This window comes from Salmonella sp. NW722 (assembly GCF_051702785.1).
Taxonomy (GTDB): domain Bacteria; phylum Pseudomonadota; class Gammaproteobacteria; order Enterobacterales; family Enterobacteriaceae; genus Salmonella; species Salmonella enterica.
Genome location: NZ_JAMMIN010000005.1, coordinates 7,929 through 65,599 on the forward strand (window position 1 = coordinate 7,929; position 57,671 = coordinate 65,599).

The window sequence follows — 57,671 nt, forward strand, 5'->3', positions numbered from 1 at the left end:
AGCGAGAAAGCGTTGCCGCAGGCAACGACCCGAAGGGCGAAGCGCGCAGCGCTGAGTCATCCTTCCCCCACCACCATTACTTCATAAGGCACCAATTTCAAATCAATCAGCACTGCCCCGTATCCTTACCCCACAGGCAGACTGCACTCCATGGCGCCATGGCTTATTGGCTATCTTATCAATACTTCTTCCTGGCAATCTTTTTCGCCTCCTTTGACTGGTCAATTTTTCGCCAGATGAGATTAAAGGCGGCATATGTCTCGCTAAGTTGATCTGGGGTGAGCGTTCCCTTGAGTCGGTTTCTTTCGGCAATGAGCGCTGAACAATCATCTTTAGATTTTTCCGTATACATACTTGCCATGTAATACCAAATATAGGCCTGCTTATTATCTTTAGGCACACCCTGGCGCCCATGAGCATAAATTTCCCCAAGCGCTGATTGTGCCGGAGTAAACCCCTGCTCTGCCGCTTTGAGGTACCACTTCAGCGCATTCCGGCTATTTTCAGGCACGCCTCTTCCCGTGCTATATGCTACGCCAAGCTGATATTGCGCTTTCGCAAAATCCTGTTTTGCTGCTTTTCGATACCATGCGATAGCCTGTCTGTCGCTTTGCGCGACGCCGCGACCAAATGCAGACATGATGCCCAGATGCGTTTGCGCAGCAGGCAGTCCCTGGCGTGCGGCTTTGCGATACCACGCCAGCGCCTGTTGGTAGTCCTGAGAAACGCCCTCACCCTGCATAAACATCACGCCGATCGCATCCTGCGCCTCGGCCAATCCTTGCGCTGCGGCTCTGCGATACCACTCCAGCGCCAGGTTGTGATCTTTCAATAAGTGATAACCGTTGTAATACCATACGCCAAAATTGTACTGTACCTTTGCCATCACGCGTTGCGCTGTTTTTCGATACCACGTCTGAGAGTGAACCCGGTCAGCGGGATGCGCTTTATCATAGAGCGCATTCAGCGGAATGTGGCCTGGCGTATAGCTGCTTGGTATACCTTCATTAAGCCAGTAAACTGCCTGACGATAATCCTGAGGCACGCCTTCACCATAAAAATAGGCAACGCCGAGATAAAGTTGCGCGGGGTAGTACATATTTTCCGCCGCTTTACGCATCAAGATCGCCGTTTGCTGATAATCCTGAGGAACGCCCTGACCGTGGGCGTACATTACTCCAAGCTTAAATTGTGCTGACGAAGCTGAACCCTGTCCGCGGACAACGCCCGCATCATTGGTTGGAGAGGCGGCTTTTCGATACCACTCCAGCGCTAGCTGGGTATTTTGGGGAAACCCATCGCCATACATATAGGCGTCACCGAGGATTTCTTGCGTACTACTATCCCCTAGCTCTGCCGCCTTGCGATACCACTCCAGCGCTTTTTGTCGACTAAGTGGAAAATTTTCACCATAGTTGTAATGATAGCCAAGGATGAAATAGGAAAAATCAGAACCTTGTTTACCCGCTTTCTCCAGCCATTTTATGGCTAGTTTATAATCAGGCTTAACATATCGCCCCTCCGCATACCAGCTTCCAAGCGAGAACTGCGCGCTTTCATCTCCTTGTTCCGCTTTTTGCTCTAATTCCTGAACGTACTGGCATTCTTCCGAGTCGGGGGGATAGCGCTCCTCGCAGACAGCAGCGTGAGCCATTTTTGAAATAAATATATTTAATATTATTATTTTGAAAATTGATGAAAAACGCATACAACTATCCTTATTGTCGTTTATGGCGTGATTATATGCTGCATCATCCTTTTTCTGCTTACAAAAAACTCGTACAGATGCTGAATAAACCCAAAAACAAAGAGTACGGATTCAGATGCCAGACATGGCAGATCCGCTGTAAACGAAACAAGGCGGCGGTCGATAAGGCATTTATGCCGCACTCCGGCAAACAGCCATAAAAAAACTCCGCCGAAGCGGAGTTTAGGGCATCGAGAGAAAATCAGTGACGTGCACGAACAATCTGGTATTTGCGGGTCAGGTACTCGACCGGCACGCTCCAGATATGCACCAGGCGCGAGAAGGGGAACAACAGGAACAGCGTCATCCCCAGTACCAGGTGCATACGGAAGATAAAGGCCACACCGTCCAGATGTGCGGATGCGCCACCGTGGAAGGTCACAACTGACTGCGCCCACCCGACCAGCTTCATCATTTCACTCCCGTCCATATGCTGGGCGGAGAACGGAATGGTCAGCAGACCCAGCGCGCACTGAATCACCAGCAATGAGAGAATCAAAATATCTGCGCCGGTAGTGGTGGCGCGGACACGTGGGCTGAACAGACGACGCTTAAGCAGTAAAATACCGCCAACCAGCGTCAGCACACCGCAGGCGCCGCCGGCAATCATCGCCATCTTCTGCTTCACGTCGACCGGCAGAAAAGCTTCATACATCCAGTGCGGCGTTAACATGCCCAGGAAGTGACCGGCGAAAATACCCAGAATCCCAATGTGGAACAGGTTTGACGCCAGGTTCATTCCTTTGCGATCCAGCATCTGGCTGGAAGCCGCCCGCCAGGTGTACTGGCCGTAGTCGTAACGTAACCAGCTACCGATCAGAAATACCGATCCGGCAATGTACGGGTAGATATCAAAGAAGAACATATTCAGGAAGTGCATTAGTGCTGTCCTCCGGTGGTGATATTCAGATATTGCGGCGCCACGGCACCGGCAAAACGACGCTGGTGAGCGGAGATCTCCGACTCGCCACACCCCTGATCGGCGAAGAATTTCACCTGCTCTTCTTCCCAGACCGCATCCAACGCTTGTGGGGTATCATCACGTGCTTCATTCGCAATTTTTTCAGCCACTTTGTCGCTGTCGATAACGGTATTCGCCAGTTTTAACAGCAGATCGAACAGCACCGCATAACGGCTGTCACGCTGTTGCAAACGTGCGCTGAGCAGCGCCAGAATCGGCGCGATATCCTGTAAACCCCCTAACGCTTCGCTTTTCGGCAACTGCGCAAGGTATTCCAGATACAGCGGCAGATGATCGGGAAGTTCGCGGCTGTCGAGCTGCAAACCGTGCTGTTCATACTGTGCCATCAGGTCAACCATCGCCTGACCGCGATCGCGGGATTCCCCGTGTACATGTTCAAACAGCAGCAGCGATGTGGCGCGACCACGGTCAAACAGTTCACTGTAGGCGGCCTGTACATCCAGCATGTCCTGCGCGGTTAAATCGCGCAGGAAAACGCCCAGAGTCTGGGCATCCTCTTTATCCAGGTTCTCAGATGACGCGAGCGCATCGAACAACTCCTGCTGATGCTGCCACAGGGCAGCATCCGGGTACTCGAGCAGACGCGAAACAATGACGAGTTCAATCATGCGTGCGGCTCCGTTTTGCTGGTCACATCAACAGCGTCGATGCGGCGGCTGTTGAACAGATTGAATTTGGTATCAGACCCGTGGCAACCATCGCCGAAGGTAAAGCCACAACCGCTTTTCTCCGGGAATGCGTCACGCGCCAGTTCACGATGGCTGCTCGGCACCACGAAACGATCTTCATAGTTGGCAATCGCCAGGTAACGATACATTTCCTGCGCCTGGGCTTCGCTTAAACCCACCTCTTCCAGCGCGCGGGTATCCACTTTACCGTCTACGGTTTCCGCACGTTTGTAGTGACGCATCGCCAGCATCCGTTTCAGTGCCAACAGTACCGGCTGAGTGTCGCCAGCGGTCAACAGGTTCGCCAGGTACTGCACCGGGATACGCAGACTGTCTACATCCGGCAGAATACCGTTGCTGCCCAGTTCACCCGCGTCGGCGGCAGACTGAATCGGTGACAAAGGCGGCACGTACCAGACCATCGGCAGCGTGCGGTATTCCGGATGCAGCGGCAGCGCCAGCTTCCAGTCCATCGCCATTTTGTACACTGGCGATTGCTGCGCCGCATCGATCACGCTCTGCGGCACGCCGTCCTTCAGCGCCTGCTCAATGACAGCCGGATCGTTTGGATCGAGGAACACGTCCAGTTGACGCTGGTACAGATCTTTTTCGTTTTCCGTACTGGCGGCGCTTTCAATGGCATCTGCGTCATACAGTAGTACGCCGAGATAACGGATACGGCCCACGCAGGTTTCGGAGCAAACGGTCGGCTGACCGGCTTCGATACGCGGGTAGCAGAAGATGCACTTCTCGGACTTGCCGCTCTTCCAGTTGAAGTAAATTTTCTTGTACGGACAACCGGTGATGCACATCCGCCAGCCGCGGCACTTGTCCTGGTCGATCAGCACGATGCCGTCTTCTTCACGCTTATAAATCGCGCCGCTCGGGCAGGTCGCCACGCACGCCGGGTTGAGACAGTGCTCGCACAGGCGCGGCAGGTACATCATGAAGGTGTTTTCGAACTGGCCGTACATCGCCTTCTGCATGTTTTCGAAATTCTGATCTTTGGCGCGTTTTTCGAACTCGCCGCCCAGAATCTCTTCCCAGTTTGGCCCGCTGGTAATTTTGTCCATCCGCTGGCCGGTAATCAGCGAGCGCGGACGCGCGATCGGCTGATGTTTGCTTTCCGGCGCGGTATGCAGGTTCTGGTAGTCGTAATCAAACGGCTCGTAGTAGTCGTCGATACCCGGCAGATGCGGGTTAGCGAAGATTTTACCCAGCAGCAGCGCCCGGTTGCCCATGCGCGGCTGTAGCTTGCCGTTGATTTTGCGGATCCAGCCGCCTTTCCATTTTTCCTGATTTTCCCAGTCATTCGGAAAACCAACGCCAGGCTTACTTTCAACGTTGTTGAACCAGGCGTATTCCATACCTTCACGACTGGTCCAGACGTTTTTACAGGTGACTGAACAGGTATGACAGCCGATGCACTTATCGAGATTCAGCACCATGCCGACTTGTGAACGAATTTTCATTTTACGCTCTCCTGTACCTGGTCATTGCCTTCGCCATCCAACCAGTTAATGTTCTTCATCTTACGTACCACCACAAACTCATCGCGGTTGGAGCCGACGGTACCGTAGTAGTTAAAGCCGTAGGCTAACTGCGCATAGCCGCCGATCATATGGGTCGGTTTCGGCGTAATGCGCGTCACCGAGTTATGAATACCGCCGCGCTGCTGGGTAATTTCCGACCCCGGCAGGTTTACGATACGTTCCTGCGCGTGGTACATCATGGTCATGCCCGCCGGTACACGCTGGCTGACCACTGCGCGTGCGGTCAATGCGCCGTTGCTGTTGAAGACTTCGATCCAGTCGTTATCTTCAATGCCCAGATCTTTGGCGTCGGTTTCGCTCATCCATACAATCGGGCCGCCACGCGACAAGGTCAGCATCAACAGGTTATCGCTGTAGGTCGAGTGGATACCCCATTTCTGGTGCGGAGTCAGGAAGTTGAGCGCCTTCTCCGGATTACCGTTGGATTTACGCCCCATCACCGCTTTCACCGAGCGGGTGTCGATCGGTGGGCGATACACCAGCAGACTTTCGCCGAAGTCGCGCATCCACTGGTGATCCTGATACAACTGTTGGCGACCAGACAGCGTACGCCACGGGATCAGCTCGTGAACGTTGGTATAACCGGCGTTATAAGAAACGTGCTCATCTTCCAGACCAGACCAGGTCGGGCTGGAGATAATTTTGCGCGGCTGGGCCTGAATATCGCGGAAGCGGATTTTCTCTTCTTCTTTATTGGTTGCCAGATGCGTATGGTCGCGACCGGTAAACTCGCTCAGCGCCGCCCAGGCTTTCACCGCCACCTGACCGTTGGTTTCCGGCGCTAACGTCAGGATCATCTCTGCCGCGTCAATCGCCGTGTTGAGCATCGGCTGACCTTTCGCCGGACCGTCCGCTTTGGTGTAATTGAGCTTACGCAGCAAGTCCATTTCGCTCTGCGTGTTCCAGGCAATCCCTTTCCCGCCGTTGCCGATTTTCTCCATCAGCGGGCCGATAGAGGTAAAGCGTTCGTAAGTCGCCGGGTAATCGCGCTCGACGGTCATGATGTGCGGCGCGGTTTTCCCTGGAATCAGATCGCATTCGCCTTTTTTCCAGTCTTTCACGTCCAGCGGCTGCGCCAGTTCAGCGGCAGAATCGTGCTGGATCGGCAACGTCACGACGTCAGTCTCTTTACCCAGGTGGCCTACACAGACTTCGGAGAATTTCTTCGCAATGCCTTTGTAGATTTCCCAGTCACTTTTCGATTCCCAGGCCGGATCTACGGCGGCAGACAGCGGATGAATAAACGGATGCATATCCGAGGTATTCATATCGTCTTTTTCATACCAGGTGGCGGTCGGCAGTACGATATCGGAGTACAGGCAGGTGCTCGACAGGCGGAAGTCCAGCGTCACCACCAGATCCAGTTTGCCGTCCAGGCCATTGTCACGCCACTCCACTTCTTCCGGCTTCACACCGCCCTGTTTACCCAGATCCAGCCCCTGAATACCATGCTCAGTACCCAGCAGATATTTCAGCATGTACTCATGGCCCTTACCGGAAGAGCCAAGCAGGTTAGAACGCCAGATGAACAGGTTACGCGGGTGGTTTTTACCGTTTTCCGGCTGCTCGGCGGCAAAGCGAATCGAACCCTCTTTCAGGGATTTGACGGTATAGTCTACCGGCGTCATACCGGCTTTTTCCGCTTCACGCGCAATGTACAGCGGGTTGGTGCCTAACTGCGGCGCTGACGGCAACCAGCCCATACGCTCGGCGCGCACATTGAAGTCAATCAGATGACCGCTATAGCGGGATTTGTCCGCCATCGGCGACAGTAATTCCTCGGCGGTCACCGTCTCGTAGCGCCACTGGCTGGAGTGGTTATAGAAGTAAGAGGTGCTGTTCATGTGACGCGCCGGACGCTGCCAGTCAAGGGCAAACGCCAGCGGCTGCCAGCCGGTTTGCGGGCGCAGTTTTTCCTGGCCGACGTAGTGCGCCCAACCGCCACCGCTCTGACCAACGCAACCACAGAACACCAACATATTGATCAGCCCGCGATAGTTCATATCGAGGTGATACCAGTGGTTCAGACCAGCGCCAACGATAATCATTGAACGTCCGTGCGTTTTATCCGCGTTATCGGCGAACTCCCGTGCGATACGGATGATCTGCGCCCGCGGCACGCCGGTGATCTGCTCGGCCCATGCTGGCGTATACGCTTTGGTATCATCATAACTGGCGGCACAATTTTCATCGTTGAGGCCGCGTTCCAGACCATAGTTCGCCATGGTCAGGTCATACACGGTAGTGACTAATGCTGAAGAACCATCGGCCAGTTGCAGACGTTTAACCGGCAATTTATGCAGCAGGACGTTATCCAGCGCCACATGATTAAAGTACTCTGAACCTTCGCCGCCGAAATACGGGAAGCCCACGTCAGCAATCTCATCCTGGCTGCCCAGCAAGCTGAGCTGCAATTCAGTTTCTGCACCGGTAGTCCCGTCGCGCTGTTCGAGGTTCCATTTGCCTTTTTCGCCCCAGCGGAAACCAATTGAACCGTTTGGCGCCACCATTTCACCGTTGCTGTTAATGGCGACGGTTTTCCATTCCGGGTTATTTTCCTGCCCCAGCGAATCAACGAGATCGGCAGCGCGCAGCATACGACCTGCGGCATAATAACCATCACGCTCTTCAAGCATCACCAGCATTGGCATGTCGGTATAGCGACGGACATAATCGGTGAAGTACTGGCGCGGGTTGTCGAGGTGGAATTCGCGCAGCATGACGTGGCCCATCGCCAGCGCCATCGCCGCATCGGTCCCCTGCTTCGGTGCCAGCCACAGATCGCACAGTTTGGCGATTTCAGCATAGTCCGGCGTCACCGCGACGGTTTTAGTGCCTTTGTAACGTACTTCGGTAAAGAAGTGCGCATCCGGCGTACGGGTTTGCGGCACGTTAGAGCCCCAGGCGATAATATAGCTGGAGTTGTACCAGTCAGCGGATTCCGGCACGTCGGTCTGCTCGCCCCAGGTTTGCGGGGAGGCTGGCGGCAGGTCGCAGTACCAGTCGTAGAAGCTCAGGCAGGTACCGCCAATCAGCGAAAGATAACGTGCGCCGGAAGCGTAGGAGACCATCGACATCGCCGGGATGGGTGAGAAGCCCGCGACGCGGTCAGGGCCATAGGTTTTCACGGTGTACACGTTGGAAGCGGCGATCAGCTCGTTCACTTCCTGCCATGAGGAGCGAACAAAGCCGCCACGACCACGCGCCTGTTTGAAGCTTTTGGCTTTATCGGCATCTTCAATAATTGAGGCCCATGCCTCTACCGGATCGCGATGCAGTTTTTTCGCCTCGCGCCACATCTTCATCAGACGTTTGCGCATTAGCGGATATTTCAGTCGGTTAGCGCTGTAGAGATACCAGGAGTAACTTGCCCCGCGCGGGCAGCCGCGAGGTTCATGGTTTGGCATATCAGGACGGGTGCGCGGGTAATCGGTTTGCTGTGTTTCCCAGGTCACCAGACCATTTTTGACATAAATTTTCCAGCTACAAGAACCGGTGCAGTTCACCCCATGGGTTGAGCGCACAATTTTGTCATGCTGCCAACGTTGGCGGTATCCGTCCTCCCAGTCCCGGTTTGTTTCGAGAAGCTGGCCGTGCCCATCGGCAAAGGTTTCGCCCTTCTGCTTGAAGTAGCGAAACCGGTCCAGGAATTTACTCATCGGGTTTCTCCTGTATGGAACCTTACGGCTCTCTGATAAATCGACATTGCTTAACTAAGGGCGAAGGTAACGCGCTGAATGGGCGTGAGAATTGATAACGATCAAGGTGGACAGGGATGCAAATGGCGCGCAAACCTCCTGCATACTCCTTTTGGAGGAGGAGTTTTATTTATATATATTACTGATTTAATTACATAAAATTAAATTTACGCACGACGTGAATGTTAAATTTTCAACAAGTGGGTATTAAGGGGTATCCCCCTGGATGACCGATAAAGATGTGCGTGGTCAGCCCTGTCGAGCCTCTCTTTTTGACTATAAGTATGTTGTAACTAAATGCAGGTAAAAAAAAGCGCGGTCTAACGCCGCGCAAAGGATAATCAAAAGTTACTTTTTATTTTTAGAATGACGTCCATATACCGCCCAGGTAATAACGACGCAGGCGATATAGAAAATAAGAAAGACTTTCATCGCGCCGACTGGAGAACCGGTTAATGCTAAAGATGAACCAAACGCTTTCGGAATAAAAAAGCCGCCAATCGCGCCAATCGCGGAAATAAAGCCCAGCGCCGCCGCCGTATCGGTCGCCGCTTCACGCATGGCTCTTTCGTCCGACCCGCCTTCCGCTTTTACCCGGTCCATCGTCAGTTTACGGAAGATAACGGAGATCATCTGGAAGGTAGAACCACTCCCCAACCCAGCCGTCAGGAACAGCGCCAGAAATACCCCGTAGAACGCGATAAAGCTACCGCCAACGCCGCCAGTAGGTAATGTCAGGAACAGCAGACCGCTGAAAATCGCCATCAGGACAAAGTTGATAAGCGTGACGCGGGTCCCCCCCAGACGGTCAGAAATTGCGCCGCCTGCCGAACGCGCCAGCGCGCCGATAAACGGACCGAAAAACGCATAATGCAGGATCTGCACATCCGGGAATTGCGTTTTAGACAGCATAGCGAACCCCGCGGAGAAACCGATAAACGATCCGAAGGTTGCCAGATACAGCAGACTCATGATCCACAGGTGACCACGTTTGAGCACCGGCAGTTGCTCTTTTAGCGAGGCCTTAGACGTCGCCAGTTCGTTCATGCCGAACCACGCTGCCAGCGTAAAAATGGCCAGGAAAGGCACCCAAATCCAGGCTGCGTTCGCCAGATAGAGCTGAGAACCGTCCGGCTGCTCTACACCGTGGCTGCCAAAGGCGGCAAAGATAGAGAGCGAAACCACCAGCGGCGCAACCAGCTGCATCACGCTCACGCCCATATTGCCCAGACCGCCGTTCAGACCCAGCGCGCCGCCCTGCTTTTGTTTAGGAAAGAAAAAGCTGATGTTCGCCATACTGGAGGCAAAGTTCGCGCCGGCAAAACCACACAGCAAGGAAATAATAATGAAAGTGCTAAAGGGCGTACTGGTATCCTGAACGGCAAAGCCTAACCATACGCAAGGCACGATGAGGATACCGGTACTGAACGCTGTCCAGCGACGTCCGCCAAATAGCGGCACCATAAAGGAGTAAGGCACCCGTAGCAGCGCGCCGGAAACAGATGGCAGCGCAGTCAACATAAAGAGCTGATCGGTCGTAAAATTAAATCCCACTTTCGGCAGGTTCACCGCCACTGCGCTGAATAGCATCCAGACGCAAAACGCCAGCAGTAAACACGGCACAGAAATCCACAAATTACGGCTGGCGACACGATGGCCGCGCTGCTGCCAGAACGCCGGATCTTCCGGACGCCATTCCGTGATAACAGCGCCAGTTGCCCTTTCCGGGGCGGATGAGTGACTCATAGACACCTCTGATTCTTGATTTGATGTCTGCCACATTAGGGTTTACTGCCGAAGGTAAGTTGATATAAATCAAAGGAAAAGTCGTCATCACCGGCGACTAAAAAGCGTTATTACCCTTAATGAGTAGGCTATTTTGGTAAAAAAGCTGTGGTTTTTCACCATGCTGTGTCTGTCTACTCCTTCCCGTCGCAGATACCTCTTTACGGCGGCAATTAAGGAGTAACTCGTTATAGGTATGGGTATACTCCGCTGTATCGTTGAGAATAGCGGCACAGCCGATTGACGCCCCTCTTTTTTGCTACGTTTTTTCGGCGACATTACCCCGAAGAAAGAAGGTAACATGTTTAAACGGTGTTTTTCTCCTCTTACGCTGGTTAACCAACTGGCGCTGATTGTCATGCTCTCTACCGCTATCGGCGTGGCGGGGATGGCGGTTTCCGGCTGGCTGGTTCAGGGCGTACAGGGTAGCGCTCATGCGATTAATAAAGCGGGCTCATTGCGTATGCAAAGCTATCGACTACTGGCCGCTGTCCCGCTGGATGCTAAAGATCAAAAGCTGCTGGATGAGATGGAGCAAACGGCATTCAGCCCTGAACTGACCCGCGCCGCTGAGCGAGACGGGCAGCAAAAGCAGCTTAAAGCGTTGCAGGATTACTGGCATAACGAACTCTCGCCAGGGCTACAGCACGCGCAAAACGCGCACGCGGTCGCAGAAGATGTCACGCGCTTTGTGGCGGGCCTGGATCGCCTGGTGACGTCGTTCGACCATACTACTGAATTGCGTATCGAACGCGTGGTATTAGTTCACCGGGTAATGGCGATCTTTATGGCGCTATTGCTGGTATTTACGATTATCTGGCTACGTGTTCGCCTTTTGCAGCCCTGGAAACAGTTGTTATCAATGGCGCGCGCCGTCAGTCAGCGCGACTTTACCCAACGTGCCAATATCAGTGGACGCAATGAGATGGCCGCGTTGGGTTCTGCGCTCAATAATATGTCTGAAGAACTGGCCGAAAGTTATGCGGTACTGGAACAGCGCGTACAGGAAAAAACAGCCGGTCTGGAACATAAAAACCAGATTCTCTCGTTTTTGTGGCAAGCCAACCGCCGACTGCATTCACAGGCTCCGCTATGTGAGCGTCTTTCACCGGTACTGAATGGCCTGCAAAATTTAACCCAGTTGCATGATATTGAGCTGCGAGTCTATGACCTGGAAGATGAAGATAATCACCAGGAATTTACCTGTCAGTCGGACATCAGTTGCGATGATAAAGGCTGCCACCTTTGCCCACGTAGCGCCCTGCCGATGATTAATGGCGGCACCACCTTAAAATGGCGGCTCACCGACTCTCACACCCAATACGGTATTTTGCTGGCGACGCTGCCCTATGGACGCCATCTCAGCCACGATCAGCAACAGTTGGTGGACACGCTGGTTGAACAGCTTACCGCGACTCTGGCGCTCGACAGGCATCAGGAGCGCCAGCAGCAGTTGATTGTCATGGAAGAGCGTGCCACCATTGCCCGCGAACTGCATGATTCTATTGCCCAGTCGCTCTCTTGTATGAAGATGCAGGTGAGCTGCCTGCAAATGCAGGGCGACGTGTTACCGGAAAGCAGCCGTGAGTTACTCAGCCAAATTCGCAATGAGCTGAACTGCTCCTGGGCGCAACTGCGCGAACTGTTAACCACTTTCCGCTTACAGTTGACGGAACCCGGGCTACGTCCGGCGCTGGAAGCAAGCTGCCAGGAGTTCAGCGCCCGGTTTGGCTTTACGGTAAAACTGGATTATCAGCTTCCCCCCCGCCTGGTGCCTTCACACCAGGCGATACACCTGTTGCAAATTGCCAGGGAAGCCCTCAGCAACGCCCTTAAACACTCTCATGCCGACGATGTGGTGGTGACAGTGACGCAATGTGGCAAACAGGTCAAACTAAAAGTGCAGGATAATGGCTGCGGCGTCCCGGAAAACGCCGAACGCAGTAATCACTACGGCATGATCATCATGCGCGATCGGGCGCAAAGTTTGCGCGGCGATTGCCAGGTACGCCGACGCGAGACTGGCGGAACAGAGGTCACTGTTACTTTTATTCCAGAAACAAACTTCACAGAAACCCAGGGAGATACCCATGAATAATCAGGAACCGGCAACCATCCTGTTAATCGACGACCATCCGATGCTACGCACGGGTGTAAAGCAGCTTGTGAGTATGGCGCCCGATATCAGCGTGGTCGGAGAAGCCAGCAACGGTGAGCAGGGTATTGACCTGGCGGAATCGCTCGATCCCGATCTGATCCTCCTTGATTTGAATATGCCGGGAATGAATGGTCTCGAAACGCTGGATAAATTACGCGAAAAAGCGCTGTCAGGACGTATTGTCGTTTTCAGCGTATCCAACCATGAAGAAGATGTCGTCACGGCGCTAAAGCGCGGCGCGGATGGTTATCTGTTGAAAGACATGGAGCCGGAGGACTTGCTCAAAGCGTTACAACAGGCCGCCGCCGGCGAAATGGTATTAAGTGAAGCGTTAACGCCGGTACTGGCGGCCAGCCTCCGGGCCAACCGCGCCACCACCGATCGCGATGTAACGCAACTCACCCCGCGTGAGCGCGATATTCTGAAGCTCATCGCGCAGGGATTGCCAAATAAGATGATTGCCCGGCGTCTGGATATCACCGAAAGTACGGTCAAAGTGCACGTGAAACATATGCTCAAGAAAATGAAGCTGAAATCGCGCGTGGAGGCCGCCGTCTGGGTGCATCAGGAACGCATCTTTTAATTATTGCTCCTGGAACGGTTGCCAATGCGGATTATCGTCCGGCATCGTGATAAACGGTTCAGTCAGCGCGAGCGTGATCTCATTGGAAGAGACACGCTGACCTTTTTCATCCTCAACCACCACCGATAAACGCCAGCGATTTGCCGCGCCTTCGCGGTGATCCCAGGCCGGCATAATGATTGTCCAGCCCTCGGTACTGCGGGTGTCCGTTCCTGCCGTCAAACTTAATGCCTGTGTATCGCCCTGCCAGCTCAAATGACGAATACCGTGCACGCTGCGCACCTGCAATTTTAACGCAACCGTCTCACCAGGCGTAAGATCCCAGGGCGGCGTCGCCAGAAAAACCGTTAACGTTTTACGCTGCCGATACTCCATTGTCGGCAGCGAGTTACGTTGCGGCGTATCATAGCGGCTACCGCGTAATGACTGGCTTTGCGCCACTTCACTGGCGGCAAGCTGCTTTTTGAGCGGCACGCCGAAGCGGTAGTTAAGCGTCAGCCCCAGGTTATTCTGACTGACCCCGCTCTCGCCCTGTTTGTGCTGGGCGGTCATGGTAAGCAAAGGTACTGGCGTATAGTTGAGACCCAGTTTTAACGCGACAGGATTGTGATACCCCGTTCCGGAGTCAAACAGATCCACGCTATCGCCAAAGTACTGCTCCAGGCTAACGCTGGTATTGATATGCTGGTAAAACGGCAGCCGCATTTGCGCGTTGATATCATATCCGCGCGCCATTCGCTGTTCTAAGGTCGCCGTATGCGTCTGCCAGTCGGCAAAAGGCTGATAATAGTTGGCGGATAAACGCAAATATTCTCCCCACGCCTCCGCGCCAAAGCCGGCGCGCTGCAGATTTTCATCCAGCAGATTATCGTAAAAGGTATTATAGCCAAGAAGCCAGCCATCCTGCGCCCAGCGCTGTCCTACGCCAACGTTGCTTACCAGTCCGTCAGTCTGTTGCGTAAGACCAAGCTGGCTCCAGGTCAGATAGCGCTGTTTATCCTGTAAAGGGATAAACCAGCTTCCGCGACTGCCGTTAAAATGACCTTCGTTATCGACGTTAATATCCACGCTGGCGCTGCCCCAGGCTGATAGCCAGCTTTCAAGCTGCTGGTTAACCTGCTCGCTGACCACATCGCGTACCTGTCCGAAAGCAAATTGCCGCGCCTGTTCACCGGTATCCAGATCGTTATTTTTCATGCTGGCTTCGCCAAACGCTTTGGCCATCTCGGCAAAATGCTTTTCCCCTTCGTGGGATTCCGGCATCATGCCTAAATCCGGCAGACGGTTTTGCGTGAAAGGGTCTTGCGCCTGCGCACGGATCGTACCGCTGGCAGCCAGCAAGAGAAGCGAGAGTGAGAATGAACGAAAAACAATACGGCTCAACGTGTCGGCAACTTCTACAACAAAAGATAAGAGGAATGGCATCAGAGTAAACCATAACGTGTCCGGACAGGTTTTGCAGCCTTTTCTCGTGCTTCCAGGAATATCCTTATTTTTTCCGCAGAGCGTCCCGGGATTTTATCCACGCATTTGGCGGTACCCGGTTCCCGAGGTAACATAACGCCATTGCCGACAAAATTTCTCGAGGAGAAGGGTTATTCATGCAAAATATCGTCATTATCGCTAACGGCGCCGCCTACGGCAGCGAATCATTATTTAATAGCCTGCGTCTGGCCATTGCGCTGCGCGAGCAGGAAAGTCATCTCGATTTACGCCTGTTTTTGATGTCAGATGCCGTAACCGCAGGGTTACGCGGTCAAAAACCAGCCGAAGGCTACAATATTCAGCAAATGCTGGAAATTCTGACCGCGCAAAACGTACCGGTAAAATTATGCAAAACCTGTGCGGACGGACGTGGTATCACTCCCCTGCCGCTGATTGACGGTGTGGAAATCGGAACGCTGGTCGAGCTGGCGCAATGGACGCTGGCGGCGGACAAAGTGCTGACATTTTGAATCTGTACGCGGGAAAAGCTCCCGCGTCAGGATAGACTTCCGGCAAGAAAATCAGGCCAACACGTGAGTAATACCGCGTTTATTTTTTCTTATGCCATTTATCATCCTCGCCTTTTTCATAATCGTTTTTAACCGCTGCCCAGGCGACTTTGTGTGCGGTTTCCTCGCGGCTGGCGTCATCACGACGATCGGCTTTATCTTTATATTGCTCCCAGGCGCTATTAAAGGCTTCTTTGTAAATGTCCTGGGCATGGGCTGGAAGAACATTCCGCACATTATCGGGTAAATCACTTTTGGCTTTATACGGCATCAGCGCCTCCGTCTTCAGGGAAAACATTAAGTGTGGTAAACAATGCGTTATTACGCCAGTCGAGGAGAATTTTTGCTTTTTACGGAAATTAACTTTTTGTTATTTAAACACTGTTAAAACAAGATGCTTGTTTTACTGACCTTGAAAGAAAAAAATCGTCTACGCCGTAAAACTACGTAAAAAACCACTAAAAAAATACAAATTTCTGCTATTTTTACCTTCTTTACTCTTTCCAAAATATTAACACCTGCACAAGGGAGACCCTCATGACACATGCCTGTGAGGCGGTGAAAACCCGCCATAAGGAGACTTCGCTTATTTTCCCGGTTCTTGCGCTGGTAGTGCTGTTCCTTTGGGGAAGCAGCCAGTCACTACCAGTGGTTATTGGCATCAATATCCTTGCACTTATTGGTATTTTAAGCAGCGCATTTAGCGTGGTCCGTCATGCCGATGTATTAGCGCATCGACTCGGCGAACCCTATGGATCGCTTATTTTAAGCCTGTCCGTCGTTATTCTTGAGGTGAGTTTAATTTCAGCGCTGATGGCCACCGGCGATGCTGCGCCAACGCTTATGCGCGATACGCTCTACTCTATTATTATGATTGTCACCGGGGGACTGGTCGGTTTCTCGTTGTTGTTGGGCGGGCGTAAATTCGCAACGCAATATATGAATTTATTCGGGATTAAGCAGTATCTTATCGCGCTGTTTCCGCTGGCGATTATTGTGCTGGTTTTTCCCATGGCATTGCCGCAAGCCAATTTTTCTACCGGTCAGGCATTATTGGTCGCGTTAATTTCCGCCGCGATGTACGGCGTATTTTTGTTGATTCAAACCAAAACGCACCAGAGCTTATTTATCTATGAACATGAAGATGAAGGCGATGATGACAATCCACACCACGGTAAACCCTCCGCGCACAGTAGCGGCTGGCATACGGTCTGGTTACTCATTCATTTAATTGCGGTCATTGCCGTTACCAAAATGAATGCCAGCCCGCTGGAGGCGTTGCTGACCAGCATGAACGCCCCGGTCGCCTTTACCGGTTTCCTGGTCGCGCTGTTAATTCTCTCGCCGGAAGGACTGGGCGCGCTGAAGGCGGTACTGAATAATCAGGTTCAGCGGGCAATGAATCTGTTCTTCGGATCGGTGTTGGCGACGATTTCATTAACCGTGCCGGTCGTCACGCTCATCGCCTGGGCGACAGGTAATGATCTGGTGTTTGGTTTAGGCGCGCCGGAAATGGTAGTGATGGTGGCCTCGTTAGTGCTGTGCCATATTTCGTTCTCTACCGGACGCACCAACGTGCTAAACGGCGCGGCGCATCTGGCTTTATTTGCCGCCTATCTGATGACGATTTTTGCCTGATATAAAAAAGCCGGATAGTATCTTATCCGGCCTACACAAGCTAAAACCGCAATCAGTTCTCGGTATCCAGCTCGTCGAAGCTTTTCACCAAATCATCAATCGCTTTTATCTGGGTCAGGAACTGCTCCAGTTTCGCCAGCGGCAGCGCGGAAGGACCGTCGCACTTCGCGTTAGCCGGGTCCGGATGCGACTCCAGGAACAGGCCCGCCAGACCGACAGCCATACCGGCGCGCGCCAGCTCGGTCACCTGACCACGACGACCGCCAGAGGCGGCGCCAAATGGGTCGCGGCATTGCAGCGCATGGGTAACGTCGAAAATCACCGGCGAGTTGCCGGAGACCTTTTTCATCACGCTAAAGCCCAGCATATCCACCACCAGGTTGTCATAACCGAAGTTCGCGCCGCGGTCGCACAGAATCACCTTATCGTTACCGCCCTCATGGAACTTATCCACGATATTGCCCATCTGACCCGGGCTTACGAACTGCGGCTTTTTCACGTTAATCACAGCGCCGGTTTTCGCCATCGCTTCCACCAGGTCGGTCTGGCGCGCCAGAAACGCCGGGAGCTGAATCACGTCAACCACATCAGCCACAGGCTGCGCCTGGCTGGCTTCATGGACGTCAGTGATCACTTTTACGCCAAATGTCTGTTTGAGTTCCTGGAAGATTTTCATCCCTTCTTCCAGACCCGGCCCACGGTAAGAGTGAATAGAGGAACGGTTGGCTTTATCAAAAGAGGCCTTGAACACGTAAGGAATACCCAGCTTCTGGGTAACGGTTACGTAGTGCTCACAAATGCGCATTGCCAGATCGCGTGACTCCAGCACGTTCATACCGCCAAACAGCACAAACGGCAGGTCATTTGCCACCTTAATGTCGCCAATGTTAACCACTTTTTGTTTCATAGGATCGCCTTACACTTATAGGTAAAATGTCGGTTAATTAATGTAGAACAATTTGCTTGTGCGCAATGGTGTTGATCTGCGCACGAATCATTTCGCTGATCGGGTCTTCCGGACACTGTTCAACGAAGTAGCTTAAATCAGTCAGCGCAACGTGTTCACACTCAAGCTGCGCGTAGATCAACCCGCGGTCACGGATTTCGTAAGGATCTTCCGGGTTAAATTGCAACAATGCTTCGCTAACGCGCAGCGCCAGCTCCATTTGCCGTTCCTCCATCAGCGAGGATTTCAGCGTATCCAGTAGCTTACGAATCACTTCGGCGTTATCCGCCTCGTCCAAATCTTCGTTAAACAACTCGGCGACCGGACTAATATTGCCTTTTAACCAGACTTCCAGAGTATGTTCATCAAGCGTTTCACCGTTGAATGGGTTAATCAGCCACATTTCCCCTTCCAGCGATTCAATACGCAAAATCAACTGCGTTGGGAAGATAACGGGCACCAACGGCAAATCAAGACGGTTTGCTATCCATAATAAAATAGCGCCCAACGATACCGCGCTCCCCTGGCGTTTTTTCAGGACTTTATCGAGCCATAAAGCATCAGAAAGACGGTAGACGCCGCGGGAGTCCGTGAACCCCCACTCGCCGTAAAAAAGTGCCAGCAATTTTTCCAGTTGCTCATCCTGAGACAGGAGCTGGCTAATTTCTTCCTGCGCCAGACTGACCAGACGTTCCAGTTCGTCGTAGACAAACTGCGTGGGAAAATCCAGGCGAATCATCTCTGATGCCAGGATCATGCCATCACACAGCGGCGCATTGTTAAATTCGAAATCAGCTAACGACCTCATGACTTACCCCAGTAACGGTATTTTTGTGGTGGCGAGTTTAATGATGATGTACAGCACCACCAGCGCCAGCGGGAAAGCGATAAAACGCGCCTGCTGGCTGCGCGCCTGACGATAATCAAGCGCAATAAAACCCAAAACGATGTAGATGATAACGCCAAACAGTTTTTCAGTCAGCCATGAGCCCGACTCCGTGAATGGCAGGATGTGCGTTTTAACGATTAACCCAATACCGCTAAGCAGTAACAGGGTATCTATGACGGGAGGCACGATTCGTGTCCAGCGCGCGGCGGCCAACGCATGGCCGCAATAGCGCCACCAGTAACGAGCGACAAACAAACTGACGGAGAGCGCAACACAGATAAGATGAAGCGTGAGCAGCATCGCAATTGTCATGGCGTAAAACGTCCGCAGGTCACACGTTCATTACCACCATAATCACGACACGTTTCTACATCCATGTAACCAGACCGCCTGAAAACCGCTCTTACCGCTTCGCCCTGCTGCCAACCGTGTTCCAGCAGCAGGAAGCCGCCGGGCGTTAACATCTGGCGGGCGTTATCGATAATATGCGTAAGATCCGCCATACCGTTTTCGTCCGCCACCAACGCCGAGCGCGGTTCAAAGCGTACATCGCCTTCGCTAAGGTGCGGGTCCTGCGCGTCAATGTAGGGCGGATTGCTGACAATCATGTCGAACTGCTGCCCCGATAGCGCACTGAACCAACAACTTTGCAGTATACGCACATTCCGGATAGCCAAATGTTCCGCGTTGCGTATCGCCAGCGCAACCGCATCAGGCATACGATCGACCGCAGTCACCTCGCAATCCGGTCGCTCGCAGGCCAGCGCCAGCGCAATCGCGCCGGTTCCGGTGCCTAAATCCAGAATACGACAGGTTTTTACCGGCAATCGCGCCAACGCCTGTTCCACCAGACATTCGGTATCCGGGCGCGGGATTAGCGTGGCGGGAGAAACGAAGAGCGGCAGCGACCAGAATTCGCGTAAGCCCGTCAGGTACGCAATAGGTTCGCCCTGTTTACGCCGCTGCAGCAGGTCCGCGAGCTGTTGTTGCTGGACGTCGGTAAGCGGCGTTTCGCCAAAGGCCATGATATATGTCCGCCCCTTGCCCGTAACGTACTCAAGCAGGATCTCGGCGTCGCGCCGGGGGCTGTCGCTGTCCCGGAGCTGGTTTACCGCCTCATGCAGCCAGTGCTGAAAATCCATTATTCCTGCTCGGATAAGGCGGCTAACAGGTCAGCCTGATGTTCCTGAACAATCGGCTCTATCAGCATATCCAGCTTACCTTCCATCGTTTCATCAAGGCGATATAACGTCAGATTAATACGATGATCGGTCACGCGCCCCTGCGGGAAATTATAGGTCCGGTTACGATCGCTGCGATCGCCGCTGCCAAGCAGATTGCGGCGCGTTGACGCCTCGGCCTGCTGGCGTTTTGCCGTTTCGGCGGCGTGAATGCGCGCCCCGAGCACCGAGAGCGCTTTCGCTTTGTTTTTATGCTGCGAACGCTCGTCCTGGCATTCCACCACGATGCCGGTCGGCAAGTGGGTAATACGGATAGCGGAGTCGGTGGTGTTAACGTGCTGACCGCCCGCGCCGGAAGAACGAAACGTATCAATGCGCAGATCCGCCGGGTTAATATCCGGCAGCTCGGCTTCCGGCAGCTCCGGCATCACGGCGACGGTACAGGCGGAGGTATGGATACGCCCCTGCGACTCGGTCGCCGGAACACGCTGTACGCGGTGTCCGCCGGACTCAAATTTCAGTCGGCCATACACGCCGTCGCCGCTGATTTTGGCGATGATCTCTTTATAACCGCCATGCTCGCCTTCGCTCATGCTCATGATCTCCACGCGCCAGCGGCGCGCTTCGGCATAACGGCTGTACATGCGGAACAGATCGCCGGCAAACAGCGCGGCTTCGTCGCCGCCGGTGCCGGCGCGAACCTCAAGGAACGCGTTTCGTTCATCGTCCGGATCTTTCGGCAGCAGCAGTACCTGTAACTGTTGCTCCAGTTGTTCGCTTTTTTCTTTCGCTTCGCGCAGTTCTTCCTGCGCCATTTCTCGCATTTCAGGATCGTCGAGCATCATCTGAGCCGTCTCGATATCGTCCTGAACCTGTTGCCAGTCCGTAAAACAGCGAGAAACGTCGCTTAATTGCGCATATTCGCGCGACAATGCGCGAAAGCGGTCCTGGTCGGCGATAATTCCCGCATCGCCCAGCAACGCCTGAACTTCCTCATGGCGTTCGTGCAGGGCTTCCAGTTTGGCAACGATAGAAGGCTTCATAGGCGTAAATTCACCCTGTAAAAAAGTGTGGTGTGTGCTGCTACTCCAGCCCGAGGCTGTCGCGCAGAATATTCAGGCGTTCGTCATCCCCGTCACGGGCAGCCTGTTGAAGTGATTTCGTTGGCGCATGAATCAGGCGGTTGGTCAGTTTCCATGCCAGATCCTGCAAGATGGCTTGCGCATCACCGCCCTGTTGAAGGGCCGACAGCGCTTTGGTAGTCAGTTCGTCACGAATCTGCTCCGACTGACTACGGTATTCCCGAATGGTCTCGCTGGCCCCCTGGGCGCGTAGCCAGGCCATAAACTCGCTGGCTTCCTGCTCAACAATCGTTTCCGCTTCCACCGCCGCAGCCTGACGCTGCGCCAGATTATGCGAAATGATGCTCTGTAAATCATCGACGCTATAAAGATAAGCGTTCGCCAGTTTGCCGACTTCCGGCTCAACGTCGCGCGGTACGGCGATATCCACCAGCAGCATCGGCTGGTTGCGACGGCTTTTTAATGCGCGCTCCACCATGCCTTTACCGATAATCGGCAGCGGGCTGGCGGTCGAACTGATGATAATATCGGCATCCTGCAAACGGGCGTCGATATCGCTGAGCGAGATAACCTCAGCGCCTACTTCATCCGCCAGGGCTTGCGCGCGCTCGCGGGTTCGGTTGGCGATAATCATCTTTTGTACTTTATGCTCGCGCAGGTGACGCGCCACCAGTTCAATGGTTTCGCCCGCGCCAACTAACAGTACAGTGACCGTCGACAGCGATTCAAAGATTTGGCGGGCGAGCGTACAGGCGGCAAACGCGACGGAGACGGCGCTGGCGCCGATATCGGTTTCAGTCCGCACTCGCTTGGCGACGGAAAACGACTTCTGAAACATTCGCTCCAGCGCGCTGGCGTTAAGGTGGCCTTTTTGCGAATCCGCAAACGCTTTTTTCACCTGACCGAGGATTTGCGGTTCGCCCAGCACCAGTGAATCCAGACCGCTGGCGACGCGCATCAGGTGGCTGACGGCGTCATTGTCCTGATGCCAGTACAGACTGTTGCGCAGATCGTCCTCATTCAGGTTATGGTAATCGCATAACCAGCGGATCAGCGCTTCCTGCAGGTTATCCTGCTCTTCCACGCTCAAATACAGTTCTGTACGGTTACAGGTTGACAGCACGACCCCGCCCTGCACCATTGGCTGCGCAAGCAGGCTGTCCAGCGCCTGATCAAGCGTGTCCGGCGAAAACGTTACGCGTTCTCGCAGCGATACAGGTGCCGTTTTATGGTTAATACCGAGCGCTAAAAGGGTCATGTCTGCGGGAGTAGTACCAGCGTTGATATGGTTAGTCTGCTTGCATCATACAGGATGCGCGTGGTCAATAAAAGAGAGAGCCCCCTTTTGGAGTAATTGGCAGCGCTCGCTAATTTGATGATTTAAGACAACTTGAAAGTAGACGATGTCACCAGGCGGCGCTAGCATTAAAGGCTATAACTGTAACCGATAGCAAAAATTTGCCGAATCGCGGCGCGAACGTTTTTACAGCCTGCAGGTTCAGTTTTCAGGCCTGATAAGCGTAACGCCATCAGGCAATTATTGCACCGTATCACAAGGATTCGTCATCACTATGACCCTGCCCGATTTTCGCCTGATTCGTCTACTGCCGTTAGCAAGCCTGGTTCTCACCGCCTGTACGCTTCCTGGGCATAAAGGCCCGGGCAAGAGCCCGGATTCCCCTCAGTGGCGCCAGCATCAGCAAGAGGTGCGTCATCTGAATCAATACCAGACGCGCGGCGCCTTTGCTTACATCTCAGATGATCAGAAAGTCTATGCGCGCTTCTTCTGGCAACAGACCGGACAGGATCGCTACCGCCTGCTGCTTACCAACCCGCTGGGCAGCACCGAGCTGGAGCTTAACGCCCAGCCGGGCAACGTCCAGTTGGTGGATAACAAAGGCCAGCGTTATACCGCCGATGACGCCGAAGAGATGATCGGCAAACTCACCGGGATGCCGATTCCGTTAAACAGCCTGCGGCAGTGGATCCTCGGCCTGCCTGGCGATGCCACCGACTACAAACTGGACGACCAGTACCGCCTGAGCGAAGTGAACTACCGCCAGGATGGTAAAAACTGGAAAGTGGTTTACGGTGGCTATGACAGCAAAACGCAGCCTGCCATGCCTGCCAATATGGAGCTTTCCGACGGCAGTCAGCGCATTAAGCTGAAAATGGATAACTGGATTGTGAAATGATGACCCATTGGCCTTCTCCGGCAAAATTAAACCTGTTTTTATATATCACCGGACAGCGTGCAGATGGCTACCACACGCTGCAGACGCTGTTTCAGTTTCTGGATTATGGCGACACACTCCACATCGAACCGCGTCGCGATGGCGAAATCCATTTATTAACGCCGGTTAACGGCGTTGAAAATGAAGACAACCTGATCGTCCGCGCCGCGCGGCTGTTGATGAAAGCCGCCTCGGAGAGTGGGCGCCTGCCCGCCGGAAGCGGCGCGGATATCAGCATTGAGAAGCGCCTTCCCATGGGCGGCGGTCTGGGCGGCGGCTCATCTAACGCCGCGACCGTTCTGGTGGCGCTCAATCATCTTTGGCAATGCGGGCTTTCCATTGATGAACTGGCGACGCTCGGCCTGACGCTCGGCGCCGACGTCCCGGTCTTTGTTCGTGGCCACGCCGCGTTTGCCGAAGGCGTAGGCGAAATATTAACGCCGGTGAATCCGCCGGAAAAATGGTATCTGGTCGCGCACCCTGGCGTAAGCATTCCCACACCGGTTATCTTTAAAGATCCTCAATTGCCGCGTAATACGCCAAAAAGGTCAATAGATACGTTACTAAAATGTGAATTCAGCAATGATTGCGAGGTTATCGCAAGAAAACGTTTTCGCGAGGTTGATGCGGCGCTTTCCTGGCTGTTAGAATACGCGCCGTCGCGCCTGACTGGGACAGGGGCCTGTGTCTTTGCTGAATTCGATACAGAGTCTTGTGCTCGCCAGGTGCTTGAGCAAGCCCCGGAATGGCTCAATGCTTTTGTGGCGAAGGGTGTCAACCTCTCCCCATTGCATCGAGAGTTACTCTAACGCATTCGGGTTTCAGGAAGATGGCGAAATGACGAGTCGCCGGTCATATATGCCGTATTTGACCGGTGTGAGGCATCGATACCAGCGCACATGAAACGTGAATGAAGACGAGTAAGCCGGGCAAGCTGAGCTTCGGTGACAACGTCACCTTGTTCCAGACGTTGCATCGCGCTCTTTAATACACCGCCTGGATAGGATTTTGCCTGGCCCGCACAGTTTTCGGCAGATTCTTTCCACCAATGGACGCATGCCTGAGGTTCTTCTCGTGCCTGATATGAAGCTTTTTGCTGGTAACGCCACCCCGGAACTAGCACAACGTATTGCCAACCGCCTGTACACTTCTCTCGGCGACGCCGCCGTAGGTCGCTTTAGCGACGGCGAAGTCAGCGTACAAATCAACGAAAATGTACGCGGTGGTGATATTTTCATCATCCAGTCCACTTGTGCCCCAACCAACGACAACCTGATGGAATTGGTCGTTATGGTTGATGCCCTGCGTCGTGCTTCCGCAGGTCGTATCACCGCCGTTATCCCCTACTTTGGCTATGCACGTCAGGACCGTCGCGTACGTTCCGCCCGTGTGCCGATTACCGCAAAAGTTGTCGCTGACTTCCTGTCCAGCGTCGGCGTTGACCGCGTTCTCACCGTAGATCTGCATGCTGAACAGATCCAGGGCTTCTTTGACGTTCCGGTTGATAACGTGTTCGGTAGCCCAATCCTGCTCGAAGATATGCTGCAACTGAATCTGGATAACCCGATCGTGGTTTCCCCGGATATTGGCGGCGTGGTTCGTGCCCGCGCTATCGCTAAGCTGCTGAACGATACCGATATGGCTATCATTGATAAACGTCGTCCGCGCGCGAACGTTTCTCAGGTGATGCACATCATCGGCGACGTCGCTGGCCGTGACTGCGTGCTGGTTGATGATATGATCGATACCGGCGGTACTCTGTGCAAAGCAGCAGAAGCATTGAAAGAACGTGGCGCTAAACGCGTGTTTGCCTACGCGACGCACCCGATCTTCTCAGGCAATGCGGCAAACAACCTGCGCAACTCCGTCATTGATGAAGTCGTTGTCTGCGACACCATTCCGCTGACCGACGAAATCAAAGCGCTGCCGAACGTGCGTACCTTGACTCTGTCAGGTATGCTGGCCGAAGCGATTCGCCGTATCAGCAACGAAGAATCGATTTCCGCCATGTTCGAGCATTGATCGAACCCGGATCTGAAACCCGCTGCGGCGGGTTTTTTTGTCTGTAACACCCTTTTGTATGACTTATGCCTCCTTCACCTGCCATTTAGTTGACAGATGATGCGCTCATGGATGAAACATTATTGTGAACAAATTATTTTCCTCACATGTGATGCCTTTCCGCGCTCTCATCGATGCTTGCTGGAAAGAAAAATATACCGCCTCCCGGTTCACCCGTGATGTGATAGCCGGGATCACCGTCGGGATTATTGCTATCCCGCTGGCGATGGCGCTGGCAATTGGCAGTGGCGTTGCGCCGCAGTATGGCCTCTATACCTCCGCTGTCGCCGGGATCGTGATCGCGCTAACCGGCGGCTCGCGCTTTAGCGTTTCCGGCCCTACCGCCGCGTTTGTGGTGATTTTGTATCCGGTGTCGCAACAGTTTGGTCTGGCGGGCCTACTGGTCGCCACGCTGATGTCGGGCTTCTTCCTGATCCTTTTCGGCCTGGCGAGACTGGGGCGATTGATTGAATATATCCCGGTGTCGGTCACGTTGGGTTTTACCTCAGGGATTGGTATTACCATCGGTACCATGCAGATTAAAGATTTTCTTGGTCTGCAGATGGCCCATGTGCCAGAGCACTATTTGCAGAAAGTCGGCGCGCTGTTTATGGCGTTGCCCACCGTCAATATTGGCGATGCCGCCATTGGCGTGGTAACGCTGGGAACGTTGATTTTCTGGCCGCGTCTCGGTATTCGTCTGCCAGGACATCTTCCCGCGCTACTGGCCGGTTGCGCCGTGATGGGGATCGTTAATCTGCTGGGCGGCAATGTGGCGACTATCGGCTCACAGTTCCATTACGTTCTGGCTGACGGCACTCAGGGCAACGGCATCCCGCAGCTCCTGCCGCAACTGATGCTGCCGTGGAGTCTTCCTGGCTCCGATTTCACGCTAAGCTGGGATTCACTGCGCGCGCTGCTGCCAGCGGCTTTCTCAATGGCAATGCTGGGGGCAATCGAATCATTGCTCTGCGCCGTCGTGCTGGACGGCATGACCGGCACCAAACATAAAGCTAACAGCGAACTTATCGGCCAGGGACTGGGGAATATGGTCGCGCCGTTCTTTGGCGGCATCACCGCCACCGCCGCGATTGCCCGCTCTGCCGCCAACGTTCGCGCTGGCGCGACCTCTCCCATCTCGGCGGTAATTCACGCTATCCTGGTCATTCTGGCGCTACTGGTCTTGGCCCCGCTACTCTCCTGGCTGCCGCTTTCCGCGATGGCGGCGCTACTGCTGATGGTGGCATGGAATATGAGTGAAGCCCATAAAGTGGTGGATCTGTTACGCCATGCGCCGAAAGACGACATCATCGTTATGCTGCTGTGCATGTCATTAACGGTTCTGTTTGATATGGTCATCGCCATCAGCGTGGGGATTGTCCTTGCTTCCCTGCTGTTTATGCGCCGTATTGCGCGAATGACTCGACTTGCGCCGGTCAATGTCGATGTGCCTGATGATGTGCTGGTGCTGCGTGTTATCGGTCCACTCTTTTTCGCCGCGGCGGAAGGGCTGTTTACTGACCTTGAGTCACGTATTAAGGGCAAACGTATCGTCGTTCTGAAATGGGACGCAGTACCAGTGCTGGATGCAGGCGGGCTTGATGCTTTTCAGCGTTTTGTGAAGCGTCTGCCGGAGGGTTGCGAATTGCGTATCAGTAATCTGGAGTTCCAACCGCTGCGCACAATGGCGCGTGCCGGTATCAAACCTATTCCTGGGCGTCTGACCTTCTTCCCGAACAGGACGGAGGCGTTAGCGGATTTACTCAGTTAATGGACAATGCCCGGTGGCGATAACGCTTACCGGGCCTGAACCGGTTAGCTATGACGACGATTGTCGTTACGGCGGCAACGTTTGTCATAGTGACGTACCCACCAATATTTGTCGCTCACCTGCTCATGCCCCCCTACACGAGCCCCTGCCAGCCAAAGAACTGCACCGACAAAAATACTCAGTATTGCGCCATGCGCAAAAAATTGCGGCAAATTAAACTGCGGCAGTTGGTTTAAAATAGAGTAACCCACGCCGACAACCATCACGACCAGCCCCAACCCCATCAGCACGTTACCGAATAACGAAGCGTTTTTGCGTTTCATATGTCACCTCCGGAACTTTTGGGTTGTTTTTAGGAAATCCCCCTAAACTTTATGTGTAAAGTATAGACAACACTTCCATTTGTAAGTGCGGGTGTGATCACAAATGTAAAGTTTCATTTAACAAAACTTTACAAATAACACTCTGAACAGTTTACATTTTTAATAATCAATGCTGGCAATTATTTAATTTACTTCAGAGTGTCGCTGTGTTTTGTCAAGCGGGCAGACAGACAGTAAACTACGCGCCAGTTATGGATCTACTCAGGACAAAAAACGTGGCAATTAAATTGATTGTTGGTCTGGCGAATCCCGGTGCGGAATATGCCGCGACGCGACACAATGCAGGCGCATGGTACGTCGATTTACTGGCGGAGCGCCTGCGCGCGCCGTTGCGTGAAGAGCCTAAATTCTTTGGCTATACCTCACGCATCACGCTGGAAGGGGAAGATGTTCGCCTGCTGGTACCCACCACGTTCATGAATCTCAGTGGTAAAGCAGTTGGCGCAATGGCCAGTTTTTACCGTATTCAGCCGGACGAAATTCTGGTCGCTCACGATGAGCTGGATCTCCCTCCGGGCGTGGCGAAATTTAAACTTGGCGGCGGCCACGGCGGCCACAATGGTCTGAAAGACATCATCAGCAAGCTGGGCAATAATCCCAACTTTCACCGCTTACGCGTTGGAATTGGTCATCCAGGCGATAAAAATAAAGTTGTTGGTTTCGTGCTGGGTAAACCCCCTGTTTCTGAACAAAAATTAATTGATGAGGCCATTGACGAAGCGGCACGCTGTACGGAATTGTGGTTCAAAGAGGGTCTGGCCAAAGCAACAAGCCGTTTGCATACCTTTAAGGCGCAATAACCAGTGATGTGCGGCATTTTTGCCGCACGCCGTGTATAATAGGCGAAGTTATTTCCATTTCTGCAATCTGTTTTCTATAACAGGTTGATTATTAAGATATTAAGGTGAGTTAAATCATGGGATTCAAATGCGGTATCGTCGGTCTGCCCAACGTCGGGAAATCCACCCTGTTCAACGCGCTGACAAAAGCCGGTATTGAAGCGGCAAACTTTCCGTTCTGCACTATCGAACCGAATACCGGTGTCGTTCCGATGCCCGATCCGCGTCTGGACCAGTTGGCTGAGATTGTTAAACCGCAACGCATTCTACCAACCACGATGGAGTTCGTGGATATCGCCGGTCTGGTAAAAGGCGCATCCAAAGGCGAAGGGTTGGGTAACCAGTTCCTGACCAATATCCGTGAAACCGAAGCTATCGGTCACGTGGTTCGCTGCTTTGAGAACGATAATATCATCCACGTGGCGGGTAAAGTAAATCCGGCAGAAGATATTGATGTTATCAATACCGAACTGGCGCTGGCTGACCTCGATACCTGCGAGCGCGCTATCCATCGCGTACAGAAGAAAGCCAAAGGCGGCGATAAAGACGCCAAAGCGGAACTGGCCGCGCTGGAAAAATGCCTGCCGCACCTGGCCGAAGCGGGGATGCTGCGTTCGCTGGACCTGACGGACGAAGATAAAGCGGCTATCCGTTATTTAAGCTTCCTGACGCTGAAGCCGACAATGTATATCGCTAACGTCAATGAAGACGGTTTTGAAAATAACCCGTATCTGGACCAGGTTCGCGAAATCGCCGCGAAAGAAGGTTCGGTCGTGGTTCCGGTGTGTGCCGCCGTCGAAGCTGATATTGCTGAGCTGGATGATGACGAGCGCGACGAATTTATGGCTGAACTGGGTCTGGAAGAGCCGGGGCTGAACCGCGTTATTCGCGCAGGTTATCGTCTGCTGAACCTCCAGACCTATTTCACCGCCGGGGTGAAAGAGGTTCGCGCATGGACCATTCCGGTTGGCGCAACCGCGCCGCAGGCAGCAGGTAAAATCCATACCGACTTCGAAAAAGGCTTTATCCGCGCCCAAACTATCGCCTTTGACGACTTTATTACCTATAAAGGTGAACAAGGCGCGAAAGAAGCCGGTAAGATGCGAGCGGAAGGCAAAGATTACATCGTTAAAGATGGCGATATAATGAACTTCCTGTTCAACGTCTAAATAACATTTGTTGTCTCATGAGGTTTTGCTGAATCTCATGACAGCGGTAAAACCCTATAAAATCCACGCAATGGCGTGGATTTTTCATTTCATAATGTCTCAACTCATCTCGTAACAATGCTGTCAAAAATGAGTACAACATTCTTCCATCTTCATTTTAAGTAAGTACAAGAACGGTATAATAAATAAACAAGGCCCCGTTATGCTCACCGATACGCAATGCCGCACTGCCAGGGCCATAGTGTGAATGTTGTTTCGTCTAAGGTTTTGACTCTATACCAGCGAAAAGCTTTTTAGAAAGGTATAGATACCGTATAGCCTGTTTGGGTTAACTCATATCACAGTATCGTACATAGCCTCAGATCTTGTTCAGGTGTTCCCCCCTACACTCACCACCGGGGCTCTTAGGGCAACTGCATGAACTACAAAATTATAATCATTTTGCAACTCTGAAACTAATTATAATTTGCGATTGCACTGCCATTAATTTAATACGCATAATGAATGAATAAAAAATCATTAAAATCGTAGACTGTAATACTCCAGAATCGCGTGAAAGAATTCATATTAAAATATTGAGATGTTTTTTTAACAAAGAATCAACCCTGTTTGCTCTGTGACTATAGAGAAATACCGAAAGTTTTATTTTAGATCAAATCCAACCGGCTGGACGCACCATCATCAATTTTAGATTGACATTCATTAATAATAGTAGAATAGTGACCATAGAAATTTCGGTAGATATACAGGATGATGCCGTGGATAGTTTTATTTATAATTTAATCATTTTCTTATTTATTGCCTTTTTGATAACGTTTTTTATATTCACACAAAGAATAAAAGCTAAAGCAATAGATAAAATTGACAATAGTTTGACGCTTTACAGCATTATCTTTAACAAGGGCGTTCAGGACCATGTCACATCTCCTCAGAATATCATATCACATTTAAAAATCGATCGTTTTTACCCGTTGGTCACTTACATCCCTGCAATCCCACTCTTTTTTCTTGTTTTATATTGCCAGGAAGGCTTGTCATTAGCAATATTAACAATTTCCATCATAGCATTACTTTCATTTGCTGCATTGAGTCTTACAATGTCACTTGATATATATGAAAATGCTATTGTTCATAATACTTTGCTAAGGAAAAGAGTCTTTTTATTTAGCCAACTTGACTCTATTGATGAAAAAATAGACTATGACGGTGTTCCAAACACAAAAGAAGAAGCGCTAATGTATCCAAGATATTATGTCATAGTAAAAAATGGGCGAGTCATCTTTTGCATACCGAAAACACTTAGCAATTACTCCAGTTTCAAAAAAAATTTCAAAGAATCGTCTATGTTTATAAAAGAAATAATAGGCAACGAATATTAACCAGATAATTAACCCATTATTTATCAGGAAGGTATAAAATGTTTCAGAATTCAGGCGAAGTGATTATGTACTTCGGTTGTTTTTTATTTTCCTTACCATTTATTCTTGTTTTAATTAGAAAAGTGCTTTTTTTTGTTGGGCTACAATATAATTTTCTTCATAGCCACAAAGCTGGTGTCGCTTTTGGATTGCTACTTATATATGGACTTATCATCGCATACATAGGGCAGTCGTATAAAGACAGGATCTGCAATGATGTAATGCTTTCTTATTATGAACAAGGTATAAATTATTCTGAGCTAACGCCATCGCAGAGAATAAATATATTATATGCGAGTATTCATATGCCTATAGATTTCAAAAAAGGTAACGACGTCTCTAAGTACTTACCTGCGTTAGAAAAATACACATACCAATCAAAAATATATAAACATAAATCAATAGAAGAGGCCAAAGAAGAGACAAATCAATTTATGAAAACATTCACACAATAATTATACACACTGCATACCAAGCCACAAGTGCGGTAAACACATCGACCTTTGGTGTATTGGTGTACATTAACACTAAGAGCCTATCCCACCAGGCGTTATTGGCGCAGCCAGTTTGGACACGGACAGCGCGCAAAAACCGGAGCGTACACGTAGTACGTGAGGTTTGACTCGCTACGCTCGCCCTTCGGGCCGCCGCTAGCGGCGTTCAAAACGCTAACGCGTTTTGGCGAGCACTGCCCAGGACCAAAATGGCAAGTAAAATAGCCCTAATGGGATAGGCTCTAAGCGTCAATCCCTCTTACACAGTTATAGCAGCGCACCAGGTACAATGCATTGATACTTAAAGACTGGTGTAGAAATTCATAATTGGAAACATCGAAGATTCGGAGTTTTCGTCAGAGATCGGGCCAGGATCAATCTGGCCGGGATCTCAAAAATGCATGGAACTAAAACGAGTCTATTTACAGTAAGTTCTTTTCTTAATTACCAGTCGACATTCACTGTATGATTATAAAAAGGGTGCTGGTCCTTTAGCGGCGTCTCATAACTTGGGATCGCATCATAATCATCTTTTCCCCAAACGGAATACCTTCCCGCTTCGATATCAAAACGATGTTTGAGCCATCCCGCAACATGACTTGCGAAAGCTTCTTTTCTTCTTAATGGCCAATCAACAGAAGCCAAATTAACATCTAATAAGTACCGCCCTTCTTTATTAACGTTGATCATTCCAGCCTGCAGTAACGCCCGTACCACCTGGGATTGGTTATCATGAATCCAGACCCAGGCATTTCCAAATTCCATTGCATAACTATCATTTAGAAAATCTTTTTTTGAGTATAATTCACTTACATAATCATTGATAGAGTCAGCATAATTTTTTACTTTAGATGCAGATAAATCAAAAAAAGATTCAAATTCGAAAGTATTGTCATTAATACAGGACAGTAACGCACCCGGTTCCGAGAGCTGGGTCCATGATTGTAAACTCTCTACAGCTATAATGAATTTGAAAGTGTTTCTTCCAATGATACCCCGGTCAATTAAAGTTAAAATATCGTGAGCTACGGTAGGGATATCTTCTACAAACGGGACGATTATTCCCGCACCACTTATTTCGCTTGATTTAAAATCAAACCCTGGGGTGCTTTCAATGTTTTCCGGAATACCATACTCTTTAATATGGTTAAGGAAACTTTTAATATCGCCACGATATGGCCATCGCCATTCGCGTTCATGTGTCCAGTCAATCTTACCTGGAACATAAGTAACATATCTATATTGTTCAATTAAAGGAAGAGCCGTTTCATCAAGAATACGTTCCCCGTTTCTGCCTTGCGAGCATCGAGCATTGTTATGCTGATCCAACCCATATATGACTGGCCTTGCCCCATAATTAAACATTTGCTCTTTAGGTAAAACGATTGCATATAAACCGATTTTTTCTTTTCGTTCTAATCGGCGAACACCAGTTTCTAAATAAGCTGCAATCGGCATATCTGTAAAGCATACCACCGGGGAGTCACCATATACGGTTCGTTGCCCATTTCGGTATGACCAGGACGAGAAAATTTTATGACTGCGTAAAGATAATCTAAGTAAATATTTAGCATCAATGAAACATGCGTGGTGCTGATTATTAAAACCACAGTGTTCAGGCAAATAAATATGGCTACCGGTCTCTAAATCAACGTCCCGAAAAAAATGAATCAAATAATCGGATAAGTCAAATCTGATGTTATTTTTCATGGGACGCCCTCTTTCAAACGGTCTCTTTTTTGCATTCCTTTAAAACCAGCACCATCATTTTATATAAAAATCATCACGAAGTATGCTTCTTTTAACGATGACATCAAATCCTCCCTCCCTTTGCATCAACTTACGTATCCCTGAAATAGCGAGACCAGGCTAAATCTACCCGAGGTGGCTCGCTAAAAACCTCATCCTGGAACAAGCTCAACCGCCCTTCCCCGCCACGGCCCTTTCGCCGAAAAACCGATAATGGGTATAAATATACCGCTATAAGCTATACCCGCACACTTCACATTGTTTCTTATCGTTAATCCGATACGCTTTTTTCACATTATTTCTGGCGGTATACGCCGGTGCAAAGTGAATCGGGCTCGTTTCCGCGCTCGCGCGTAACACAATGATTTGCCTTGCTGGCGGAACGCCAACGGACCCGCAAAAGCGCCTTATGCCCCTGGCGGAGCGTGGTGCAAAAAGGAGAAAAAATACGCGTTATGAATAACGAGGAGACCTTTTATCAAGCCATGCGTCGTAAGGGAGTGACCCGACGCAGCTTTCTCAAATTCTGTAGCCTTGCCGCCACATCGCTGGGACTGGGCGCCGGAATGACGCCAAAGATCGCCTGGGCGCTGGAGAATAAACCGCGGATTCCGGTGGTCTGGATTCATGGACTGGAATGCACCTGCTGTACCGAATCCTTTATCCGTTCCTCGCACCCGCTAGCCAAAGATGTGATCCTCTCGCTGATTTCCCTCGATTATGACGACACCCTGATGGCCGCCGCCGGCGCACAGGCCGAAGAAGTCTTTGACGATATTACCACTCGCTACGCCGGGAAATACATTCTGGCGGTGGAAGGCAATCCACCGTTAGGAGAACAAGGGATGTTCTGTATCAGCGGCGGTCGCCCGTTTATTGAAAAACTGAAGAAAGCCGCCGCGGGCGCCAGCGCTATTATTGCCTGGGGAAACTGCGCCTCCTGGGGTTGCGTCCAGGCCGCCCGCCCCAATCCAACCCAGGCAACGCCTATCGATAAAGTGATCACCGACAAGCCGATCGTGAAAGTCCCTGGATGTCCGCCAATCCCGGATGTCATGAGCGCCATTATCACCTATATGGTGACGTTTGATCGTCTGCCGGAACTCGATCGCATGGGTCGTCCACTGATGTTCTACGGTCAGCGTATCCACGATAAATGCTACCGCCGCGCCCATTTTGACGCCGGTGAATTTGTCGAGAGCTGGGATGATGACGCCGCCCGCAAGGGATACTGCCTGTACAAGATGGGCTGTAAAGGGCCAACCACCTATAACGCCTGCTCCTCCACACGCTGGAATGACGGCGTCTCCTTTCCTATCCAGTCCGGTCACGGATGTCTGGGATGTTCAGAAAATGGTTTCTGGGATCGCGGCTCGTTTTATAGCCGCGTGGTGGATATTCCCCAGATGGGCACCCATTCAACCGCCGATACGGTGGGGCTGACCGCGCTGGGCGTGGTCGCGGCGGGCGTTGGCGGTCACGCTATCGCCAGCGCGCTCAACCAACGTAAACGCCACAAACAACAGTTAGCGCAAGCCGAACAACAGCCGGACAATGAGGATAAACAGGCATGAGTAACCAGTATCAAACCCAGGGTTATACCGTTAACGACGCCGGCCGTCGTCTGATCGTGGACCCGATTACCCGCATCGAAGGGCATATGCGCTGCGAAGTGAACATTGATGAGCAAAACGTCATTACCAATGCCGTTTCCTGCGGCACAATGTTCCGCGGGCTGGAGATCATTCTGCAAGGCCGTGACCCGCGTGACGCCTGGGCGTTTGTTGAACGTATTTGTGGTGTATGTACCGGGGTACATGCTCTGGCATCGGTGTACGCTATCGAAGATGCGATTGGTATCCAGGTGCCGGATAACGCCAATATTATACGTAACATCATGCTGGCTACGTTGTGGTGTCACGATCATCTGGTCCATTTTTATCAGTTAGCCGGTATGGACTGGATTGATGTTCTGAATGCGCTGAAAGCCGATCCGCGCGCCACCTCGCAGTTGGCGCAAAGCCTTTCCGCCTGGCCGATGTCATCGCCGGGCTACTTCTTTGACGTACAAAATCGATTGAAGAAATTTGTCGATGGCGGCCAGCTTGGGATATTCCGTAACGGCTATTGGGGACATCCACAGTACAAACTGTCGCCAGAGGCTAATCTGATGGGCTTTGCCCACTATCTTGAAGCCCTCGACTTCCAGCGCGAGATCGTCAAAATCCATACCATATTTGGCGGTAAGAACCCCCATCCTAACTGGATCGTCGGCGGGATGCCGTGCGCAATCAATCTCGATCAAAGCGGCGCGGTCGGGGCTATCAATATGGAGCGCCTCAACCTGGTGCAGTCGATCATCACCCGCACCGCCGACTTCATTAACAACGTGATGGTTCCGGACGCGCTGGCTATCGGCCAGTTCAATAAAGCATGGAGTCAAATTGGCACCGGTCTGTCGGATAAATGCGTGCTGAGCTACGGCGCATTTCCGGACATTGCCAACGACTTCAGCCAGCAAAGCCTGTTAATGCCGGGCGGCGCGGTGGTCAATGGCGATTTTAAAAATGTCATGCCGGTAGATTTGGCCGATCCGCAGCAGATACAGGAGTTTGTGGATCACGCCTGGTACCGCTATCCGGACGATCGGCTGGGGCGTCATCCTTTTGACGGCATTACCGATCCCTGGTACAACCCGGGTGATGTCAAAGGCAGCGATACGCATATCCAGCAGCTCAACGAGCAGGAACGTTACTCCTGGATTAAAGCGCCGCGCTGGCGGGGTCATGCCATGGAAGTCGGCCCGCTTGCCCGAACGCTTATCGCGTACCACAAAGGGGATGCCGCCACCATAGAGTCGGTAGATCGCATGATGTCCGCCCTTAAACTGCCGCTCTCCGGTATCCAGTCTACGCTTGGCCGTATTTTATGCCGCGCGCACGAAGCGCAATGGGCCGTCGGTAAGCTGCAGTATTTTTTCGACAGGCTTATGACCAACCTGAAAAACGGCGACCTGGCCACCGCCAATACCGAGAAATGGGAACCGGCCAGTTGGCCGCAGCACTGCCGCGGTATCGGTTTCACCGAAGCGCCTCGCGGAGCGTTGGGGCACTGGGCGTCAATACGCGATCAGAAGATTGAACTCTATCAGTGCGTGGTCCCCACCACCTGGAACGCCAGCCCGCGCGATCCTAAAAAACAGATCGGCGCCTATGAAGCGGCATTGATGGGAACGCAAATGGCGATTCCCGACCAACCGTTAGAAATCCTGAGGACGCTGCACAGCTTCGACCCCTGCCTCGCCTGTTCAACCCACGTGCTCGGCGACGACGGCAGCGAACTGATTGCCGTCCAGGTACGCTAAGCGTTAAGGAAAAGAACGATGACTGGAAAGCTATCTCCACGCGTCGGGGAGGCGCGTGATACTGCCGTCAGCCACTATGTGTTTGAAGCGCCGGTACGCCTGTGGCACTGGCTAACGGTGGCCTGCATGTTGGTACTGATGGTAACAGGCTACTTCATTGGCCGACCGCTGCCGTCGGTGAGTGGCGAGGCGACCTATCTGTTTTATATGGGCTATATCCGGCTGATCCACTTTGCCGCCGCGATGATCTTTACCGTGTTACTGTTGGGGCGAATTTATTGGGCCTGTGTCGGCAACCGCTATTCACGAGAGCTGTTTATCGTCCCGGTCTGGCGTCGCAGTTGGTGGCAAGGCGCTTTCACCGTGGTCCGCTGGTATCTTTTTCTGGAGAAAAAACCGGGGAGCGACATCGGACATAACCCTGTCGCGCAGGCCGCGATGTTCGGCTATTTCCTGTTGTCGGTATTTATGATCCTCACCGGTTTCGCTCTGTTTGGCGAGCATAGCCAGTACGCCATCTTTGCGCCGTTCCGCTATGTGGTTGAATTTTTCTACTGGACCGGCGGCAACTCCATCGATATTCACAGCTGGCACCGACTGGGCATGTGGCTGATCGCCGCCTTCATCGTCGGGCACGTTTACCTCGCTATCCGGGAAGACATTATGTCCGACGATACGGTGATCTCCACCATGATCAATGGCTATCGCAGCCATAAATTCCCCAAACCGCACGACAAGGAGCCCTCATGAATGCGCAACGCATAGTGGTGATGGGGTTAGGAAACCTGCTGTGGGCCGATGAAGGATTCGGTATCCGGGTCGCGGAGCGTTTGTATGCCCGATATCACTGGCCTGAAGAGGTGGAAATTGTGGACGGCGGTACGCAAGGGCTAAACCTGTTAGGTTATGTAGAGCAAGCCAGCCATCTCCTGCTCCTTGACGCGATCGATTACGGCCTGGCGCCGGGCAGCCTGCGAACCTATGCCGGCGAGAAAATCCCCGCGTATCTCAGCGCCAAAAAAATGAGTCTGCATCAAAACAGTTTTTCCGAAGTTCTGGCGCTGGCCGACATCCGCGGGCATCTGCCCTGTCACATAGCGCTGGTCGGTCTGCAACCGGCGCAACTGGACGACTATGGCGGTAGCCTGAGCGAAATAGCTCGCAGCCAGCTACCGGCGGCAGAACAGGCCGCCCTGGCGCAACTGGCCGCCTGGGGGATCGTACCGCAGGCAAACGAGGTCGCACGCTGCCTGAACTATAAATGCCTGTCGATGGAAAATTATGAGGGAGTGCGCATACGTCAGTATCAGACACGTCTGGAGGGCAAAAGAAGTGGCGAATGACACCCCGTTCTCTGCGCTATGGCAACGCCTGTTAACCCGGGGATGGCAACCGGTAGAGGCTTCCACGGTAGACGACTGGATCAAACGGGTTGGAGATGGCGTCATCCTGTTAAGTAGCGATCCGCGGCGTACGCCGGAAGTCAGCGATAACCCGGTGATGATTGCCGAACTCCTGCGTGAGTTCCCGCAGTTTGACTGGCAGGTGGCGGTGGCCGACCTTGAACAAAGCGAAGCTATCGGCGATCGCTTTAATGTTCGTCGGTTTCCGGCGACGTTGGTTTTTACAGACGGCGAGTTACGCGGCGCGCTCAGCGGCATTCATCCCTGGGCTGAACTGCTCACGCTGATGCGTTCGATGGTTGACACTCCCGCAGCGCAGGAGACAGCACAATGAGCAACGCCTTTTTTCATCTGCTGGGGCCAGGTACGCAGCCTGATGACGCCAGTTTCTCGATGAATCCCTTACCGCTCACCTGTCAGGTCAATGGCGACCCAAGTATGGCGGCGCTGGAGCACTGCGCTCACAGCCCGGCGGTGATGGCATTGTTGACCGATCTGCGAGGTCAGCTTGCCCGGCGCATTCCGGAAGTCGGCGACGTGCTGGGATGGGAGTTATCTCCCCTGAATGCCGATGATCTCTCATTCCTCAATACGCTATTGGGCGAAGGAGAAGTCTCGGTACGCATTCAGCATCCGGACGGGAGTGAAAGCGAGATCCAGGAGACCATCTTCTGCGGCCTGTGGCGGGTACGCCATCTGCATAACCGACGTCTGCTGACGGATCGTCTGGAAGCGGGTAGCGCGCCCCTGACATTGTGGCAAGCGGCGACTGCCGATACGCTGCCTGACGACTCTCTGCTGCCTCCGCCTGTCGCTGGCCTGATGAATGGACTGCCGCTGGCCCATGAGTTATTGGCGCACGTACGCGATCCGGCGTTGCAACCTCACAGCATCAATTTGACCCAACTGCCGCTCAGCGAGGCCGATCGTCTTTTTCTGGCGCGTTTATGCGGACACGGGAACATCCAGATTCGCATCTCCGGGTATGGCGAAAGCCAAATCAACGCCACAGCATTGCGCCATCTCTGGCATGTGCGCTGTCTGGACGCCCTTAAAGGGCCGTTGCTCGATAGCTATGAGATTTGTCCTTTGCCGGAGCTGGTACTGGCGGCCCCGGAAGATCTGGCCGATTCGCGCCAGCGCCTGGATGAAGTCTGCCGATGGCTGGAGACGCGCTAACGCTCTCAACAGGAACGTAACCGGTATCCGGTACTGATTAGCTTTTTACTCTCTTTCTGCCTACAGGAGTTAGCATGTGGGATGTCATTGACTTATCGCGCTGGCAGTTTGCGCTGACCGCGCTGTATCACTTTTTATTTGTTCCTCTTACGCTTGGACTGATTTTTTTGCTGGCCGTCATGGAGACGATCTATGTGGTGACGGGGAAAACCGTCTACCGCGATATGACGCGTTTCTGGGGCAAGCTCTTCGGGATCAATTTTGCTCTCGGTGTGGCTACCGGCCTGACCATGGAGTTTCAGTTCGGGACTAACTGGTCGCTCTATTCCAACTATGTGGGCGATATTTTCGGCGCGCCGCTGGCGATGGAAGCGTTACTGGCCTTCTTTCTCGAATCCACTTTTGTCGGCCTGTTCTTTTTCGGCTGGCAGCGGCTGAATAAATACCAACACCTGCTGGTCACCTGGCTGGTGGCCTTCGGCTCCAATATTTCAGCATTATGGATTCTGAATGCCAATGGCTGGATGCAGCATCCTACCGGCGCTCATTTCAACATCGATACATTACGGATGGAAATGAGCAGCTTCAGCGATCTGGTCTTTAACCCGGTGAGCCAGGTGAAATTCGTCCATACCGTCATGTCCGGTTATGTCACCGGCGCCATGTTTATTATGTCCATCAGCGCCTGGTATCTGCTACGTGGCCGCGAGCGTGAAGTGGCCTTGCGCTCGTTTGCTATCGGCTCAGTATTCGGCACCCTGGCCATTCTGGGAACCCTGCAACTGGGGGACAGTTCGGCCTACGAGGTCGCCCAAATTCAGCCGGTGAAACTGGCGGCGATGGAAGGCGAATGGCAAACCGAACCCGCGCCCGCGCCGTTTCATCTGATTGCCTGGCCGCAGCAGGAACAGGAGCGTAATGCGTTTGCCGTGAAGATCCCCGCTCTGCTGGGTATTCTGGCCACCCATTCGCTGGATACGCCGGTTCCGGGGTTAAAAAACCTGATGGACGACACTCTGCCGCGCCTGAAGCGTGGCCGGGAGGCCTGGCTACTCATGCAGGAGATAGCGCAAGGCAATCGCTCGCCGCAGGTACTGAATGCGTTTCACGCCGTTGAGGGCGATCTGGGGTACGGCATTCTGCTGGCGAAATATGCCCCGGATATGAACCATGTGACGCCGGAGCAGTATCGTGCGGCCCAGCGTGGCGCTATTCCTCAGGTGGCGCCGGTGTTCTGGAGTTTCCGTATTATGGTCGGCTGCGGTTCGCTGCTGTTAGTGGTGATGTTGATTGCGTTGATACAGACGCTGCGAATGCGTATCGACCAGCACCGCTGGGTATTGCGTATGACGCTCTGGAGCCTGCCGTTACCGTGGATTGCCATTGAAGCCGGTTGGTTTATGACGGAGTTTGGCCGTCAGCCCTGGGCGATTCAGGACATTCTGCCGACCTGGTACGCTCACTCCGCGCTGACGCCGGGCCAGTTGGCCTTCTCAATGGGACTTATCCTCGGACTTTACACCCTGTTTTTAATCGCGGAAGTCTATCTGATGCAGAAGTACGCGCGTCTTGGGCCGAGCGCCATGCAACATCAACAACAAGCGCAACAACAGGGATAAAGGAGACAATCATGTTGGATTATGAAACGTTGCGGTTCATTTGGTGGCTGCTGATCGGCGTCATCCTGGTGGCCTTTATGGTAACTGACGGGTTTGATATGGGTGTCGGTTGCCTGCTCCCGCTGATAGCGCGCAACGATGACGAACGCTGGGTATTGATCAATAGCGTCGGCGCCCACTGGGAAGGAAACCAGGTATGGTTGATCCTCGCGGGCGGGGCATTATTCGCCGCCTGGCCACGGGTCTATGCCGCCGCGTTTTCCGGTTTTTATGTGGCGATGATCCTGGTGCTGTGTGCCCTCTTCTTTCGCCCGCTGGCCTTTGATTATCGGGGTAAAATCGCCAATGCCCGCTGGCGCGCGCTGTGGGATACCGGTCTGGTTATCGGCAGCCTGGTGCCCCCAGTCGTATTCGGTATCGCGTTCGGCAACCTGTTTTTAGGCGTGCCGTTTGCCTTCACGCCGCAGCTTCATGTTGACTATTTTGGCACCTTCTGGCAGTTACTCTCGCCCTTTGCCCTACTGTGTGGATTATTGAGTCTGTCGTTGGTGATTATGCAAGGAGGCGTCTGGTTACAGTTGAAAACGGAGGGCGTTATTCGTCAACGGGCTCTGTCGGCCACCCGCCACAGCGCGCTGCTGATCGTGATCTGCTTCCTGCTGGCCGGTTACTGGCTGTGGGCCGGCGTTGATGGCTTTGTCTTACTCACGCAAGATGCCAACGGCCCTTCCAATCCGCTCTTAAAAGGCGTGGCGATACTCCCTGGCGCATGGATGAACCACTTTATACGCTCGCCGCTACTGCTCATCATCCCGTTGCTCGGTATGATCCTGCCGATTCTGGCTTTCTATGCCTGCCTTCGCGGTCAGACTATTCGTGGATTTCTGTTCGCTTCCCTGACCCAGGCCTGCGTCATCTTTACCGCCGGCATAACGCTATTTCCTTTTGTGATGCCGTCGAGTGTTAGTCCTCTCTCCAGCCTGACGGTGTGGGACAGCACCTCCAGCCAGATGACGCTCGAAATCATGCTGGTGATTGTGCTGATTTTTCTGCCGATCGTACTGCTCTATACGCTGTGGAGCTATTACAAAATGTTGGGGCGTATCAACCTGGAGACCCTCCGCCGTAACGATCATGAACTTTATTAGGGAGCGGAAGCGATGTGGTATTTACTGTGGTTTGTCGGCATTCTGCTGATGTGCTCACTGTCGACACTGGTGTTGGTATGGCTTGAGTCGCGTCAACAATAAAGAGGTAAACCGGGGTCAGCGCCGTCTGACTCCGGTTATTTTTATCTTTTTACGCGCCTGGTGAAGACGTTTCCCCGCCGACAGGACGACATAACATTGATACATGTCGTTATCATAATGTTTACTTTTAGAGGTGCGTCATAATTATGACAAATAGCCGCCTTGCACATATTACGCATATTTAAGCAATTAATTGCATAATTAGCGATATATCACCTCTTATATAGGATAGTTAACCACTTCCCATCCAAAATCATAACGAAAATCCAACTGCCTGCCATTTTTGATCTGAGTTAATTGTTTAAAAAAGTGTTAAATTTATCGCTACATGGTGTGATCTACTATGTACCACGGTCAATTAAAGAACATATTACTTTTATCACTAAGGTTTATCATGGATAAGTTATCTTACGCTTCAGATAGCAGCACATCTGCCTGGAATACCTACCTGCAACAAATCGAGCGTGTGGCCCCTTATCTGGGCGAGTTATCCCCCTGGGTGGATACTCTGCGCCACCCAAAACGCGCTCTGATCGTCGATATTCCGGTACAAATGGATGATGGCACTATTCGTCATTTCGAAGGATATCGCGTGCAGCACAACCTCTCCCGAGGTCCGGGTAAAGGCGGTGTTCGCTACCATCCTGACGTTGATCTCAATGAAGTGATGGCCCTGTCAGCATGGATGACCATCAAATGTGCCGCGCTGAACCTGCCGTACGGCGGCGCCAAAGGCGGCATCCGCGTCGATCCGTTCTCGCTGTCGGAAGGTGAACTGGAGCGTTTGACCCGCCGCTATACCAGCGAGATCGGCATTATCATCGGGCCGCAGAAAGATATTCCTGCGCCGGATGTCGGCACCAACGGTAAAGTGATGGCCTGGATGATGGATACGTATTCCATGAATCATGGCACGACGGTCACTGGCGTCGTCACCGGTAAGCCTATCCATCTTGGCGGTTCGCTGGGCCGTGAAAAAGCGACGGGGCGCGGCGTTTTCGTCAGCGGGCTGGAAGCCGCGCGTCGGGCGAATATCGCCGTTGAAGGCGCTCGCGTTGTGGTTCAGGGTTTTGGTAACGTCGGCAGCGAAGCCGCGCGTCTGTTTGCAGGCGCTGGCGCCCGTGTCGTGGCGATTCAGGATCATACCGCAACGCTGTTTAACGCCACCGGTATTGACATGAAGGCGCTCACGGCATGGCAGACAGAACACAAACAGATAGCCGGTTTCCCGGGCGCGGAAACTATCGCCAGCGATGCGTTCTGGCGTCTGGAGATGGATATTCTGATCCCGGCGGCGCTTGAAGGCCAGATAACTCGTCAGCGCGCGGAAGCCCTGACGTGTAAGCTGGTGCTGGAAGGGGCTAACGGCCCGACCTATCCGGATGCTGATGATGTTCTGGCCAGCCGTGGTATCCTTGTGGTGCCTGACGTGGTCTGTAACGCAGGCGGCGTAACCGTCAGTTACTTCGAATGGGTACAAGATATGGCCAGCTTCTTCTGGAGCGAAGAAGAGATCAACGCGCGCATGGACAAAATCATGACCGACGCGATCGTCCATGTCTGGGAGAAAGCGGCTGAGAAATCCTGTTCTCTGCGCACCGCAGCCTATATTGTCGCCTGTGAGCGCATTCTGTTGGCCCGTAAAGATCGCGGTATCTATCCAGGTTAAGGCTACAAGTTATTGCGCTAAAATCCACGTCCCGGCGTGGATTTTTTGTCTGTATACCCCGTTTTCCACGCGCGCGCCGATAAATTCTGTCTCAATAAAATGTCTGTTTGTTCGCAAAATAGCGGTTCAATCACGCGTATCTGGTCATCGTAGACTAAGGTTTTGTCATGGTAAATGCCGTTGGCTTTGGCTCACCGCTAAGGAGATAACTTGATGATACCCCCAGAGATTCGCCGTTCTGTTCTACTACAGAAAGCCATAAAACTGGCGCTGGCAGGGACGCTGCTGACGTTTGCATCGTTTTCGGCGACTGCCGCAGACCCGTCTTCCGACACTGAAACTCCGCAGCCGCCGGATATTTTGCTTGGCCCGCTCTTTAATGATGTCCAGAATGCAAAACTCTTCCCCGATCAGAAAACCTTTGCTGACGCCATACCTAATAGCGATCCGCTCATGATTCTTGCGGATTATCGTATGCAGCGGAACCAGTCCGGCTTCGATTTACGTCATTTTGTTGATGTTAACTTCACCCTGCCGAAAGCGGGTGAAAAATATGTCCCGCCTGCCGGGCAGTCATTGCGTGAACATATTTATGGCCTGTGGCCGGTGCTGACACGTTCAACTAAAAACGTCGAAAAGTGGGACTCGCTCTTGCCGTTGCCTGAATCCTATGTCGTGCCGGGTGGGCGATTCAGAGAGATTTACTACTGGGACAGCTATTTTACGATGCTGGGGCTGGCGGAAAGCGGGCACTGGGATAAGGTGGCGGATATGGTGGCGAACTTTGGTTACGAAATTGACGCCTGGGGGCATATTCCCAACGGCAACCGTACCTACTACCTGAGTCGTTCGCAGCCGCCTTTCTTTGCGTTTATGGTTGAGTTACTGGCGGAACATGAAGGTGACGATGCGCTGAAAGAATACCTGCCGCAACTGCAAAAAGAGTACGCCTACTGGATGGAGGGCGTTGAGACATTGCAGCCAGGGCAACAAAACCAACGCGTCGTCAAACTGGAGGACGGCAGCGTTCTCAACCGCTACTGGGACGATCGGGATACGCCCCGCCCTGAATCCTGGGTTGAAGATATCGCTACCGCCAAAAGCAACCCCAACCGCCCGGCAACGGAGATCTATCGAGACCTCCGCTCTGCCGCCGCCTCTGGCTGGGATTTCAGCTCCCGCTGGATGGATAATCCGCAGCAGCTCAGTACCATTCGCACCACCACGATTGTCCCTGTCGATCTTAACGCTCTGCTGTATCAGCTGGAGAAGACCCTCGCCCGCGCCAGCGCTGCGGCGGGCGATCGGGCCAAAGCCTCGCAATATGACGCACTGGCCAACGCGCGGCAAAAAGCCATTGAAATGCATCTGTGGAATAACAAAGAGGGTTGGTATGCCGACTACGATCTGCAGAACAATAAAATCCGCAACCAACTCACCGCTGCCGCGCTGTTCCCGCTCTATGTAAACGCCGCCGCGAAAGATCGCGCCGTGAAAGTGGCGGCGGCGGCCCAGGCGCATCTGCTACAGCCTGGCGGGCTGGCTACCACCTCGGTTAAAAGCGGACAGCAGTGGGATGCGCCAAACGGCTGGGCGCCGTTACAATGGGTCGCTGCCGAAGGATTGCAAAATTATGGGCAGGATGACGTGGCAATGGAAGTCACCTGGCGCTTTTTAACCAATGTGCAGCACACCTACGATCGCGAGAAAAAACTGGTCGAAAAATATGACGTCAGCAGTACCGGAACCGGCGGTGGCGGCGGCGAATATCCCCTTCAGGACGGCTTTGGCTGGACCAACGGCGTGACGCTGAAAATGCTCGATCTGATTTGTCCTCAGGAAAAACCGTGCGATAGCGTACCGTCTACTCGTCCGGCATCGTTAAGCGCAACGCCGACAAAAACGCCGTCTGCAGCGACGCAGTAACGCGTGTTTATAGTAGGTTGACCCGGCGCTGACCGGGTCAACGTTTACACGTTTTGCAGCGGTTAGCCGCGTCGCAGAAGGCGGAAAATCACCAGCACCACAATCGCGCCCACCACGGCGACCAGGAAACTGTGCAGATTAAAGCCGCTGATACTGCCGCCAATACCAAACATCGTCGCCAGCCATCCGCCAACGACCGCCCCGACGATACCGAGAATACAGGTCAGGATAAATCCCCCGCCATCGCGCCCCGGCATAAGCAATTTGGCGATAACGCCGGCAATCAAACCAAAAATAATCCAGGCGATAATTCCCATTTGCAAACCCTCTTTCCAGTAAAAACGTTTTAAGTATAGGCAAAGTCGAGCGTCGCATTTCTGAACACTGATTTATCTCGCGGACATAAAAATTTATTTATCGCTATTAAGTTCTTTCTACCGATGCCGATAACCCAACGATAGTCTGCGTATCAGGGGTTATTTCGTGTGAGTGGTTACAATGAGCAGTTCCTGAAAAAAAATCCATTAGCGATATTAGGCGTGCTACGGGATTTAAATAAAAATCAGGTTCCACTGCGTATTTCATGGGCGCATGGTCAATTCATCAGTAAAATTTTGGCGGTAGACCCGGAAAAACTCATCGTAGATTACGGCAGCCAGGAATATGAAAATAGCGCCGTATTACGTGCCGGGCAGGTAGCCATTATCGCAGAAACGCAGGGCGCAAAAGTCGAGTTCACGTTGCCGCAACTCGTTACAGGTGAATATCAGCGGCTGCCGGCCTTTATCACGCCCCTGCCGTCATCACTGTGGTTTGTCCAGCGCCGGGAGTATTTTCGCATTGGCGCGCCGCTGTATCCGCCTTATTACGGCGTCACCACGCTACCGGACACCCGTACGTTACGTTTTCGCCTGTTTGATCTTTCCCTGGGCGGCATGGGCGCGCTACTGGAATCCGCCATCCCCGACGGGCTAACAGAAGGCGCGCGCTTTTCGCAGGTTGAACTGAACATGGGGCAATGGGGGATTTTTCACGTTGACGCCCAGCTTATCGCCATCAGCGAGCGTAAGGTGATTGATGGGAAAAATGAAACGATCACCACTCCCCGCCTGAGCTTTCGTTTCCTTAACGTTAGCCCGGCGGTGGAGCGGGAGTTGCAGCGGATTATTTTTTCGCTTGAGCGCGAGGCCCGAGAAAGAGCGAATAAAGTGCGAGAATAATCTTCACGCTAAACTACATGGCGTCCAGCGCCTGCTGAAGCTTCCAGATATAGCGCGGCGCCTGCGGCGCGGGATGATTATCAACAACATGCTCAAAAAACTCGTCCGCATCCAGATCGTTAATTTTTTCTATCGCCTTCTTCCTGTCGGATGAAAAAGTACGCAATAACGCGCCTGCGCCGTTAGCATAAGAGACGACCAGCGCATATTGCATCACCTGCGGATCTTTGATGCCGGCCAGCGGCCCATTTTCCAGAATGCTCAGATACGCCGCGCCCATTGAGATGTTACGCTCAGGGTTTTTCAGCTCGCTGGTGGTCGGTTCGCCACGCCAGCCCATGCGACGGTAAACGTCGCGCCCGGAGGTCGACGCCTTTAACTGCATCAGGCCAATCGCATTGGATTTACTGACCGCGTTAGGGTTGCCGCCGGATTCAATGGCGATAATCGCGGTGATTAAATGCGGATCAACCCCCCATGCCGCCCCGGCTTTTTCACTGATGGGCATCCACTGCATCGCACGCTTTACAGGCACTTCGGCATTCCACGGCGGATTCCTGTAATCCTGTTTTGAGCTACAGCCAGCGAGTATTACTACCAAAAAAGCAAACCATCTTAATTTCACGTCATCTATCCTTATAGCCGTAACTTATCTGCCGAAGAGGTCATACCGCCCCGGCCAGGTACTTAGGTTGCCTCCCTGGTGCGCCTCCAGAAACGTCGCACAACGAGGGACATCGCCTAATATATGCGGCATGATATACATTTGCATTCTATTGTCAGCAAGGAATTACCATGTCTCTGTTTCATTTAATCGCCCCCTCGGGCTACTGTATTAACCAACAGGCCGCGTTACGCGGCGTTCAGCGCCTGACTGACGCGGGCCATCAGGTGGAGAATGACGAGGTGATTCGTCGCCGCTATCAGCGTTTTGCCGGTACGGACGCGGAACGGCTGGCCGATGTTAATTCGCTGGCCTCGCTAACGTCGCCGGATACGATTGTCATGCCGGTTCGCGGCGGCTATGGCGCCAGCCGCTTGCTGGATCGTATCGACTGGCAGTCGCTCGCCTCCAGGCAACAGCGCAATCCCTTACTGATTTGCGGTCATAGCGATTTTACGGCGATTCAGGCTGGACTCCTGGCGCAGGCCAATGTCATCACCTTTAGCGGTCCTATGCTGGCGGCAAATTTTGGCGCCGAAACGCTGAATACGTTCACCGAGCAACATTTCTGGCTGGCGCTACGCAAGGCGCAATTTACCGTAGAGTGGCAAGGCGACGGCCCTCAGTGCGACGTACAGGGCACCTTATGGGGCGGAAATCTGGCGATGTTGATTTCCCTTATCGGTACGCCCTGGATGCCGACTATCGATAAAGGAATTTTAGTGCTGGAAGATGTCAATGAGCATCCTTTCCGGGTGGAGCGTATGCTTTTGCAACTGGAGTACGCCGGAATTCTAAACCGTCAGAGCGCCATCGTTCTCGGCAGCTTTAGCGGCGCGGCGCCCAACGAGTATGACGCCGGCTATTCTCTGGAGAGCGTCTACGCGTTTTTACGTTCCCGTCTGTCCGTTCCGCTGATTACCGGTCTCGACTTCGGGCATGAACAGCGTACGGTGACGCTCCCTATCGGGGCAAACGCGACGCTTAAAAATACGCGCCAGGGGACTCAACTCACTTTATCTGGTCATCCTACGCTGCAATTGTAAAAAAAGTCCCCGACAGGCTAAGTAAAACGCTGCCCTGGCCGTTATTATGTTAATGTTAAATAATACGAAGTCGTGTGAGTCAGGAGATATAAAACGTTGGATGCTGCAACAATTATTAGTCTATTTATTTTAGGTTCCATCCTTGTAACCAGCAGTATCCTGTTAAGTTCATTCTCATCGCGACTGGGTATCCCGATTCTGGTCATTTTCCTCGCCATTGGGATGTTAGCGGGTGTGGATGGCATTGGCGGTATTCCTTTCGATAATTATCCTTTCGCTTATATGGTCAGTAACCTGGCGCTGGCGATTATTTTACTCGATGGCGGCATGCGCACCCAGGCCAGCTCTTTCCGGGTAGCGCTGGGTCCCGCGCTGTCGCTGGCGACGCTCGGCGTGCTGATCACGTCGGGGTTAACAGGTATGATGGCCGCCTGGCTGTTTCATCTGGATCTTATCGAAGGTCTGCTTATCGGCGCGATAGTCGGTTCCACTGACGCCGCAGCGGTCTTTTCTCTGCTTGGCGGCAAAGGGCTAAACGAACGTGTAGGCTCCACGCTGGAGATCGAATCGGGAAGTAACGACCCGATGGCCGTTTTTCTGACCATTACATTAATTGAGATGATCCAGAAACATGAAACCGGTCTGGACTGGATGTTTGCCGTCCATATTATCCAGCAGTTCGGTCTCGGTATTGTTTTTGGCCTGGGCGGCGGTTACCTGCTACAGCAGATGATCAACCGTATTTCTCTGCCCAGCGGCCTGTATCCGATGTTGGCGCTCAGCGGCGGTATTCTGATTTTTGCTTTGACGACCGCGCTTGAAGGCAGCGGCATTCTCGCGGTCTATCTGTGCGGATTCCTGTTAGGAAACCGTCCGATTCGCAACCGTTACGGCATCCTGCAAAACTTTGACGGACTGGCCTGGCTGGCGCAGATCGCCATGTTCCTGGTCCTGGGGCTGTTGGTGACGCCTTCCGATCTGTGGCCGATTGCCGTCCCTGCGCTTATTCTCTCTATCTGGATGATTTTCTTCGCCCGCCCACTGTCGGTGTTTACCGGCCTGCTGCCATTTCGCGGCTTCAATCTTCGGGAGCGCATTTTCATCAGTTGGGTCGGACTGCGCGGCGCGGTGCCGATTATTCTCGCCGTTTTCCCGATGATGGCCGGGCTTGAAAACGCTCGCCTATTCTTTAATGTCGCTTTCTTTGTGGTACTGGTGTCGCTGCTCCTGCAGGGAACATCGCTGTCATGGGCGGCGAAGAGAGCCAAAGTGGTCGTGCCTCCGGTTGGCTGGCCAGTATCGCGCGTGGGGCTTGACATCCATCCTGATAATCCGTGGGAGCAATTCATCTATCAGTTGAGCGCCGACAAATGGTGCGTCGGCGCGGCGTTGCGCGACCTGCATATGCCGAACGAAACCCGCATTGCCGCGCTATTTCGCAATAATGAACTGTTTCACCCCACCGGTAGCACTCGCCTGCAGGAAGGCGACGTACTCTGCGTGATTGGCCGGGAGCGCGATCTGCCAGCGCTGGGCAAATTGTTTAGCCAGTCGCCGCCGGTTTCGTTAGATCAGCGTTTCTTTGGCGATTTTATCCTCGAAGCGAATGCGAAATTCGCCGACGTGGCGCTTATCTACGGGCTGGAAGAAGGAACGGAATACCGGGATAAACAACAAACCTTGGGTGAAATCATACAGCAACTGCTGGGCGCTGCGCCGGTCGTCGGCGATCAGGTGGAGTTTGGCGGCATGATTTGGACGGTAGCTGAAAAAGAAGATAACGTGGTACGCAAGATTGGGGTACGCGTCGCCGAAGATGAAGCAGAATAAGGTCGCCGGACAACGTCGACCCGCCCCCGGTGGACCGGTCGACGCCTTAGCCTGAGTTAGGTTACGTTGTCACAAACGGCACGCGCGGCGCTACGGCGCACAGTAGCTCATAGCCCAGCGTGCCTGCCGCAGAAGCGACATCATCGACCTTAATTTCTTTGCCCCATAATTCAACCGGCGTGCCGATTCCCGCCTGCGGACACGGCGTCAAATCCACCGCCAGCATATCCATTGAAACGGTGCCTACTGTTCTGGTACGGATACCGTCCACCAGCACAGGCGTCCCGGTCGGCGCATGGCGTGGATAGCCATCGGCATAACCCGCCGCGACGATGCCAATGCGTTGTTCCTGAGTCACAGAATACCCTCCGCCATAGCCTACTCTTTCACCCGCGCTCAGCGTCTGCACGCCAATAATTTCGCTACTCAGCGTCATCACGGGTTTTAGTCCGGTATCGGCAATATCCCGCCACTGTCCTGACGGCGACGCGCCGTACAAAATAATGCCCGGCCTGACCCAGTCATAATGCGCCTGGGGATGCCACAGCGTCGCTGCCGAATTTGATAACGAGTATGAACATTGAAGGCCTTCCGTCGCCAGCGCAATTCGTCTCATCGCCTCCCCGATACCTTCCGGATGATCGGCCTGAGCAAAATGTGACATCAGGGTCATTTCACCGACATTGCGCATTGCCCGCAATTGCTGCCAGACGGTCTGCGCCCGCTCAGGCTGAAAACCGAGTCGGTTCATGCCGCTGTTGACTTTGACATAGATATCCAGCGGCGCGTTAAGCCGCGCATTTTGCAGCGCTTTCAACTGCCAGTTACTGTGGATGCAGGTGGTCAGCCGATAAGTGTCATACGCCTCCAGGTCTTGCGCATGGAAAAACCCCTCCAGCATCAATATCGGCCCTTTCCACCCGCGCTCACGCAGGGTAATCGCCTCTTCAAGGTTGAGCATAGCGAAACCATCTGTGGCGCCCAGCGCGCTCCAGACGCGTTCAATACCGTGGCCGTAGGCGTTGGCTTTCACTACCGACCAGACGCGCGCCTCTGGGGCCGCCCGGCGCACAATAGCCAAATTTTGTTTCATTACCTGTAAATCAAGGCTGGCCTGTATAGGGCGGGTCATTTCACTTCCTTTATCAGTTATGCGCGCTATGCAAACGTTGCGGGCGGGTGGGCGTAAAATCGGAACGGTATCGCGCCACGCTCAGATCGTCGTAGGGTATCGCTGGCGTACGACCCGACAAGATATCGCTTAACAACTGGCCTGAACCGCAGGCCATCGTCCAGCCTAACGTGCCGTGTCCAGTATTAAGCCACAGATTTTTATAACGGGTACGTCCTACTACCGGCGTGCCGTCCGGCGTCATGGGGCGCAGGCCGGTCCAGAATGTGGCCTGCTCAATATGACCGCCGCGCGGAAAGAGATCGCGCACAACCATCTCCAGCGTCTCGCGGCGCGGTTGCAGTAAGTCGGTATTAAAGCCCACGATTTCCGCCATTCCCCCCACGCGAATACGCTTATCAAAACGCGTAATAGCGATTTTGTAGGTTTCATCAAGAATCGTCGATACCGGCGCGCCGTCTGGCTCGACGATTGGGATGGTTAATGAATAGCCTTTCAGCGGATACACCGGGATATCAACAATGCCTTTAAGCATCGCCGTCGAATACGATCCAAACGCCATAACATACGCATCTGCTTTAATGATCTCATCGGCGCATTTCACGCCGTAAATCTGATCATTTTCGTACAGTAATTTTTCCACGGGAGTATTAAAGCGAAAGGTTACGCCCGCCTGCTCCGCCATGCGCGCCAGACGCTGGGTAAAGAGCTGACAGTCCCCGGTTTCATCATTCGGTAAGCGCAGCCCGCCGGTTAATTTATGCGCAACCTCAGCCAGCGCGGGTTCAACTTCCGCCAGTCGGCTGGCTTCCAGGAGCTGATACGGCACCCCGGCATCTTCCAGCACGGCGATATCACGGGTGGCGTTCTCATACTGTTGCGCGGTGCGGAAGAGTTGTAGCGTTCCCCCCTGGCGGCCTTCATATTCGATACCGGTCGCGGCGCGTAGCGTTTTCAGGCAGTCGCGACTATATTCCGCCAGACGCACCATGCGGCCTTTATTTTCCATGTAATGCCGGGTATCGCAGTTACGCAGCATTTGCCACATCCACTTCAGTTGAAACGGGGTGCCATCCAGACGCACCGCCAGCGGCGCATGGCGCTGGAACATCCATTTTATCGCCTTCAGCGGTACGCCAGGGGCCGCCCAGGGCGCCGCATATCCCGGTGAAATTTGTCCGGCATTCGCCGCGCTGGTTTCTTGCGCCGGGCCGGATTCGCGATCGATAACGGTGACATCATGCCCCGCCTGACTCAAATACCAGGCGCTGGTCACGCCAACTACGCCACTCCCCAGGATGACAACTCGCATAGCCACTCCGTTAATAGTAAAAGAACAATCTTCTGATTACATCTTGATAACCCAGATGAAAATATTATTCAACATATGACTTTTTTATGGTGACGTGCTTCACATATACCCTAAAGACAAGCGATCCCACTGGTTTGGGATCTCCTGCTACGCGGCATGGCTATACAGCATAAAATGATGCCAATACCCGTTTTTTTGCCGTTCAATGTGGAGGAAATCGCAAAGAAAAGTTTTCACGATCAAGTCGTTTTTTAACATGGTGTTCTATGCTTGAAAGGAGGCGCTCCATACAGAGAGCGTCGCCAACAATGAGGGTGCGCGAATGGCAACGATTGATTCCATGAACAAGGACACCACACGTTTGAGCGATGGACCCGACTGGACATTTGATCTGCTGGATGTCTATCTGGCAGAGATAGACCGCGTGGCGAAACTCTACCAACTGGATACTTACCCGCACCAAATTGAAGTCATCACTTCCGAACAGATGATGGACGCCTACTCCAGCGTCGGGATGCCGATCAACTATCCGCACTGGTCGTTTGGCAAAAAGTTCATTGAGACGGAACGTCTGTATAAGCATGGTCAACAAGGACTGGCTTATGAAATTGTGATCAACTCTAATCCCTGCATTGCCTACCTGATGGAAGAGAACACCATCACCATGCAAGCGCTGGTCATGGCGCACGCCTGTTACGGCCACAACTCCTTTTTTAAAAATAATTATCTCTTCCGGAGCTGGACGGATGCCAGCTCTATCGTCGATTACCTGATTTTCGCCCGGAATTACATTACCCGCTGTGAAGAACGCTACGGAGTGGATGAAGTAGAAAAACTGCTCGACTCCTGCCACGCGCTGATGAATTACGGCGTCGATCGCTATAAGCGCCCGCAGAAAATCTCGTTGCAGGAAGAGAAAGCGCGACAAAAAAGCCGGGAAGAGTATCTACAAAGCCAGGTGAATATGCTGTGGCGCACGCTGCCAAAACGCGAGGAAGAAAAAACTGTCGCCGAAGCACGCCGCTTTCCTGCTGAACCGCAGGAAAACCTGCTCTATTTTATGGAGAAAAACGCCCCGTTGCTCGAGCCGTGGCAGCGCGAAATTCTGCGCATCGTGCGTAAAGTCAGCCAGTATTTTTATCCGCAGAAACAGACGCAGGTCATGAACGAGGGCTGGGCGACCTTCTGGCACTACACCATCCTGAACCATCTGTATGATGAAGGCAAAGTGACGGAACGCTTTATGCTGGAGTTTTTACACAGCCATACCAATGTCGTATTTCAGCCGCCCTATAATAGCCCCTGGTATAGCGGAATTAACCCCTATGCGCTCGGCTTTGCCATGTTCCAGGATATCAAACGTATTTGTCAGTCGCCCACGGATGAAGATAAATACTGGTTTCCGGATATTGCCGGTTCCGACTGGCTGGAAACGCTGCACTTCGCCATGCGCGATTTTAAAGATGAAAGCTTTATCAGTCAGTTCCTGTCGCCAAAAGTGATGCGTGATTTCCGTTTCTTCACGGTACTTGATGATGACAGGCATAATTATCTGGAGATCTCCGCCATTCATAACGAAGAAGGTTATCGGGAGATTCGATCAAAACTGTCGTCACAGTATAACCTGAGCAACCTGGAGCCGAATATTCAGGTCTGGAATGTGGATTTACGCGGCGACAGATCGCTGACGTTGCGTTATATCCCGCATAACCGCGCGCCGCTGGATAAAGGCCGCAAAGAGGTACTGAAACATGTGCATCGGTTATGGGGCTTTGATGTGATGCTGGAGCAACAAAATGAGGATGGCAGCGTAGAACTGCTGGAGCGTTGTCCGCCGCGCATGAACACGCTGTAATCGAGATGCTGCCCGGTAGTGTTTGCGCTTACCGGGCATCACGGGATTATCGTCCCTGAATCGCTAAATCGCCGGGCAGATTTTTCTGCATCCGATGCCAAATCTCGCCGCTGTCATGCCCGTAACGCCGCACCGTTTCATACACCTGGTCGTGCGCGCCCTGCTCGCATAACGACGATAATTTATGATAGAAACCCAGTGCCAGACTGCGCGCTTCCGGATTGGCGAAATAGTGGCGACCAATGCGGGTGTATAACCCTTTCATGCCGTTCAGGATCAAGCCGTAAATAGGATTGCCGGAGGCAAATGCCAGACCACGAAAGATGTTATAGTCCAGATCGGCGAATGCATCGGCATGGTCGGCCACTTCGTGGGCAGTGGCCAGCACTTCCTGCGCCTTATCCGGGTGTTGACGCAACGCGGTACGAATAAAGATAGTAGAAATATTGGTACGCACCGACAACAAATTGTCGATCAGTTGCGGAACGCTTTCATGATCAAGGCGGGCCAGCGTTTCAAGGATATTCAGCCCTGACGTTTCCCAAAAATTATTAACCTTTGTCGGTTTGCCATGCTGAATGGTCAGCCAGCCATCTCGCGCCAGCCGCTGTAACACCTCGCGTAATGTCGTGCGCGTCACGCCGATCAGTTCGGAGAGTTCTCGTTCTGCCGGTAAGATCGTGCCAGGAGGAAAGCGGTTATTCCAGATACTTTCAATAATATACTCTTCCGCGAAACCCGCCGGGCTCTGCGCCTTAATGACCATAGTGAGATTTCCATTACACAGCAAAACATAGTTGTACTCATCATACCAGACGGGCGTAACACCTGATAGCGGACGCAATGAAGAAAAAGGGGATCAAGGCACCATTTCTGATATCACCTGCCAATATCGTTAAGGACTTGCTTGCATTCGTCGCGCTCGCTACTCTCTGTGTTTAAACATAAAAACGCTATTTCATTTTTCTAGGTAAGGAAAAATTTCATGGAGATCTCATGGGGTCGCGCCATGTGGCGCAACTTTTTAGGCCAGTCGCCCGACTGGTACAAACTGGCACTACTTGTCTTTTTAATTGTTAACCCATTCATTTTCTTAGCTAATCCCTTTATTGCCGGTTGGCTGCTGGTGGCAGAGTTTATCTTCACCCTGGCGATGGCGTTAAAGTGTTACCCCCTGCTGCCCGGCGGGTTACTGGCCATTGAAGCCGTCATCATCGGCATGACCAGCGCCGCCCATGTACGTGAAGAGGTTGCCGCCAACCTGGAAGTCTTGCTGCTGCTGATGTTTATGGTGGCAGGCATCTACTTTATGAAGCAGTTATTGCTATTTATTTTTACCCGTCTGCTACTCAGTATCCGCTCGAAGATGGTTCTGTCGCTGGCCTTTTGCGTCGCCGCCGCGTTCTTGTCGGCTTTTCTTGACGCGCTTACCGTCGTTGCGGTGGTGATCAGCGTCGCCGTCGGTTTTTACGGGATTTACCATCGTGTGGCCTCATCGCGCGGCGAAGAGAACGATATGCTGGACGATAGCCATATCGATCCGCATTACAAAACGGTGCTGGAGCAATTCCGCGGATTCTTGCGTAGCCTGATGATGCATGCGGGCGTGGGGACGGCGCTGGGCGGCGTCATGACCATGGTCGGGGAGCCGCAAAACCTGATCATCGCTAAAGCGGCTGGCTGGCATTTCGGCGACTTCTTTTTACGGATGTCGCCTGTCACCGTCCCGGTACTGATATGTGGACTGTTAACCTGTATGCTGGTCGAGAAAATGCGCTGGTTTGGCTATGGCGAAACGTTGCCCGAAAAAGTCCGCGACGTCTTGCAGCAATTCGACGATCAAAGCCGTAAGAAGCGCACCCGACAGGATAAAATTAAACTAATAGTCCAGGCAATTATTGGCGTCTGGCTGGTTACCGCCCTCGCCCTCCATCTCGCGGAGGTGGGGCTGATTGGTCTGTCGGTTATTATTCTGGCCACCGCGTTAACGGGTGTAACCGATGAACACGCCATCGGCAAAGCGTTTACCGAGTCGCTGCCGTTTACTGCGCTGTTAACCGTTTTCTTCTCCATTGTGGCGGTTATTATCGATCAACATCTTTTCGCGCCGATTATTCAGTTCGTCTTGCAAGCCTCTGAACACGCGCAGCTAACGCTGTTCTATCTCTTTAACGGCCTGTTGTCTTCCATCTCGGATAACGTCTTTGTCGGCACCATTTATATCAACGAAGCGAAGGCGGCAATGGAAAACGGCGCAATCAGCTTAAAACAGTTTGAGATGCTAGCCGTGGCCATCAATACCGGTACTAACCTGCCATCGGTAGCGACGCCAAATGGTCAGGCGGCATTCTTATTCCTGCTGACCTCCGCGCTGGCGCCGTTAATCCGTCTCTCCTATGGCCGTATGGTCTGGATGGCGTTACCGTACACTATCGTACTGACCCTGATAGGGCTACTGTGCGTCGAATTCACTCTTGCGCCGGCCACCGAATGGATGACTCAGGCAGGATGGTTAGCAACGCTTTCGTAACGTTTGGCCGGGCAATACACCGCCCGGCTCCGATTTTTGCCTGATAATTATCCAATTACACATTATTTCATTTCCCGCTAGTGGCGCACGAATTGAATTGGTTTACACTGCGGTCTCTACGCATGTTGCAGGGAAATTATTATGTTGCGATTTTTAAACCAGTGCTCACGGGGTCGGGGCGCATGGTTACTGATGGCGTTTACCGCCCTGGCGCTGGAAATGGTGGCGCTGTGGTTCCAGCACGTCATGTTACTTAAACCTTGCGTGCTATGTATTTACGAACGTTGCGCCCTGTTTGGCGTGATGGGCGCGGGTCTGGTCGGCGCAATAGCGCCGAAAACGCCGCTGCGATACGTGGCGATGGTTATCTGGATTTACAGCGCCTGGCGGGGTCTACAACTGGCGTATGAACATACGATGATTCAGTTGCATCCCTCGCCGTTCATGACCTGTGACTTTATGGCGCGCTTTCCAGACTGGTTGCCGTTGGGTAAATGGCTGCCGAAGGTGTTTGTGGCATCCGGTGATTGCGCCGAACGCCAGTGGTCGTTTTTAACGCTGGAGATGCCGCAATGGCTGTTGGGGATCTTTGCCGCTTATCTTGTAGTGGCGATAGCCGTCGTCATAGCCCAGGCATTTAAGCCTAAAAA

50 protein-coding genes and 1 pseudogene (1 of these 51 only partly in view) are annotated in these 57,671 nt (G+C 52.7%); 29 read left to right on the forward strand and 22 right to left on the reverse strand.

Annotated features, from left to right (window positions below):
- From NA330_RS12970 to narK, 7 genes and pseudogenes are all read right to left on the reverse strand, one after another.
- Positions 1 to 77 (reverse strand): annotated as a pseudogene (locus tag NA330_RS12970) (hypothetical protein); the annotation flags it as partial.
- 101 nt (positions 78 to 178) lie between these two features.
- Positions 179 to 1,708, reverse strand: coding sequence for a tetratricopeptide repeat protein (locus NA330_RS12975; RefSeq protein ID WP_023242318.1), 1,530 nt, complete (start codon positions 1,706 to 1,708; stop codon positions 179 to 181).
- A 241-nt stretch (positions 1,709 to 1,949) separates the two neighbouring features.
- The gene (gene narI / locus NA330_RS12980; protein ID WP_000545594.1) at positions 1,950 to 2,627 is read right to left on the reverse strand and encodes a respiratory nitrate reductase subunit gamma; all 678 of its coding nucleotides are present in this window, start codon (positions 2,625 to 2,627) and stop codon (positions 1,950 to 1,952) included.
- The gene (narJ, locus tag NA330_RS12985; protein ID WP_000571668.1) at positions 2,627 to 3,337 is read right to left on the reverse strand and encodes a nitrate reductase molybdenum cofactor assembly chaperone; all 711 of its coding nucleotides are present in this window, start codon (positions 3,335 to 3,337) and stop codon (positions 2,627 to 2,629) included. The genes narI and narJ overlap by 1 nt, the downstream gene beginning before the upstream one ends.
- Positions 3,334 to 4,869 carry a nitrate reductase subunit beta gene (narH, locus tag NA330_RS12990; RefSeq protein WP_000702629.1) on the reverse strand — a complete coding sequence of 512 codons (1,536 nt, stop codon included), beginning with the start codon at positions 4,867 to 4,869 and terminating at the stop codon, positions 3,334 to 3,336. Before narH ends, narJ begins: the two co-directional genes overlap by 4 nt.
- Positions 4,866 to 8,609 carry a nitrate reductase subunit alpha gene (locus tag NA330_RS12995; protein ID WP_000032890.1) on the reverse strand — a complete coding sequence of 1,248 codons (3,744 nt, stop codon included), beginning with the start codon at positions 8,607 to 8,609 and terminating at the stop codon, positions 4,866 to 4,868. Before NA330_RS12995 ends, narH begins: the two co-directional genes overlap by 4 nt.
- A 387-nt stretch (positions 8,610 to 8,996) precedes the next feature.
- Positions 8,997 to 10,394, reverse strand: coding sequence for a nitrate transporter NarK (gene narK, locus NA330_RS13000; protein WP_000019848.1), 1,398 nt, complete (start codon positions 10,392 to 10,394; stop codon positions 8,997 to 8,999).
- Positions 10,395 to 10,734: 340 nt separating this feature from the next.
- Here narK and narX point away from each other — a divergent pair, with 340 nt between their 5' ends.
- Together narX and narL are read left to right on the forward strand one after the other, a co-directional pair.
- A complete protein-coding gene (narX, locus tag NA330_RS13005) occupies positions 10,735 to 12,531 on the forward strand; it encodes a nitrate/nitrite two-component system sensor histidine kinase NarX (protein WP_000476244.1) in 1,797 nt (598 codons plus the stop codon).
- The gene (gene narL, locus NA330_RS13010; protein ID WP_001064598.1) at positions 12,524 to 13,174 is read left to right on the forward strand and encodes a two-component system response regulator NarL; all 651 of its coding nucleotides are present in this window, start codon (positions 12,524 to 12,526) and stop codon (positions 13,172 to 13,174) included. The genes narX and narL overlap by 8 nt, the downstream gene beginning before the upstream one ends.
- Here the strand turns inward: narL and NA330_RS13015 are convergent, their stop codons facing one another.
- Positions 13,175 to 14,599 carry a YchO/YchP family invasin gene (locus NA330_RS13015; protein WP_024149262.1) on the reverse strand — a complete coding sequence of 475 codons (1,425 nt, stop codon included), beginning with the start codon at positions 14,597 to 14,599 and terminating at the stop codon, positions 13,175 to 13,177.
- 176 nt (positions 14,600 to 14,775) lie between these two features.
- Here NA330_RS13015 and NA330_RS13020 point away from each other — a divergent pair, with 176 nt between their 5' ends.
- Positions 14,776 to 15,129 carry a DsrE/DsrF/TusD sulfur relay family protein gene (locus tag NA330_RS13020; RefSeq protein WP_001179794.1) on the forward strand — a complete coding sequence of 118 codons (354 nt, stop codon included), beginning with the start codon at positions 14,776 to 14,778 and terminating at the stop codon, positions 15,127 to 15,129.
- A 79-nt stretch (positions 15,130 to 15,208) separates the two neighbouring features.
- On the opposite strand, the gene chaB is transcribed toward NA330_RS13020, so the two are convergent.
- Positions 15,209 to 15,439, reverse strand: coding sequence for a putative cation transport regulator ChaB (gene chaB / locus NA330_RS13025; protein WP_001146392.1), 231 nt, complete (start codon positions 15,437 to 15,439; stop codon positions 15,209 to 15,211).
- A 266-nt stretch (positions 15,440 to 15,705) separates the two neighbouring features.
- Here chaB and chaA point away from each other — a divergent pair, with 266 nt between their 5' ends.
- Entirely contained in the window at positions 15,706 to 16,806 is a 1,101-nt protein-coding gene (chaA, locus tag NA330_RS13030; protein ID WP_000148418.1) for a sodium-potassium/proton antiporter ChaA, read from the forward strand.
- 52 nt (positions 16,807 to 16,858) lie between these two features.
- Here the strand turns inward: chaA and kdsA are convergent, their stop codons facing one another.
- Genes kdsA through hemA form a run of 6 tightly spaced genes read right to left on the reverse strand, consistent with a single transcriptional unit; the run spans position 16,859 to position 22,162 of the window.
- Positions 16,859 to 17,713, reverse strand: coding sequence for a 3-deoxy-8-phosphooctulonate synthase (gene kdsA / locus NA330_RS13035; RefSeq protein ID WP_000811046.1), 855 nt, complete (start codon positions 17,711 to 17,713; stop codon positions 16,859 to 16,861).
- Positions 17,714 to 17,750: 37 nt separating this feature from the next.
- Positions 17,751 to 18,560 (reverse strand): invasion regulator SirB1, encoded by an 810-nt coding sequence (gene sirB1, locus NA330_RS13040; RefSeq protein WP_001257065.1) that lies wholly within the window; start codon positions 18,558 to 18,560, stop codon positions 17,751 to 17,753.
- Positions 18,561 to 18,563: 3 nt separating this feature from the next.
- Positions 18,564 to 18,953 (reverse strand): invasion regulator SirB2, encoded by a 390-nt coding sequence (gene sirB2, locus NA330_RS13045; protein ID WP_000150667.1) that lies wholly within the window; start codon positions 18,951 to 18,953, stop codon positions 18,564 to 18,566.
- The gene (gene prmC, locus NA330_RS13050) at positions 18,950 to 19,783 is read right to left on the reverse strand and encodes a peptide chain release factor N(5)-glutamine methyltransferase (RefSeq protein ID WP_023242315.1); all 834 of its coding nucleotides are present in this window, start codon (positions 19,781 to 19,783) and stop codon (positions 18,950 to 18,952) included. Before prmC ends, sirB2 begins: the two co-directional genes overlap by 4 nt.
- Positions 19,783 to 20,865 (reverse strand): peptide chain release factor 1, encoded by a 1,083-nt coding sequence (gene prfA / locus NA330_RS13055; RefSeq protein WP_000804703.1) that lies wholly within the window; start codon positions 20,863 to 20,865, stop codon positions 19,783 to 19,785. Before prfA ends, prmC begins: the two co-directional genes overlap by 1 nt.
- 40 nt (positions 20,866 to 20,905) lie before the next feature.
- On the reverse strand, positions 20,906 to 22,162 hold the full coding sequence (gene hemA, locus NA330_RS13060) for a glutamyl-tRNA reductase (protein ID WP_000173208.1): 1,257 nt from the start codon (positions 22,160 to 22,162) through the stop codon (positions 20,906 to 20,908).
- A gap of 313 nt (positions 22,163 to 22,475) precedes the next feature.
- On the opposite strand from hemA, the gene lolB reads away from it, so the two are divergent.
- The 4 genes from lolB to dauA all read left to right on the forward strand — a co-directional run bounded on the left by lolB (position 22,476) and on the right by dauA (position 26,970).
- Positions 22,476 to 23,099, forward strand: a complete 624-nt coding sequence (lolB, locus tag NA330_RS13065) for a lipoprotein insertase outer membrane protein LolB (RefSeq protein WP_000174484.1) — start codon at positions 22,476 to 22,478, stop codon at positions 23,097 to 23,099.
- A complete protein-coding gene (gene ispE, locus NA330_RS13070; protein ID WP_000988257.1) occupies positions 23,096 to 23,947 on the forward strand; it encodes a 4-(cytidine 5'-diphospho)-2-C-methyl-D-erythritol kinase in 852 nt (283 codons plus the stop codon). The genes lolB and ispE overlap by 4 nt, the downstream gene beginning before the upstream one ends.
- Positions 23,948 to 24,212: 265 nt before the next feature.
- Entirely contained in the window at positions 24,213 to 25,160 is a 948-nt protein-coding gene (prs, locus tag NA330_RS13075) for a ribose-phosphate diphosphokinase (RefSeq protein WP_001518537.1), read from the forward strand.
- Positions 25,161 to 25,284: 124 nt separating this feature from the next.
- Entirely contained in the window at positions 25,285 to 26,970 is a 1,686-nt protein-coding gene (gene dauA, locus NA330_RS13080; protein WP_001037181.1) for a C4-dicarboxylic acid transporter DauA, read from the forward strand.
- Positions 26,971 to 27,014: 44 nt separating this feature from the next.
- Here dauA and ychH read toward each other — a convergent pair whose 3' ends face one another.
- Positions 27,015 to 27,293, reverse strand: a complete 279-nt coding sequence (gene ychH, locus NA330_RS13085) for a stress-induced protein YchH (RefSeq protein ID WP_000823878.1) — start codon at positions 27,291 to 27,293, stop codon at positions 27,015 to 27,017.
- A gap of 275 nt (positions 27,294 to 27,568) precedes the next feature.
- On the opposite strand from ychH, the gene pth reads away from it, so the two are divergent.
- The 4 genes from pth to NA330_RS13105 all read left to right on the forward strand — a co-directional run bounded on the left by pth (position 27,569) and on the right by NA330_RS13105 (position 31,234).
- Positions 27,569 to 28,153: an aminoacyl-tRNA hydrolase gene (pth, locus tag NA330_RS13090; protein ID WP_000985595.1), complete on the forward strand. Its 585-nt coding sequence runs from the start codon at positions 27,569 to 27,571 to the stop codon at positions 28,151 to 28,153.
- Between the two features lie 116 nt (positions 28,154 to 28,269).
- On the forward strand, positions 28,270 to 29,361 hold the full coding sequence (gene ychF / locus NA330_RS13095; protein WP_000505850.1) for a redox-regulated ATPase YchF: 1,092 nt from the start codon (positions 28,270 to 28,272) through the stop codon (positions 29,359 to 29,361).
- Between the two features lie 758 nt (positions 29,362 to 30,119).
- A complete protein-coding gene (locus tag NA330_RS13100) occupies positions 30,120 to 30,740 on the forward strand; it encodes a hypothetical protein (protein ID WP_170911632.1) in 621 nt (206 codons plus the stop codon).
- Positions 30,741 to 30,778: 38 nt separating this feature from the next.
- On the forward strand, positions 30,779 to 31,234 hold the full coding sequence (locus NA330_RS13105; RefSeq protein WP_000487337.1) for a hypothetical protein: 456 nt from the start codon (positions 30,779 to 30,781) through the stop codon (positions 31,232 to 31,234).
- A 483-nt stretch (positions 31,235 to 31,717) separates the two neighbouring features.
- On the opposite strand, the gene NA330_RS13110 is transcribed toward NA330_RS13105, so the two are convergent.
- The gene (locus NA330_RS13110) at positions 31,718 to 32,983 is read right to left on the reverse strand and encodes a DUF4427 domain-containing protein (protein ID WP_023242523.1); all 1,266 of its coding nucleotides are present in this window, start codon (positions 32,981 to 32,983) and stop codon (positions 31,718 to 31,720) included.
- 494 nt (positions 32,984 to 33,477) lie between these two features.
- On the opposite strand from NA330_RS13110, the gene hyaA reads away from it, so the two are divergent.
- From hyaA to NA330_RS13165, 11 genes are all read left to right on the forward strand, one after another.
- Positions 33,478 to 34,596 (forward strand): hydrogenase 1 small subunit, encoded by a 1,119-nt coding sequence (gene hyaA / locus NA330_RS13115; RefSeq protein WP_001058311.1) that lies wholly within the window; start codon positions 33,478 to 33,480, stop codon positions 34,594 to 34,596.
- Entirely contained in the window at positions 34,593 to 36,386 is a 1,794-nt protein-coding gene (hyaB, locus tag NA330_RS13120; protein ID WP_000070982.1) for a Ni/Fe-hydrogenase large subunit, read from the forward strand. The genes hyaA and hyaB overlap by 4 nt, the downstream gene beginning before the upstream one ends.
- Before the next feature lie 18 nt (positions 36,387 to 36,404).
- Positions 36,405 to 37,136 (forward strand): Ni/Fe-hydrogenase b-type cytochrome subunit, encoded by a 732-nt coding sequence (gene hyaC / locus NA330_RS13125; RefSeq protein WP_000147036.1) that lies wholly within the window; start codon positions 36,405 to 36,407, stop codon positions 37,134 to 37,136.
- Complete coding sequence (gene hyaD / locus NA330_RS13130; protein WP_000993793.1) at positions 37,133 to 37,729, forward strand: hydrogenase 1 maturation protease; 597 nt, start codon at positions 37,133 to 37,135, stop codon at positions 37,727 to 37,729. The genes hyaC and hyaD overlap by 4 nt, the downstream gene beginning before the upstream one ends.
- Entirely contained in the window at positions 37,719 to 38,123 is a 405-nt protein-coding gene (gene hyaE / locus NA330_RS13135; RefSeq protein WP_001579618.1) for a hydrogenase-1 operon protein HyaE, read from the forward strand. Before hyaD ends, hyaE begins: the two co-directional genes overlap by 11 nt.
- Complete coding sequence (locus NA330_RS13140) at positions 38,120 to 38,968, forward strand: hydrogenase expression/formation protein (RefSeq protein ID WP_001604952.1); 849 nt, start codon at positions 38,120 to 38,122, stop codon at positions 38,966 to 38,968. The genes hyaE and NA330_RS13140 overlap by 4 nt, the downstream gene beginning before the upstream one ends.
- 74 nt (positions 38,969 to 39,042) lie before the next feature.
- Positions 39,043 to 40,587 carry a cytochrome bd-II oxidase subunit 1 gene (gene appC / locus NA330_RS13145; RefSeq protein ID WP_000263601.1) on the forward strand — a complete coding sequence of 515 codons (1,545 nt, stop codon included), beginning with the start codon at positions 39,043 to 39,045 and terminating at the stop codon, positions 40,585 to 40,587.
- Positions 40,588 to 40,598: 11 nt separating this feature from the next.
- A complete protein-coding gene (appB, locus tag NA330_RS13150; RefSeq protein WP_023260325.1) occupies positions 40,599 to 41,735 on the forward strand; it encodes a cytochrome d ubiquinol oxidase subunit II in 1,137 nt (378 codons plus the stop codon).
- 12 nt (positions 41,736 to 41,747) lie between these two features.
- Positions 41,748 to 41,837 carry a cytochrome bd-II oxidase subunit CbdX gene (cbdX, locus tag NA330_RS13155; RefSeq protein ID WP_000270306.1) on the forward strand — a complete coding sequence of 30 codons (90 nt, stop codon included), beginning with the start codon at positions 41,748 to 41,750 and terminating at the stop codon, positions 41,835 to 41,837.
- A 394-nt stretch (positions 41,838 to 42,231) separates the two neighbouring features.
- Positions 42,232 to 43,506, forward strand: a complete 1,275-nt coding sequence (locus NA330_RS13160; RefSeq protein ID WP_023242521.1) for a Glu/Leu/Phe/Val family dehydrogenase — start codon at positions 42,232 to 42,234, stop codon at positions 43,504 to 43,506.
- A 213-nt stretch (positions 43,507 to 43,719) separates the two neighbouring features.
- Positions 43,720 to 45,432, forward strand: coding sequence for an alpha,alpha-trehalase (locus NA330_RS13165; protein ID WP_023242520.1), 1,713 nt, complete (start codon positions 43,720 to 43,722; stop codon positions 45,430 to 45,432).
- A 62-nt stretch (positions 45,433 to 45,494) separates the two neighbouring features.
- Here NA330_RS13165 and NA330_RS13170 read toward each other — a convergent pair whose 3' ends face one another.
- Entirely contained in the window at positions 45,495 to 45,749 is a 255-nt protein-coding gene (locus NA330_RS13170) for a GlsB/YeaQ/YmgE family stress response membrane protein (RefSeq protein ID WP_000511320.1), read from the reverse strand.
- Positions 45,750 to 45,917: 168 nt separating this feature from the next.
- On the opposite strand from NA330_RS13170, the gene ycgR reads away from it, so the two are divergent.
- Complete coding sequence (gene ycgR, locus NA330_RS13175; protein ID WP_000017423.1) at positions 45,918 to 46,652, forward strand: flagellar brake protein YcgR; 735 nt, start codon at positions 45,918 to 45,920, stop codon at positions 46,650 to 46,652.
- A 13-nt stretch (positions 46,653 to 46,665) separates the two neighbouring features.
- Here ycgR and emtA read toward each other — a convergent pair whose 3' ends face one another.
- A complete protein-coding gene (gene emtA, locus NA330_RS13180; protein WP_000776974.1) occupies positions 46,666 to 47,277 on the reverse strand; it encodes a membrane-bound lytic murein transglycosylase EmtA in 612 nt (203 codons plus the stop codon).
- Positions 47,278 to 47,447: 170 nt separating this feature from the next.
- Between emtA and ldcA the strand changes: the two genes are divergently transcribed.
- Positions 47,448 to 48,362 (forward strand): muramoyltetrapeptide carboxypeptidase, encoded by a 915-nt coding sequence (gene ldcA, locus NA330_RS13185; RefSeq protein WP_023242519.1) that lies wholly within the window; start codon positions 47,448 to 47,450, stop codon positions 48,360 to 48,362.
- 96 nt (positions 48,363 to 48,458) lie between these two features.
- Complete coding sequence (locus tag NA330_RS13190) at positions 48,459 to 50,192, forward strand: potassium/proton antiporter (protein ID WP_000338376.1); 1,734 nt, start codon at positions 48,459 to 48,461, stop codon at positions 50,190 to 50,192.
- A 61-nt stretch (positions 50,193 to 50,253) separates the two neighbouring features.
- Here NA330_RS13190 and dadX read toward each other — a convergent pair whose 3' ends face one another.
- Together dadX and NA330_RS13200 are read right to left on the reverse strand one after the other, a co-directional pair.
- Positions 50,254 to 51,324 (reverse strand): catabolic alanine racemase DadX, encoded by a 1,071-nt coding sequence (gene dadX / locus NA330_RS13195; protein ID WP_000197909.1) that lies wholly within the window; start codon positions 51,322 to 51,324, stop codon positions 50,254 to 50,256.
- Positions 51,325 to 51,337: 13 nt separating this feature from the next.
- On the reverse strand, positions 51,338 to 52,636 hold the full coding sequence (locus tag NA330_RS13200; RefSeq protein WP_001266935.1) for a D-amino acid dehydrogenase: 1,299 nt from the start codon (positions 52,634 to 52,636) through the stop codon (positions 51,338 to 51,340).
- 322 nt (positions 52,637 to 52,958) lie between these two features.
- Here NA330_RS13200 and NA330_RS13205 point away from each other — a divergent pair, with 322 nt between their 5' ends.
- Positions 52,959 to 54,491, forward strand: coding sequence for a SpoVR family protein (locus NA330_RS13205; RefSeq protein ID WP_000190832.1), 1,533 nt, complete (start codon positions 52,959 to 52,961; stop codon positions 54,489 to 54,491).
- A gap of 46 nt (positions 54,492 to 54,537) precedes the next feature.
- On the opposite strand, the gene fadR is transcribed toward NA330_RS13205, so the two are convergent.
- Positions 54,538 to 55,257 carry a fatty acid metabolism transcriptional regulator FadR gene (gene fadR, locus NA330_RS13210; protein ID WP_000234826.1) on the reverse strand — a complete coding sequence of 240 codons (720 nt, stop codon included), beginning with the start codon at positions 55,255 to 55,257 and terminating at the stop codon, positions 54,538 to 54,540.
- Between the two features lie 219 nt (positions 55,258 to 55,476).
- Between fadR and nhaB the strand changes: the two genes are divergently transcribed.
- Positions 55,477 to 57,021, forward strand: coding sequence for a Na(+)/H(+) antiporter NhaB (nhaB, locus tag NA330_RS13215; protein WP_023242518.1), 1,545 nt, complete (start codon positions 55,477 to 55,479; stop codon positions 57,019 to 57,021).
- Positions 57,022 to 57,162: 141 nt separating this feature from the next.
- Positions 57,163 to 57,671 carry the 5' portion of a disulfide bond formation protein DsbB gene (gene dsbB, locus NA330_RS13220; protein WP_023242517.1) on the forward strand. The gene runs 22 nt beyond the window's last position, so the window shows 509 of its 531 coding nt (coding positions 1–509); its start codon is at positions 57,163 to 57,165; the stop codon falls past the right edge of the window.

Excerpts from the sequence above, each read along its gene's own strand:
- NA330_RS12975 (WP_023242318.1), bottom strand. The coding sequence starts at position 1,708 with ATGCGTTTTTCATCAATTTTCAAAATAATAATATTAAATATATTTATT.
- narI (WP_000545594.1), bottom strand. The coding sequence starts at position 2,627 with ATGCACTTCCTGAATATGTTCTTCTTTGATATCTACCCGTACATTGCC.
- narJ (WP_000571668.1), bottom strand. The coding sequence starts at position 3,337 with ATGATTGAACTCGTCATTGTTTCGCGTCTGCTCGAGTACCCGGATGCT.
- narH (WP_000702629.1), bottom strand. The coding sequence starts at position 4,869 with ATGAAAATTCGTTCACAAGTCGGCATGGTGCTGAATCTCGATAAGTGC.
- NA330_RS12995 (WP_000032890.1), bottom strand. The coding sequence starts at position 8,609 with ATGAGTAAATTCCTGGACCGGTTTCGCTACTTCAAGCAGAAGGGCGAA.
- narK (WP_000019848.1), bottom strand. The coding sequence starts at position 10,394 with ATGAGTCACTCATCCGCCCCGGAAAGGGCAACTGGCGCTGTTATCACG.
- narX (WP_000476244.1), top strand. The coding sequence starts at position 10,735 with ATGTTTAAACGGTGTTTTTCTCCTCTTACGCTGGTTAACCAACTGGCG.
- narL (WP_001064598.1), top strand. The coding sequence starts at position 12,524 with ATGAATAATCAGGAACCGGCAACCATCCTGTTAATCGACGACCATCCG.
- NA330_RS13015 (WP_024149262.1), bottom strand. The coding sequence starts at position 14,599 with ATGCCATTCCTCTTATCTTTTGTTGTAGAAGTTGCCGACACGTTGAGC.
- NA330_RS13020 (WP_001179794.1), top strand. The coding sequence starts at position 14,776 with ATGCAAAATATCGTCATTATCGCTAACGGCGCCGCCTACGGCAGCGAA.
- chaB (WP_001146392.1), bottom strand. The coding sequence starts at position 15,439 with ATGCCGTATAAAGCCAAAAGTGATTTACCCGATAATGTGCGGAATGTT.
- chaA (WP_000148418.1), top strand. The coding sequence starts at position 15,706 with ATGACACATGCCTGTGAGGCGGTGAAAACCCGCCATAAGGAGACTTCG.
- kdsA (WP_000811046.1), bottom strand. The coding sequence starts at position 17,713 with ATGAAACAAAAAGTGGTTAACATTGGCGACATTAAGGTGGCAAATGAC.
- sirB1 (WP_001257065.1), bottom strand. The coding sequence starts at position 18,560 with ATGAGGTCGTTAGCTGATTTCGAATTTAACAATGCGCCGCTGTGTGAT.
- sirB2 (WP_000150667.1), bottom strand. The coding sequence starts at position 18,953 with ATGACAATTGCGATGCTGCTCACGCTTCATCTTATCTGTGTTGCGCTC.
- prmC (WP_023242315.1), bottom strand. The coding sequence starts at position 19,783 with ATGGATTTTCAGCACTGGCTGCATGAGGCGGTAAACCAGCTCCGGGAC.
- prfA (WP_000804703.1), bottom strand. The coding sequence starts at position 20,865 with ATGAAGCCTTCTATCGTTGCCAAACTGGAAGCCCTGCACGAACGCCAT.
- hemA (WP_000173208.1), bottom strand. The coding sequence starts at position 22,162 with ATGACCCTTTTAGCGCTCGGTATTAACCATAAAACGGCACCTGTATCG.
- lolB (WP_000174484.1), top strand. The coding sequence starts at position 22,476 with ATGACCCTGCCCGATTTTCGCCTGATTCGTCTACTGCCGTTAGCAAGC.
- ispE (WP_000988257.1), top strand. The coding sequence starts at position 23,096 with ATGATGACCCATTGGCCTTCTCCGGCAAAATTAAACCTGTTTTTATAT.
- ychH (WP_000823878.1), bottom strand. The coding sequence starts at position 27,293 with ATGAAACGCAAAAACGCTTCGTTATTCGGTAACGTGCTGATGGGGTTG.
- ychF (WP_000505850.1), top strand. The coding sequence starts at position 28,270 with ATGGGATTCAAATGCGGTATCGTCGGTCTGCCCAACGTCGGGAAATCC.
- NA330_RS13105 (WP_000487337.1), top strand. The coding sequence starts at position 30,779 with ATGTTTCAGAATTCAGGCGAAGTGATTATGTACTTCGGTTGTTTTTTA.
- NA330_RS13110 (WP_023242523.1), bottom strand. The coding sequence starts at position 32,983 with ATGAAAAATAACATCAGATTTGACTTATCCGATTATTTGATTCATTTT.
- hyaA (WP_001058311.1), top strand. The coding sequence starts at position 33,478 with ATGAATAACGAGGAGACCTTTTATCAAGCCATGCGTCGTAAGGGAGTG.
- hyaB (WP_000070982.1), top strand. The coding sequence starts at position 34,593 with ATGAGTAACCAGTATCAAACCCAGGGTTATACCGTTAACGACGCCGGC.
- hyaC (WP_000147036.1), top strand. The coding sequence starts at position 36,405 with ATGACTGGAAAGCTATCTCCACGCGTCGGGGAGGCGCGTGATACTGCC.
- hyaD (WP_000993793.1), top strand. The coding sequence starts at position 37,133 with ATGAATGCGCAACGCATAGTGGTGATGGGGTTAGGAAACCTGCTGTGG.
- NA330_RS13140 (WP_001604952.1), top strand. The coding sequence starts at position 38,120 with ATGAGCAACGCCTTTTTTCATCTGCTGGGGCCAGGTACGCAGCCTGAT.
- appC (WP_000263601.1), top strand. The coding sequence starts at position 39,043 with ATGTGGGATGTCATTGACTTATCGCGCTGGCAGTTTGCGCTGACCGCG.
- appB (WP_023260325.1), top strand. The coding sequence starts at position 40,599 with ATGTTGGATTATGAAACGTTGCGGTTCATTTGGTGGCTGCTGATCGGC.
- cbdX (WP_000270306.1), top strand. The coding sequence starts at position 41,748 with ATGTGGTATTTACTGTGGTTTGTCGGCATTCTGCTGATGTGCTCACTG.
- NA330_RS13160 (WP_023242521.1), top strand. The coding sequence starts at position 42,232 with ATGGATAAGTTATCTTACGCTTCAGATAGCAGCACATCTGCCTGGAAT.
- NA330_RS13165 (WP_023242520.1), top strand. The coding sequence starts at position 43,720 with ATGATACCCCCAGAGATTCGCCGTTCTGTTCTACTACAGAAAGCCATA.
- NA330_RS13170 (WP_000511320.1), bottom strand. The coding sequence starts at position 45,749 with ATGGGAATTATCGCCTGGATTATTTTTGGTTTGATTGCCGGCGTTATC.
- ldcA (WP_023242519.1), top strand. The coding sequence starts at position 47,448 with ATGTCTCTGTTTCATTTAATCGCCCCCTCGGGCTACTGTATTAACCAA.
- dadX (WP_000197909.1), bottom strand. The coding sequence starts at position 51,324 with ATGACCCGCCCTATACAGGCCAGCCTTGATTTACAGGTAATGAAACAA.
- NA330_RS13200 (WP_001266935.1), bottom strand. The coding sequence starts at position 52,636 with ATGCGAGTTGTCATCCTGGGGAGTGGCGTAGTTGGCGTGACCAGCGCC.
- NA330_RS13205 (WP_000190832.1), top strand. The coding sequence starts at position 52,959 with ATGGCAACGATTGATTCCATGAACAAGGACACCACACGTTTGAGCGAT.
- fadR (WP_000234826.1), bottom strand. The coding sequence starts at position 55,257 with ATGGTCATTAAGGCGCAGAGCCCGGCGGGTTTCGCGGAAGAGTATATT.
- nhaB (WP_023242518.1), top strand. The coding sequence starts at position 55,477 with ATGGAGATCTCATGGGGTCGCGCCATGTGGCGCAACTTTTTAGGCCAG.